A 55255-nucleotide genomic window follows, 5' to 3' on the forward strand; every position below is an offset into this window, starting at 1 on the left:
TCCACCTGGGACCGCGTCATGGCCGCCAACCCCGAGCTGCCGGAGGCCGAGCCGGACGTCGAGGCGTACCTGATCGACCGCCGCCCCGAGGGCTTCGCCTGCCACCTGGTCCCGATCGACGCGTGCTACGAGCTGGTCGGGCTGGTCCGGGTGCACTGGAAGGGATTCCACGGCGGCCAGGAGGCGCAGGACGCCATCGGCGCCTTCTTCGACACGCTGCGCCGCCGCAGCGAGGTGGTCACGCCCGCCGAGCCGGAGAGCGCACCGCCCGGCACCGGGCGCGTCCCGGCGGACGCCCGCCCCGGCGGCGCGCCGGCCGACGCGCCGGCGGATGCGCAGGTCGAGGCGCTGGCCGATGTACCGGTGGATGCGCCGGTCGGGGAGGGGCGCGGCCGTGGCTGAGATCGGGTTCGAGTGCCTCGACGTGCGCCCCGACCCGTACGGGGCCTTCCCCACGCTGCTGTTCCGCATCCGCGTGACCGCGCCGGACGAGGCCGCCGTCCACGCCGTCGCGCTGCGCTGCCAGATCCGCATCGAGCCCCAGCGGCGCCGGTACGGCCCCGCCGAGAGCGAGCTGCTCGCCGATCTGTTCGGCCACCCGTCCCGCTGGGGTGACACGGTAAGACCGCTGCAGTTCGCCAACGTCTCGGTCATGGTGCCGCGGTTCACCGGGTCCACCGAGGTCGACCTGCCGGTGCCGTGCGGCTACGACCTGGAGGTGGCGGCGGGCAAGTACTTCGCCTCGCTCGACGACGGTGAGGTGCCGTTGCTGCTGCTGTTCAGCGGCACGGTGTTCGCCAGGGCGGGGGAGGGGTTCACCGTCCGGCAGGTGCCCTGGGACCGCGAGGCCCGCCACGGGCTGCCGGTCTCCGAGTGGCGGCGGATGATCGACCGCTACTTCCCCGGCGGCGGCTGGCTGCGGCTCAACCGGGACACGCTGCGTGATCTGCAGCGGTTCAAGTCCGAGCGCGCCCTGCCCACCTGGGACGAGGCGATGGAAGTCCTGCTGAAGGAGGCGCGCGGATGAGCGTGCCGATGGACATCGCGCGCAAGGTGGCGGACGCCGTCCTGTACGAGGGCTACCTGCTCTACCCCTACCGGGCGTCCGCCGCCAAGAACCGGCTGCGCTGGCAGTTCGGCGTGCTCGTGCCCCCCGCGTACACGGCGGGCGGGGAGCCCTCGGCCAGCGTGACCGAATGCCTGGCCGAAGGGGCCGCGCACGCGCTGCTGCGCCTGCGCCTGCGGTTCCTGCACGTCAAGGAGCGCCGCGTCGAACGCGCGCGGGACGGGGGTTTCGTCCCGGTCCCCGAGCTGACCTGCGACGGCGTCACGCACCTCACCTTCGACGAGGCCACCGCCCGCGAGGTGCAGGCCGTCGTGCCCATGCCCGGCCTGGTCGGCGCCGAGCGGGCCGTCCAGGTGCGCCTGCCCGGGGACCGCGCCGAGCGGCCCGTCGTGACGGCCTCCGGTGAGGTGCTCGGCCGCGTCGTCACCGAGCACCGGCCGGTGCGCGCGGTGCTGCGGATCGCGGCCGAGCGGCAGGACGGTCCGTACGGGCTGCTGAAGGTGCGTGTCAAGGTCGAGAACGCCGCCGAGCCGCCGTGCGCAGCCACCCGCGAGGAGGCGCTGCGGCACTCACTGGTGGCCGCCCACCTGCTGCTGGCGGTGACGGCGGGGTCGTTCCTGTCGATGGCAGACCCGCCCGAGTGGGCCCGCGCGGCCGCCCAGGGCTGCCGCAACGTCAACACCTGGCCCGTCCTGGTCGGCGAGCCGGGGCACCGCGACGTCCTGCTGTCCTCGCCGATCATCCTGTACGACCACCCCGCCGTCGCCCCCGAGAGCCCCGGCGACCTGTTCGACGCGACGGAGATCGACGAGATCCTGCACCTGCGGACGCTCACGCTGACCGAGGAGGAGAAGCGCGAGGCGCGGGCCACCGACCCGAGGGCCGCCGAGATCATCGACCGGGCCGGCGACCTGCCGCCCGAGCTGCTGGAACGCCTGCACGGCGCCATCCGCCACCTCCGCACCCCGGCGCGGTCCCCGGCCGAGCCGCCGCGGCCGTCCGCCGAGGCCGTTGGTGCCGCCGGGGACGCCTGGGATGCCGGTGTCGCCGGGTCCGCCGGGGTCGCGGGGCCGCCGGACGGGGAGCCATGGCTGGACCTGGTGGGCGGGGCGCGGTCGCCGGCGGACGAGGACAGCGTGATCGTCGCGGGGGTCGAGATCGGCAGGGGCGCCCGCGTCCGGCTCGCCCCCGGCGCGCGGCGCGCGGACGCGCACGACATGTTCCTCGCGGGCAGGACGGCCCAGGTCGAGGCCGTGCTCCGCGACGTCGACGGGGCCCGCTACCTGGCCGTCACGCTGGACGACGACCTCGGCGCCGACCTGCACCGCTCCCACGGCCGGTTCCTGTACTTCGCGCCCGACGAGGTGGAGCCGGTCCCGTCCGGAGCGGAGGCGGGCGGGTGAGGACTCTGGTCGCGGGCGTGGGCAACGTCTTCCTCGGCGACGACGGCTTCGGCGTCGCCGTGGCCCGCCACCTGGCGGCGACCGGCGTGCCCGAGGACGTCGTGGTGTCCGACTTCGGCATCCGCGGCGTCCACCTGGCCTACGAGCTCACCGGCGGCGGGTACGACCTGGCCATCCTGGTCGACGCCGTGGCCCGGGACGGCCCGCCCGGCACGCTGTACGTCCTGCTGCCCTCGCCGGAGCAGGTCCCGGGCACGTTCGCCGACGCCCATGACATGACCCCGGACGCCGTGCTCGCGCTGGCCGGGACGCTCGGCGGCGACGTCACGCCGGTCCTGCTGGTGGGATGCCGGCCGGCGGACGTCTCGCCCGGCATGGAGCTCAGCCCGCCGGTGGCCGAGGCCGTCGGCAGGGCGGCCGAGCTGGTCCTCGAACTCATAGAAGAACGGAGAAAGGAGACAGATGACCAAGCGCATGATCATGCTGACCGTCGTGGTGGCGGTCGGCGTCATGGTGTACCGGTCGATTCCGGACTTCAAGCGGTACATGAAGATCCGCCAGATGTGACCCGCGTGCCGGCGGGCGGGGCCGCGACGCCCCGGCCGGCCGGTACGCGCACGGCCAAGCGCACACCGACCTGAGCGGCCGGCGTGCGTACGCCGAACGCATACCGATCTGAGCGGCCGGTGTGCGTACGCCAAGCGGACGCCGACCTGAGCGGCCGGCGTGCGCACGGCCGATCGGACAGCGATCTGAGAAGAGGTAGAACCGTGCACGAATACGGGATCGCGGAGTCGATCCTCGCCGCGGTGGAGGGACGCGCGGACGGCCGGCGGGTGCGCCGGGCGCGGGTGCAGGTGGGCGCGCTGCTGCGCGTCGCCGAACCCTCCATCAACGACGCGTGGAGCCTGGTCACCGAGGGGACCCTGGCGGAGGGCGCGCGCCTGGACCTGGTCACCCTGCCGGTGCGGCTCACCTGCCGGGACTGCGGGAACACCACCACCTCGGTGGACCCGTACGCGGTGTGCCCCGCCTGCGGGACCACCGACGTCGACACCGAGGGCGGCGACGATCTCGTCCTCGAATCCATCCAGCTCGCGGAGGCGACTCATGTGCCTGGGGATTCCCGGGGAGATCGTGGAAATCCTGTCGGATCGTCCTGACCTGGCGAAGGTCGACGTCAGCGGCGTGCGGCGGGCCATCAACATCGGCCTGCTGGAGGGGGAGACGCTCGCCCCGGGCGACTGGATCCTCATCCACGTCGGCTTCGCCCTGTCCAAGATCGACGAGGTGGAGGCGCGGTCGGCGCTCGACTTCCTGGAGAGCATCGGCCAGGCCTACGAGGACGAGATCGCCGCCCTCCGCGACTCCGTGATCGAACAGGGGTGACGCCGATGCGGTTCGTCGACGAGTACCGCGACGCGGGCAAGGCGCGGGCGCTGGCCGCGCGCATCGCCGCGCTGTGCGAGCCCGGCCGGGCGTACAAGTTCATGGAGGTGTGCGGCGGGCACACCCACACGATCTACAAGCACGGGCTGGAAGACTACCTGCCGGCGGGGATCACACTGGTCCACGGCCCGGGATGCCCGGTCTGCGTCATCCCGATGGGCAGGGTGGACGACGCGATCGCCATCGCCGAGCAGCCCGACGTGATCATGACGTCGTTCGGCGACATGATGCGCGTCCCGGGCGGCAACGGGTCCTTCCTGGACGCGATGGCGCGCGGCGCGGACATCCGGATGGTCTACTCGCCGCTGGACGCCCTCAAGATCGCCCGCGACAACCCGGACAAACGGGTGGTCTTCCTGGCCATCGGGTTCGAGACCACGGCCCCGTCCACCGCGATGACCGTCATGCGCGCCGCGGCCGAGCGCATCGGCAACTTCTCGGTCTTCTGCAACCACGTGACGATCCTCCCGGCGATCAAGGCGATCCTCGACTCGCCCGACCTGCGGCTCGACGGCTTCATCGGCCCCGGCCACGTCTCGACGGTGATCGGCTGCCGCCCGTACGGCTTCATCGCCGAGGAGTACGGCAAGCCGCTCGTGGTCGCCGGGTTCGAGCCGCTGGACGTGCTCCAGGCCGTCTACCGCAACCTCGAACAGCTCGCCGAGGGGCGGGCGGAGGTGGAGAACCAGTACGGGCGGGTGGTGCCCTGGAACGGCAACCCCAAGGCGCTCGCGGTGATCAACGAGGTGATGGAGCTGCGCCCGACCTTCGAGTGGCGCGGCCTCGGGTTCATCTCCGACTCCGCGCTGTGCGTGCGCGAGCGGTACGCGGACTTCGACGCCGAGCGCCTCTTCGGCGTCCCGGGGGCCCGGGTCGCCGACCCGAAGGCCTGCCAGTGCGGCGAGGTGCTCAAAGGCGTCCTCAAGCCGTGGGAGTGCAAGGTGTTCGGCACGGCCTGCACCCCTGAGACGCCGATCGGCACCTGCATGGTGTCCTCGGAGGGGGCCTGCGCGGCCTACTACAACTTCGGCCGCTTCTCACGCGACCGGGTCAAGGAGGCGACGCGCACGTGAACCACGATGAACAGGCACCAAGCCGCCCGGAGCAGGTCCTGAACCGCGAGGAACCGGCTGCGGGCGGGCGGGAGCGGGTGCTGAACCGCGAGGACCAGGCTTCGGGCCGGCAGGGACGGGGTTCGAACCGCGAGGAACGGGCTGCGGGCGGGCGAGAGCGGGTGCTCATCCGCGAGGAGCAGGTGCTGGAGCGCATCGAACGCGCGCGCCGCAGCCGGCCGAGGCTGCGGGAGGAACTGGTCACCCTCGCCCACGGCGCCGGGGGCAAGGCTGGTCGCACGCTGATCGAGGCGGTCTTCCTGGAGGCCTTCCGCAACCCTCACCTGGAGCCCCTGGCCGACGGCGCGGTACTGGAACCGCGGCCAAGCCCGGTGGTCTCCGGCGGACCTGCCTCGACGACCGACTCCGAACCGGCCCTGACCACCAGGTCCGGGCCGGCATTGGCCACCGGCTCGGGGCCGGTCCTGACCACCGGTCTCGAACCGGCCCTGACCGCCGGTTCCGGGCTGGCGTTCACGACCGACTCGTACGTGGTGACGCCGCTGTTCTTCCCGGGCGGCGACATCGGGGACCTGGCCGTCAACGGCACCGTCAACGACCTGGCGATGTGCGGGGCGCGGCCGGCGCACCTGTCTGCCGCGTTCATCCTGGAAGAGGGCTTCCCGATAAGGGACCTGCGCCGGATCGCCGCCACCATGGCCGAGGCCGCGCGGGCGGCCGGCGTGACGATCGTCACAGGGGACACCAAGGTCGTCCAGCGGGGCAAGGCCGACGGCTGCTACATCACCACGGCCGGGGTCGGGACCGTCCTGCCGGGGGTGCGGCTCGACGCCTCCGCCGTCCGGCCGGGTGACGCGGTCATCGTGTCCGGGCCGATCGGCGAGCACGGCGTCACGGTCATGCTCGCGCGCGGCGGCCTGGACATCGAGGCCGACGACCTGGTGTCCGACACCGCCCCGCTCAACGGCCTGACCGCCCGGCTGCTGGACGCCTGTCCCGACGGCCGGGTCCGGTGCCTGCGCGACGCCACCCGTGGCGGGGTGGCGACCGTGCTGAACGAGATCGCGCGGGCGGCGGAGGCGGCGGTCGTCGTGGAGGAGGACGCCGTCCCGGTGCGGCCCGCCGTTCGCGGGGCGTGCGAGCTGCTCGGCATCGACCCGCTCTACGTCGCCTGCGAGGGCCGCATGGTCGCCGTGGTGGCCGGGGACGCCGCCGGCGCGGCGCTGGCGTCCCTGCGCTCGCACCCGCTGGGCGCCGATGCCGCCGTGGTGGGCCGGATCGCCGAGGACCCGCCCGGACTGGTCCTGCTCAAGACCGGCTTCGGCGGCACGCGCATCGTCGACGTCCTCGTCGGCGACCCGCTGCCCCGCATCTGCTGAGCGCCGCCGTCATGCCCGGCGCGCTCCGAATGAGTGGGTACGTACACATCTAGTGGCGGATGTCTGCTCGACGGCCGCCACCTGAGACGGGGGTGGAGTCATGATGCAGCCACGAGGACCGGGCGCCCCGGCCGAGGTCATGCCCGGCCTGGAGGAGATCCGCCGGCAGGTGCGCCGGGACGTCGCCATGGCCGGCGACCGCGCGTTCGACAGCCCGCCCAGAGGCGCCAGCCGTCCGCCGCGGGTGATGACCGAGGTGGAACGGCACGGCGTGTCCCCGATCGACAGCGAGGCCAGGTCGCCGCTGGGCGTGGGGCCGAGCAGCACCGGCCGCGGCGAGCGCGTCGCACGCCACAAGGAGGAGCCCGGACGGAGGAGGAGGGCCGGCGTCGAAGCCCCGTCCCGCCGCCCGTACGGCGTCTCGGCGCCGGAGGACGACACCGGCGTCGGCCCCTCGGGCACCGTGCACGAGGACAGCCCGTACCTGCCGCCCGGCGACCAGGCCGGCTGAGCGACAAGACAGCCCGTACCTGCCCCCGGCGACCAGGCCGACTGGGCGAGAACGGGAAGGGCCCGAGCCCGGACGCCGCGTCAGGCGCCCGGCCTCGGGCTGTTCCGTCGCCGAGGCCGGGAGCCCGGTCTGTCATGGGCCGGGGTGAGTCACACGGTGAGCGCGAACTTGCCGCGGGCGTGCTCGGTCTCGAAGGCGTGCATGGCGGCGGCGGTCTCGCTCAGGGGGTACGTCCGCTCGATCACCGGCGTCACCTTCCCGTCCGCGACGAGCGCGCCAAGGTGGTCGAGGTCCTCGATGCTGTGCTTGGTGATCAGCCCGCGCAACTTGTGCCGCACGAACGGCGAGAGCGCGAGGATGCCGATCAGTCGTGGGATGGGACCGAGCACGGGGCCGCCGGTGCCGCTGGAGGCGATGTAGACGCCCTCCGGCGTGAGGACTCGGCGCAGGTCGGCGAGCCGGTGGTTGCCCGCCAGGTCGACGATGACGTCGTACCGGCCGGCGCCCTGGGTGAAGTCCTCGCGGGTGTAGTCGATGACGTGGTCGGCGCCGATCGAACGCACCAGGTCGGCGTTACGGGTGCTGCAGACGCCGGTCACCTCCGCGCCGAGGACCTTGGCGAGCTGCACGGCGAAGGTGCCGACCCCGCCGGAGGCGCCGTTGATCAACACCGTCCGGCCCGGCCCTGCTCCAGCGAGCCGCAGCGCCTGCAGCGCGGTCGGCGCCGCCACCGGCAGGGTCGCCGCCTGCGCGAACGTCACCCCCGGCGGCTTGCGGGCCAGACGCGTCTCACGGACCGCCACGTACTCGGCGAAGCCCTGCTGGTCCACCTCGCCGAACACCTCGTCGCCGGCGCGGAGGCCGGTCGCCTTCGCTCCGGTGGCCTCGACCGTACCCGCGATGCCGCGCCCCAGGATGGTCTTCTTCGGACGCCGGAGCCCGAACGCGAGCCGGCCGGCGCTCGGCAGACCGCGCATCGTGACACGGTCGCCGTGGTTGATCGACGCGGCGTGGACCCGCACCAGCACCTCGTGGTCACCGGCGACCGGCCGGTCGACGTCGGCGTACCGCAGCACCTCGGGTGAGCCGTACTCGTTGTAGACGATCGCTTTCATGGGTGTCCCTCGTTTCGGTGACGAATCGGACGGTGGCCGGTGGCCGGTGGCCGGTGGTCGATCCGGCGAAGCCGAAGCCGGAGTCGGAGTCGGGGCCAGAGGGGGAGGGGGGCGAGCGGTCAGCGGTGGCGCGCTCGTGCGACGCCGTCGAGGACGGTGCGGACGAGCGTCAGGACGGAGACGGCCACGAGGCCGGTGGTGATCCACTGCGCCGCGCTCGGCGGCCAGCCCGCCGCCCGGGTGAAGGCGGGGTTGAGCAGCCTGTCGTTCGTGGCGAGCCAGATCAGCATGATCGGGCAGGCGATCTCGAAGAGGACCCCTGTGACGGCGACGGGAACGCTCCACCGGGCGTAGTACTTCGCGAAGGCGGAGCCGAGGTTGCCGATCACCAGGGCGATGAACACGTACACCACCCCGCTCTCCCACAGCCATGGCGACAGCACGCCGATGGGGTCGCCGGCCGCGTCCCTCTCGGTGCTCACCACCGGCGAGATCAGGATGAGGGTGGTGAAGAGCACGAATGCCACGGTCTCGATGATCAGCTCGCCGTACCGCGCGCGGCGGCTGGGCGGCTCCGGCAGCGCGGCGGGGGACCACGGCCGTGCCGGCGTCCGGCCCGCGGCGGCGACGCGATCGATGACCGCGAAGGCGAGCGTCGTCCAGAAGGCGACGTGCACGCCCGCCTGGACCGCCGCACCGGCGGTGTCGCCGATCGCGCTGAGAGCGGGGGCGCCCTGGAGGAGTTGCACGAGCCCGACGGCGACGGCCACGGCGGGCACGATCGTCGCGAGCAGGGCGGTCAGCAGGCGCGTGTACTCGATGTAGACCGCGGGGCCGATGAGCTGGATCGGGCGGTCGGCGTAACCGGCGGCCAGCCGTGCCGGGTCGCCCAGCTGGGTAAGGACGGCCAGCTCGGCCGCGGCCCGGTCGTCCCCCGCTTCGAGGCGGTCGTCGACGGCGTCCGCGATCGACGCGCGGAGCTCCTTTTCGATGTCGGGGCGTTGCCTGCCGGGAAGGCGGCGCAATGTCGCATCGACGTAGCGGTCGGTAAGAGTGCTCGTGGGGGTCATGACGGGCCTTTCAGGCTGCGCAACGCGGTGTCGAGCTCGTCCCAGTCGCGGCTGAGGGCGTCGGCGAGGGCGACGCCTTCGTCGATCGTGCGGTAGAACTTGCGCGGCCGCGACTCCTCGGTGTTCCAGTCGCTCGTCAGAAGCCCTTGCTTCTCCAGGCGGCGCAGGAGCGGGTAGAGGGTGTTGGCGTCGACGGCGAAGCCGCGCCGGTCGAGCTCGTCGAGCAGGGCGTACCCGTAGTTCGGCTGCTGGAGGACGAGCAGGCAGGCCAGTACGACGGTCCCCCGCCGCAGTTCCTGCTGGTGCGTGGACAGCAGCTCATCATCAAGCATGCCTCACACGATAGTGTGTGCCACACACTATTGCAACAGCCACTACTAAAGGCCGTCGTGGTACGGCTTGCTCCTTGTGGGTGAGGCGGGCGCACGGCATCCGGCCGCGCGCGAACATTCCCGCCGTGAAGAAGGTCGAGACTTCAGAGCGCTCGGGTCATGTACACGCTGTGCGGGTCGAGCCGGTAGTCCGCGAACGGTTCGCAGTAGCGGAAGCCGAACTTCTCGTACAGTCTGCGGGCGGGCAGGAAGAACTCGGTCGATCCGGTCTCCAGGCTCAGCCGGGTGAACCCCATGTTCGTCGCCTCGGTGATGATGTGCTCCAGCACCAGGGACGCGATGCCGCTCCGCTTGCGTCCAGGAGTGGTGCGCATCGACTTCACCTCGGCGTGGCCGGCGTCCAGCCTCTTGATCGCACCGCAGCCCACCAGGGTGTCGCCGTCCATGACCGACCAGAAGGTGATCTCGGGCTTGCGGAGGGCGTCGAGGTCGAGGGCGTGCACGCTCCCCGGAGGGGTGATGGACCGCATCTCCTCAAGATGCGCCTCAAGGAACTCGGCTATCTGCGGGCCGGACAGGTCGTCGATCACGATCTTGAGGCTGCTCACTCGTTTCTCCGGGGGTCCGCTCCGCAGGTACGCGATCCAAGAGTAAACCGCCCGAACCGAGCCGACCTCCGAGCCGATCTCTGAGCCGATCTCTGAGCCGACGTCCGGTCCGTCGTGGGGCGTCCGTTGTGGGGCGTCCGTTGTGGGCGTCTGGTCCAGCGGACGACGAGGGGGCCTCACTCCACCGGTCGCCGGGCGGAACCGGGCGCCGTACGCCGGAGCGTGAGCGCCATCCGTGGCATGCCCGCGAGCAGGCGCGCGGCGAAGCGGACGCGGGCCTGCCTGCCGGGCAGCGCGTGCAGCTCACCGCGCCACTCCTCAAGCCAGCGGGCACGGGCGGCGGCCGGCAGCAGCGCCGCGCCCACCGAGACCGCGCCGAACGCCATTCGCATCCCGTCCCGGCCGCCAGGAGGGGACTGCGCGAGCGGTCCGGTCTCGTCTCGGCCCGCTCTGGTCCCCTCCTGACCTGCTCCCGTCCCATCTTGACGGTTGCCGGGCTCGTCCCGGCCGGTCTGGGCGGCGATCGTGGCGGTGGCGAGCTCCTGGAGCTCCCGTCCGATCCGCTCCATGCCCAGCCGCCCGGCGACGGGCGCGAAGACGTCGAGTGACTCCTGCGACTTCCGAAGCTGCTTGGCAGGGGAGAGGAACCGCACCGTCCGCAGGTTGTGCAGCCGATCGGCCAGCTTGAGCGTGAGCACGCGCGCGTCGGTGGCGGTCGCCCAGCCGTCCGGCGGCCCGGCGGGGTCGTCGAGCGTCTGGAAGTCGGTGAGCAGGCCGGTGACTCCGGGGCCGAATTCGCGCGCCAGCTCCGCCTCGGAGCAGCCGGTGCCGGAGAGCACATCGTGCAGCAAGGCGGCGCACACCACCTCGTGGTCCATGCCCGCGTCGGCGAGGATGGCGGCGACCGCGACCGGGTGAGTGATGTACGGATCGCCGCTGTGGCGTCTCTGATCGCGATGCCAATAGGCGGCGACCGCGTACGCGCGCTCGATCAGCCTCACGTGCTCGTCCGCAGGGACGTGGCGGAAGGCGCGCAGCACCGTGCCGGCCGAGGACCCGCCGTCGCGGGTTCCGCGCGCGGTCATGGTGCCCACCCCATTGTGCCGGGATGGGTGAGCCAGGCTGGGACGGACTGCCGGCGGGAGCGGTACGCCCGCGCGATCGCGTCGCGGGCGAGGGCGGCGCCGTCCCGCGTGAGTTTGTAGTAGCGGCGTCGCGGGCGGCCCTCGCTCACGTGCGCCGCCGGGTCTTCCCACGAACTGTCCACCCAGCCGATCTGTTCCAGCCGGGCGAGGAGGGGGTACACCGTGCCGCTCGGCAGCCCGGTCGCCTCGCACAGATCGAGCCCATAGCGCTCCCGCGCGGGGTCGTCCAGCAGCGCGCGGAGCACCGACTGCACCTGCAAAGTCATCCGTGGACCAGTTGGCATACTCGGACTCTACATAGGTAGAGATAGCCCGGCAGGTCTCCAGCCGGCGACATTGCCGTCACCGGGGCCTGTGGACCACGATGTGCCCGGCGGCCGGTTCGGTCGGGACGGCGCGTCCGTCTCTGGCCGAGGCGGAGGTGGAGGTCAGGCGCGCGCGTCGGTGCGCAGGGCTCGGGCGCATACGGTGAGACTTTCCGACAGCGTCTCACGTGTCGGGGCGTCGACCTCGGCGAGCATGACGGTCTCGATGTCGTTCAGCGAGCGGTCGCAGCGCCGCAGTACGGCCTGCCCCTTGCGGGTGAGCCGGGCGCACAGCACCCGGCCACCGTCCGGATGCGGGCGACGGCTGATCAGTTCACGCTGTTCCAGGTCGCAGATGACGAGGTTCATCGCCTGCGGCGTGACGAACGCGATGCGAGCCAGTTCGGCGGAGGACAGCCCGTCGTGCATCCGCAGCTCGCTGAGCGCCATGTAGGCGGTGGTGGTGACGCCGTGCTGGGCGAGCGCCTCGTCCAGACGGGCCCGGATGCGACGTTCGAGCCGGAATACCAGATAGCTCAGGCGCGGTGCGGGCGGGGACGACTGGGCGGCTGGACGCGTTAGGCGCTCGGTCACTGCACGACGATATCCCGGCGGCCGCCATGTAAGTTTCCTTCTTCTTGTCAAACAAGTTGATAGCAAGCAGCTTGATAAGCAGGGGAAGGGCGCCTTGCCTCCGCGTTGACGCCGTCCTCCGTCCGGTTGCGTCTTGACCGCCGGCGAGACCGCCCGTATACCCCTGATGTCGACCTGACGCGTCAGAGGCGTCAGTATGCACGCGACACAACCGTGTGCCCAGGGCATGGGCGGTCTCTCGCGGGACCGCCTGTGAAAGCGGGGCGGCGGCGCGGCGGAACACCGACACGGCAGGGGTCGGCCTCCCGCCTCAACGCCGCCGCCCTCCGCGGCCGGGGACGGACGCCCAACGCCCCGGTATGCGCCGAAGGGCGGCGCGTCAGCGCCGGTACAGCCAAGGCAGTGCGGCGAGGCTCTTGGTCAGGTACTTCTCGTGGCCCGACTCCAACGCGTACGCCATGTCCTCAAGGAGGCCGCACCGTGCGTAGAAGGCGGCGCGTGCGGTGATCGTCCCGGCCTGGACGGCATCGGCCGCGTACGCGGACAGGGCGTGGCGGAGGGCGGCGGGGCCGAGGTCGCGATAGATGAGGCCGAAGTCGTAGGCGGGATCGGTGACGGCGGCGTCCGTCCAGTCGATGACGCCGGTCACCGCGCAGTTCTCCGGGTCGACCAGCACATGCTCGATGCCGAGGTCGTTGTGGGAGAACGCCAGGGAGTCCGGGCCGGGCGGCGGCGGCGCGGCGAGGAACGCCTCCACGTCCGCGCGGCAGGCCGGCGGCACAGCGCCCGCCACCGCGGCGTAGTTCTCCTCGGTCTCGCGCAGCCACAGTTCCATCGGATCGGCGTCGGTCTCCACCAGACCGGCGACCCGGTCGGCGGGCACCGCGTGCAGCGCGGCGAGGAGCCCGCCCAGCACGGCGCCGATCGCGGGCGCGCAGGCGGTGCGGCGCTGCTCGGGCAGGTCGATGAGCGGCACGCCGGGCACCTTGCCGTAGGCCAGGCAGCCGCGCTCCGGCACCGTGAAACGCGGCAGGGGGACCGCCAGCGGCGCGATCTCGGCGACGACGGACAGCAGCCGCGCGTCCGCCTCGACCTGTGCGGCCCGCGCCACGGGGTCGGCCTGCTTGCCGAAGCGGACGACCAGTTCGCCGTCGACCTCCCAGGCGACGTTGTCCGCACCCTCACCCAGGAGCACCACAGACCCGATCTCACGACCGGGCAGACGCGCGGCCACGATATCGCGGACATCCTGGACACCCGGCCGCGTTCCCGACGGCTGCTCGGCCGACATGCCGACCTCCCTGAACGACGACGCGCGACGTGATGGCACCACTGGATTCCGACCCGCCGGTCGGCCATTTCCTTCCGAGTATCACCGCCGGCCACTTCCCCCGAGACCGTCACCGGCCACTTCTGCCCGAACACCGTCACCGGCCACTTCCTCCCGAAGGCTCCCGCCGGCCGTCTTCCCCCAGAGATCCCCGCCCGCGTGCCCTGCGAGGCTCGTGAGCCCACTTTCGCGTCTCGGCGATGACGTAGGTGACCGCCTCCGCGATTTCACCGACCGGGAACAACATCCGATATGGCTCACCCATTCGAGGATCCACGCGATAGGAGAACCGCTCGGCGGCCCGAACGATGGTGACCACCGTACGGGCCTCCCCGTCCCGTCCCACGATTTCCAGCCGTGGCGGTACGCATTCAGCACCACCGCCCGGTTGCGGCTCCACGGCGTGAGACGGCGTATCGGCCAGATACGCGCGAATTCCGGCCTTGGCGAGCCCGTGCTGGAGCGTCGCCAAGAGCGCGCGATGCGTTCCGGCCATCTGCGCGTCCACACCGCCCGGTCTCATGGTCTCGCCACACGGAACCAGACCACCAGCTCGCTGACCAGTAGTTCCGCGTCGTCCGCGTCCGTGTGACCGGCGTTTCGCAGGAGCGCGCCGACATGCCTGCGAGCGCGTGGGACGGACGCCGTCTCCACCGGCAGCTCCACCACGCCCATCAGATTCGCCGTACGTACCGCCTCAGCGCTCATCAGCGCATCACCGTTCTTCCAGTAATACAGGAACCGGGATCAGAACTGTCCGGATTACTCCATTAGCGGGGGGAATTGTCGCCGCATCGCCATGGCGTAGTACGGATAAAAGCTTCGGATCCCAGGGTGCCGACTTATAACCTGTCGGCACCGAGAACTTTCGCCGACAATCGACTGACGGAAACTCCCGGATGGCGTGCCGGTACGTCACCATTCACGTCATCGGTTGTCATGAAAGCCGCAGGAGAACCCCCCGGAGGCGACCATGGGAAACGATCTGGATCCACGTCTTTCGCCAGTTCAGCGCTTCGGCCGCGAACTGGCGCGGGTCCGCAGAGAGGCAGGGCTCTCCCAGGCGCGCCTGGCCGCGCGCCTGGGCGTCTCGTCATCGCTCGTAGGCCATATCGAGATCGGCGATCGGAATCCCAGGGGAGACCTGGCGGCACGATGTGATGAGGTGCTGAGGACTGGCGACCTGTTTTCTCGCCTATGCCGGAATGTCAGTTCTCCGTCCGGGCCGATATGGTTTGTCAGGTGGCTGGAGGAAATCGAGCCGCGAGCACGAGCGCTTCGTAGTTGGGACCCGCTGCTCATCCCCGGCCTGCTGCAGACGGAGGAGTACGCGCGGGCGGTCTTCAACGGAGGCCGCGCCGTCCCGGAGGAAGAGATCGAGCAACGGGTCCTGTCGCGCATGCGTCGTAAGAAGATCCTTGAGCGGGACAAGCCTCCGGAGATCTGGGTGCTCATCGACGAATGGGTGCTCAAGCGACCCCTCGGAAACCCCAAGGTGATGTCCGACCAGCTCGACCACCTCATGGACATCACCGAAAGCCGTAACGTCACCGTGCAAGTGGTCCCCTACGACAACCCCTGCACCGACGGCCTGCTGTCGAGTTTCACCATCGCTGAACTACAGGACGCGCCGACAGCCGTCTCCATAGAGTCGGCAGGGAAGGGAGAAGTGTCCTCAGAGTATGATCTTGTTAGTGACATCTGGGGGCAGTATGACAGGCTGAGGGCACAGGCATTTCGTCCGATTGATTCTCTAGAGAAGATCAGGGAAGCGAGAGCCCAGTGGAAGCGTTAGTCTCGAACGCTGTCGATCTCTCCGGGGCGGCATGGCGGAAAAGTTCTCGTAGTGGCAACACCGGCGGGAATTGCGTCGAGGTCGCTCTCAACCTGCCCGAACTGGTCGTCGTCCGTGACAGCAAGCAGCTCGACGGATCGATCGTGGTCTGTTCCCCTGCGGCCTGGCGGTCGTTCACGCGTGTCGTGAAGCACGACGGGCTCGGTTTCTGACCCTCCGAATGTCCCAACCCCGAACGGCCACGTAGAGACGACCGGCCAGGAGTATGCGTCGCCGCCGATCACCGCCACAGCTCACCGGTGATCGGCGGCCCGCCGCTCGGCCCCGCCCTTTCCAGTGTGGTGCTGGGCCCCAGGGCGCGCAGGAGTGGACCTCGCTCGTCAAGGGCCGGTTACTCGAAGGCGTTGGTCGGGGAGGGTGAACAGGTCGTCGGTGGTCGTGAGGCAGTGGGTCAGCAATCCGGCGACCTCCGGAGGCACGAGAGCGATGGTCGTGAGCGCGGCCAGGGTGAGCGGCAGCGGGTGCAGCAGGTACTGGTCGCGGACTTCCTCGCTGGCCTCCGGGCCGGACCGCGCGGAGAAGTCGTACCGGTGAATCCTCGCCAGGTAGATGTACTGGCGGTCCGGCCCGCTGTCCACCACGCCGAGCAATGAGTGGATATCGGGTTGTCCGGCCAGTTCCTCCCAGATCTCGCGGTGCAGCGCCTCTTCCAGCCCGCCGTCCGACGGCTCTACGCCGCCTCCCGGAAGCACCCAGTAGGGCGCCAGCTCCGGCTTGACCCGTTTGATGGTCAGGAAGTTCCCCTCGCCGGTGACGAGGACGGCCCGCACTCTTTCCCCCATGGCGGCCATGATCCCGTCTCGGCGGTCGCCGCGCACGTTATCTCGGACCCCGATTCAAAAGCGCACAATGAGTGCATATCCTGACGAGACTGGACATCTGCGAAAGTGTCTGGAATAACTTCGGCGTGCCGCCTACGCTGCCTGCATGAACCAATATGAGCACCGTCCCGAGGCGCCGTGCGGGCATTCCTGATCAGCCTGTCCGGGGCCCGCCCGGAAGTCCTCCGGCATGTTCCGGGCGAGCAGGGAAGATTCGAATGGATCGGCGCCGCCGTCCTTACCAACTGCTTGGTGGCCGCCCTTTCCGGGATGTTCGCGCTGCACAGCGTGCTGGGCGCCAACCCGTTGCTCGCGCTCCTCGGCGGCGTCGCCTTCGGCCTGCTCACCCTGATTCTCGACCGCTGGTTCGTCATCAGCGCGCAGGGGAACGGAAGCCGGCGCCTGTTCAGGGCCATCCCACGCGTACTCGTCGCCTTGCTGATGGCGCTCGTCATCTCCACCCCGCTCGTAATGCAGATCTTCCGAACCGAGATCGACGCGAGGATCGTCGAAATCAAGCAGGAGCGCGCCATTACCTTCGCCCAGCGGTTGCACGACAGCACGCTCGGCCGGAACGTCGAGGAGCTCGCCGCGAGCGTCACCTATCTACGGCTTGTGATCACCTCGAAGGGGGACGTCCCTCGCGATCCGGCGCTGGATCCAGTGGTCAAGTCGCTGAAGGCGGAACGGGACACCCAGCAGCGTGCGGCCGAGCGTGCCTATAGGGAATGGCAGTGCCAACTCTACGGCGGGCCGAACTGCCCGCGCCGCGGAGACGGCTACCTGGCCAAGGAGAACCAGAACTCCTACGAAAAAGCCAAACGCCGGGTCGAACAGTTGAATGCGCAGATAGAGGCTCGCAAGAGGAAGCTTCTCGACACGGGACAGGCCGCCAACGACGAGCGGCTCTCGTGGGCCGAGATCGAGCTGCCCAAGACGCAAAGTGAATACGATGCCGCCCGCAGGCGGCTGAACGACCTGCAGGCGGCGTTCGACGCGGAGAACCGCGAGACCGGCGGGTTGTCGATCCGGCTGCAGGCGCTCAACGATGTGGCGGGATCGGACAGCACCTTACAGGTGGCTCAGCTCCTGCTGCTGCTTCTGTTCGTGGTGGTTCAGGTGCTACCGATCATGATGAGGCTGATGCAGCGCCCTGGCATGTACGAGCGTCTGCTGATGGTGCTGACCCGAGAGGAGTACCGGAACGCGCGCCAGGCCCTGATTTCGGTGAGCCGGGATTCCCGGACCCCGTCCGCCGATCCGCGGTCTGAGGCCCCGGCGTCCACACGACCGCTCTCGATCGATCTGCTCGACGTCAGCGGCGACGAACAATCCTCCGCGGCCTCCGCCGCGATCTGCGGAGGGCTGGAAGCGCTGTTCCTCCGCCTCGGCCCGCCGCCCGACGACCTCCACGTCGATCTGACGCCGCAGTTGCACGGGGATGGGGGTGCCCGGGATGACTGAGACCGGCAAGGACGAGGGCGAGAAGCGGGCGCCCGTCACCGGACTGGAACTCGCCCTCCAGTGGGCCACCCTGCCCCCGGAGCACCTGGAGATCGCGCTGAAGGCACTGGAGCCGCAGCTCGCCCGCGAGCATGAGTTCCGCATGGTGAAGGTACGGGGCGCGGTGCAGGATCAACAAGCGCATGTCCGCTATATGGCGGGGCTCGCCGCGGGGTTCGGCATCGCGGTCAGCATGCTGGTCGCCGCGGTGATCGTGGGGATGGCCGGACAGGTGTGGCTGGCGGTCATCCTGTCCGGGCCGAGTGTGCTGTCCCTCGCCAAGCTCTTCGTGTTGCGCCAATCCGGCGCGCAGGACCTCCGCCAGATGAGGCAGGCGCAGGTGGCGGCGGATCCGGCTGCCGCGCCCACCGCGGCGCAGGATGCGGATGGCGCTCCTTTGTGAGTTCGCCCTTCGGATGAGAGGCCGCGACACGGCTCCACGGTCCGTCCTGAGACCACCGGCCGCGTCAGGTCCGCGTGGCGCTTCGTGCTCTCGTGGGGGACGCGGTGGGAAAGTGAGGGCGTGGGTGTCGGGGTGCGAGTCGGGGTCTTTCTGCCGGCGGCGGGGTTTCCCGGGATGGGCCATGGTGAGGTGCTCGGCTCGGCCGTGGAGGCGGCGGTGGCGGCTGAGCGGGCTGGGTTCGATGACGTGTGGTTCGCCGAGCATCACTTCATGTCGTACGGCATGTGCCCCTCGGCCGTGACGCTCGCCGGGTATGTGCTCGGCCGTACCGGGCGGGTCACGGTCGGTACGGCGGTGAGCGTGCTGTCCACCTGGCACCCGGTGGCGCTCGCCGAGCAGGCCGCGCTGCTCGACCGCGTCTCGGGCGGCCGGTTCCGGCTGGGCGTCGGGCGGGGCGGGCCGTGGGTCGACCTGGAGGTCTTCGGCACGGGGCTCGACCGGTACGAGCACGGCTTCGAGGAGAGCCTCGACCTGCTGGTCGCGGCGCTCGGCCGCGAGCGGGTCTCCGCGCAGGGGGAGAGGTTCCGCTTCCGGGAGGTGGAGATGGTGCCCCGTCCCGCCCGCCCGATGCTCCCGGTCGTCGCGGCGACCTCGCAGGGCACCGTCCGGGTCGCGGCGGCGCGCGGGCTGCCCATGCTGCTCGGCATGCACATCGGCGACGAGGAGAAGGCCGCCCTGGTGGAGGCGTACGCCGCCGCCCGCGACGGTACGGACGCCGTCTCGCGGCCGGGTGCGGGCGACGTTCCGAGCGCCGGCGTCACGGCCATGGAGACTCGCGACACGACGGCGCCGACGCCCCTGCCGGAGGTGAGCCATATGGCGGCGGGGATCGCCTACGTCGCGGACACGACCCGTGAGGCGGTCGCGGTCATGGAGGAGTCGCTGCCGCGCTGGCTCGGGCCGGGCCTGGCAGGCTACCGGCCGGTGGACGGCCGTCCGTACGTCCCGAAGGACCCGGTCGAGTACGCGCGCCTGCTGTGCCGCCTGCATCCGGTCGGCTCACCCGAGCACTGCGCCGACACGATGCTCGCCACGATCGAGCGCACCGGCGTCCGCCACCTGATCCTCCTGGCGGAAGGGGCCGGCGACCCGGCGCTCACCTCCCGCAACATCGCCCGCCTCGGCGCCGAGGTCCTCCCCAAGATCCGCGCCTCCGCCTGAACGCCGGCATGAGGGGTGACCCGCCATGCACTCTTGCCTGCTTTCGGAAACGACCTCATATTGTTTATCGGCTGCCCGAATTCACGAAGACATCTCTGGCCGCATCTCCGGTGATTTATTTCGACGGCGAAATGAATTGAAGTGGCGTCCAGGTGTTTGAGATCGTTCCAGAGTCAGTGTCAGAGCGGGGGAACCGGGTGTCGGTGACTCCTGCCCTGCCCGAGGCGATCCATCAAGGAGCCACAGTCATGTCCGAGCAGAACCCCGAGGTGTTCGAGACCCACGAGGACGCTTACGACGGTCCGCAGTCCGCGCTCAATCACAACCACAACGAGACCGCGGTGTTCGAGACCTACGAGGACGCTTACGACAGGGCGGAGTCCGCCCTCACCTCCAACCACAACGAGACCGCTGTCTTCGAGGTGCACGACGACGCGTACGACGGTCCACAGTCCGCGCTCACCCACAACCACAACGAGACCGCGGTGTTCGAGGTCCACGACGACGCCTACGACAGGCCGGAGTCCGCCCTGCACGTGAATCACAACGAGGTTCTGATCGAGGTGTGAGTCCTCGGCGGGCCGGGGCTTCGCGGATGGCCGTGACGCTCCAGGTCTGTCGTGGTGCGACTTCGCGTCTGCCTCCCAGACCGGCGTAGTTCTGGGAGGCGGCATGTCGCGGATGGCCGGAACGTGTGCGTCTGGTGGGATCTTTCGGGAGGCGTTGTGAGCGGCTACCCTCGCCCTGCCCCCGCCGAGGTGGAGCCGTCGGCGGAGACGCTGCTGCGGTACGGGCGGAAGCGGCGCGCAGAGAACGCCTTCGCGGCGGCGGAGCAGGCATTGCGGGCCGCCATCGCCCAGTCCCGGCGCGACGGTTCGGGCGCGGAGCGCGTCCGCGCCCAGTGCGAGCTGGCGAGTCTGTGGCGGTCGTGCGGCGATTACCGCAAGGCGGGGCTGCTGTTCGCCTTCACCCTTCCCGCCGCGGAGCGGACCTTCGGCCCGATGTCGGTGGAAGTGGCCACGGTGTGCAACGAATGGGGGATGTGGGGGAAGTACACCGGCCGTTTCGACCAGGCCGAGGCCCTGTACCGGCGGGCACTGACGATTCTTCAGGACGCCCGCGGAGGTGAGCACGAGGACGTGGCCACCGTCTGCCACAACCTGGGAGGGCTCGCCCACGCCCGTGGTGATCACCGGGCCGGTGAGCCGTGGGCCCGCCGCGCCGCCGAGGTGCGCGCCCGGCTCCTGGGCGACGACCATCCGAGGGTGGCCGCCGACCTGGCGGCCTGGGCCGCGCTGGTGGACGCCTGCGGGCGTCCGGACGAGGCCGAGGCGCTGCTGCGGCGTGCCCTCGCGGTCTTCGAGGCCGCGTACGGCCCGCGGCACCACGATGTCGCCGCCGCCTCGCACAATCTCGCCGCCATAGCGCATCGCCGCGGTGACCTGGAGACGGCCCTGGCGCACTACACCCGTGCCCTGGCCGTGAAGGAGGCGGTTCTGGGGCCGGGCCACCCGGAGTCCACGATCACTCTGATCAATCTCGGCGCCCTGCACCGCGCCCTCCACCAGCCAGCCCAGGCCCACGCCTGCTACAGCAGGGCCGTAGAAGTGCTGGAGCGGGCGGCGCCGGGTCATCCTCACCTGCCGGTGGCCCGCCGCGGCCAGGCCGCCACCCGAACCGGCCCGCGCCCCTGAGCGAGAGCCGTTCTGAACCACACCACCACACGGAAGAACAGAGGCCATGGTGAACGTACGCCTGTCCGCCTGCGGTGCCCTCATGTGGGACGACGGCAAACTGGTCTGGGACGACTACCTCGCCCACCGCCAGTTCGCCCTCGCCGACGGCGTCGAGCGCGTGCTGCGCTGGTTCACCACCTTCCGCGACCTGGACTCCGTCCGTGAGATGTCGGACGACGCGAACGAGGCCGACCACTGGCACAAGACGGCCGCCGTCCTGGCCGAGCACGACATCCTGATCACTGAGGACGGCCCTCGTCACCAGCGCGAACAGGCCATCGAAGGGGCGTGGCGGCCGTGGGGGCCGCTTGCCCGCGCGTACCACTTCTCCACCCGATCCCACGCCGGCACCGCCATGCGCACCGCCGAGCAGGACAACGAGGAACTCGAGGCCAAGGTTCTCACCGATCCGCCGCCTCCGGCGTTCCTGTCCTTGCCCGGCACCACACGCCACCCGCTGCCGGACGCCGACCCCGCCGTCTGGCGCCACCGCGACCTGATCGACGTGCTGCACCGGCGCCGCACCCGCCGCGACTTCGGCGCCGCCGCGCTGCCGCTGGAGACCGTCGCCGCCCTGCTCAAGACCGCGGCCGGCCCCCTGCCGCGTGCCGACGGCCCGCTGACCCAGGCGGGTGTCACCCTCGACCCCGGCGGAGTGCTGACCGACTCCTGGCAGCGGGTGTTCAAGACCAGCCCCTCCGGCGGCGCCCGCCACCCGACCGAGATCTACCTGTACGCCCGCAACGTGCAGGGGCTGGCCCCGGGCGCCTACCATTACGCCGCCGCGGACCACACCCTGGAGTACCTCGACCGCCGCCTGGACGACCGGCGGCTGGTGGCCGCGGTCGGCGACCAGGACTGGGTCGGCGGCGCCGGAGCGCTGATCTTCTACACCAGCGTCATCGCCCGCAACCAGTGGAAGTACACCTTCCCGCGCGTCTATCGGAGCCTGATGATGGACGTCGGCCACCTCAGCCAGACCGTCTACCTGCTGGCCACCGCGGCCGGGCTGCACATCACCTTCACCGCGGCCCTCCGTGACGAACTCCTCGAAGAGCTGCTGGGCTGCGATCCCACCGGGCACCTCGTCCTCGGCACGTCCGTCATCGGCGTCCCGCCCGGCCGGTGACCATCGGCAGGCGCGAGCCGTGGCGGTGCGGTCCTCGGCCGGGCGAGCTGGGAGGGTGGCCGTCGTGGGGGCTTGTCGCCAGGGGAAACAGAATGTAATTCTGTCGGCATGAACCGCGCGACGACGAACGGGGTCGAGATCGCCTACGAGGCATTCGGCTCCCCGGCCGGACGACCAGTGCTACTGATCATGGGCCTCGGCTCACAGATGATCAACTGGGACGACGAGCTCTGCGAGATGTTCGCGGAGAGCGGGCACCGGGTCGTCCGCTTCGACAACCGGGACGTCGGCCTGTCGACCCACTTCCACGACGCGGGCGTGCCCCACTTCACGCCGGGGCCGGACGGCGTCGTGGCCGCGCCGCCGTACCTGCTCGACGACATGGCCGACGACGCCGCCGGCCTGCTCGACGCGCTCGGCTGGGACCGCGCCCACGTGCTCGGCGTCTCGATGGGCGGGATGATCGCGCAGACGTTCGCCATCCGCCATCCGGCCAGGACGCTCAGCCTCACCTCCATCATGTCGACGCCGGCCCCGCACATCGGGTCACCGACCCCCGAGGCCATGGCGGTGCTGCTCACCCGATCGGCGCCGGAACGCGACGCCGTCGTCCAGCGGGCCATCGAGTCGCGCCGCGTGATCGGCTCGCCCGGCTACCCGATGGACGAGGAGCGCGTCGCCCGGCTGGCCGGCGAGAGCTTCGACCGCTGCCACGATCCGGCCGGGTTCGCCCGCCAGCTCGCCGCCATCAGGGGCTCGGGGGACCGCACCGCCGCCCTCGGGGAGCTGACGGTTCCCGCCCTGGTCATCCACGGCGAGGCGGACACGCTGGTCCAGCTGCCCGGCGGAGTGGCGACGGCGGACGCCATCCCCGGGGCCAAGCTGCTGACCTTCCCGGGGATGGGGCACGACCTGCCGCGCGAGCTCTGGCGGGACATCGTCGACGCCGTCACCGACCTCACCGAACGCGCCCACCGTCCCTGACCGGACGCACGCCGTCGCCGGCCGGGGCGGGATCCCCGGCCAGGCGCCGGCGTCGCTGATCGGACGCGCGCCGCCCCTGGATGGGGCGGCGGGCGGGGGTCATACGTCCAGCTTCTCCTCGATGGTGCGGAGTGAATGCCGTGCCATCGCCAGGTTGGCGCGCCCCCGGTCCAGGGTCAGGTACAGGAACAGACCCTTGCCGCCGCGGCCGGACAGCGGGCGGATGATGTGGTACTGGCCGCTCAGCGTGATGAGGATGTCCTCGATGCCGTCCTTGAGGTGGAGGGCCTCCATCGTGCGCAGCTTCGCCTTGATGACCTCGGTGTTCCCCGCGGCGGCGACCTGGAGGTCGAGATCCTTGGAGCCGCCCAGCGTGCCGAGCGCCATGCCGCTGTTGTAGTCGACCACCGCGGCGCCGATCGCGCCGTCGACGGCCATCATCTCCTTCAGGGAGATATCGATGCTGGCCATGTTCGTCGTTGTTCCTCTCATGGGTCACGTGGGGCCGGCGCCTTCAGGGGGCGGCCGGCGCCCGTTCGACGATGGCGGCGAGTCGCGCCGCCGTCTTGCGTCCCTCCATCCGCAGCAGCCCGAGGTTGGCTCCCCTGGCCGCCAGGACGGTGAGAACGAGCTGGGGGCCCGCGGCGTAGCAGGCCGCGTACCCGCCGGCGCCGGAGATCAGCGTCTCCTCCAGGGCGCCGGCCTGGATCAGGTCGGTCATGCGGTGGCTCATCGCGTGCAGGGCCGAGGTCAGCGCGGCTATCTGCTCGGCGTCGGCGCGCACGTCGGACGTCACGAGCATCCCGTCGACCGTGCACACCAGGGCGCCGGTCACCTCGTCCATGCGTTCCAGGAGAAGCAGCGTCTCTTCGTGCACGTCACGGCGTAGATCCATCGGTAGCCTCTTTCCGGCCCGCTTGGGCGGCCGCAGCCTCATGACGCCGTCGCGTCGGGGGCGGCCGTCGCGTCCTGGTCGACGGCGGCGTCCACTGCGCTGTTCACAGCAGCCTCTCCAGGGCGTCGCGCAGCCTGATCAGCGTGCTGATGTCGGTGGGATCGCCGTTCACCGGCGGAGCCCCGGACGCCGGCGGGGCTCCGGGGCCGGGGACGGCCGCGGGCGGCGCGGCGTCCGCGCGCGGGCCCGCATGCCCGCCCCGCTTCGGCAGCGCCGGTGGCGACGCCGCCGGTGAGAACTCTGGTGGTGGTGACTCTGCCGGTGGGGACGTCGCCGCAGAGGTCGGCGCCGGGGAGGGCGGTGCCGGGACGGGTGCGGCGGCGTTCGTGGCGGTGTCCGGCGGGATGAGCGCCGCCGCGTTCTCCGTGGCCACGAGCAGCCCGGCCGCGCCGAACTGCCGGACGGCGAGCAGCACCGAGTACGCCGGCCGCCCGAGCCGCCGCGCCAGGTCGAGCGGCGTGGCCGTCCCGTCGGCGTTCAGCAGCACCTCCCACTGCACGGGCGTGAGCACGACGCGCTGGGCGGTGATGCGCGGAGTGATGACCACCGGCTGGGAGTCCAGGTCGGGGTACGGCCATACGCGGTCCAACTGAACCCTCCTGCGGCGGCACTCGCGGAACAGCCCGGCGACGTCGAAGTACCACCGGTCGCCGAACCGGTGCCGGTCGCCCTCCTTGAACCGGTGGCGCGTCCCGGTGCCCCCCAGCACGAAGAACGCGGCGTCGAGGATCGCGCCGAGCACGCACAACTGCAGCTCGCCTCGGGTGAGCAGCCCCTGCCAGGCGGTGGGGTGGGACGCGACGTCGGCGCAGGAGGCGGCCGGGCGGCGGGCGGCGCGCAACGCGGACGCGCTGACCCGGCCGGACGCGACGAGGATCTTCTCGACGCCGGGGGCGCTCGGGCTCTCCGCGTAGGTCACCCGGCCATCGGCGAGGTACACCGTGCCGGCGCGGCCCACTTTGAGCGATCCGGTGGCGCGCCCCCGGGCCAGGTCGCCGAGGACGGCCTCCAGTCGCTGGGCGGGAACATGGCTCACGTGGCGATCAGCCGCCCGGAGATCGCGCGCAGGCGGTGGCGCGCGAGCGCGAGGTTCGCCCGCTCCGGGTCCAGCCGCATGTACAGCAGGATCGGTCCGGTGAGCGGCGTCTCCAAAGGTCTCAGCAGGTGGTGGCCCTTGTCGGAGGTGATGATGACGTCCTCGACCCGCACCGTCCCGTCGGGCGAGGTCAGGGCCAGCCCGTCGAAGGTCGCGTGCAGGATGCGGGTCAGCGCGGTCGCCGACTCCTGCGGGTCGGACTGCGCGCCGGTCCTTCCGGCGGCGACGGCCGCGCCGCCGGAGTCCTCGATGACGAGCGCGTCCAGCACACCTGGAATGGCCAGGATGTCGGTGAGACAGTCCTCGATGTCGAGCATGGTCGACTCCTCGCCGGTCGATCCCTTCGTACTTGGCGGCTCACTCTAGGGAGCCGGTCGAGGCAGCCGATTCTGCGTAAATAGCGGGGAAAGCCGGGAGATAGAAGGATGTCTCACCAAGTAGAAGGATTAGCCGACCAGATCGAAGACCTACCGCTGAACGCCACTCGGTACCGCACCGAAAATGCCCACACCAAAGTACTTATCCCGAAATGCAGGAAATGGCGGCCTAGTACTCCAGTGACATTTCCGGATCATGGTTGGGATCTGCGCTGGTAGTGGCAGCGCTGGGCGACGGCTGCGACCGGCCGGTGGCTCAGATCGCCGCCGGGGTGATGGCCTGGCACCGCTACAGTGCCGGGGCCGGAGCCAAGGGACCGCGCTACTACGCCTGGGCGTGGACCCGGATCGATGTCGGCGAGCCCGGATACCGGTGGCTGCTGATCCGGCGCAATGTCACCACCGGCGAGCTGGCCTTCTATCGCTGCTTCGCCTTCAAGGCCGACGCCAGATTACCCTGCTCCCCTCGACCGATACGAGGTCAGAAGGCTGTGGACGGTTGCCACCGTGTGCCTGTGTTGGTCGACGCTGTCGTCACCGTTGTCGTCAGCCCACATCCCGTAGCCAGCGGTCGAGGCTCGAAGCATTCCGGGAATCCTCGATGTCAACACCAGCCCCCGCCGGCCACGATGGAGGAGCTCACGGCAACTTCGTAGTTATCGCCGTACTTCCCGCTCTCCACCTCCAGGAACCAAACCGAGAGGTCAACGTTCCTGCCGCCGACGGACTTGACAAAGCAGTTCACCCCTTCGCCTTCGTCCTTCGGAGAGGGCTTCCAGCCATCCCTGATCGCGGCGTCTCGATAGAAGGACAGCACATCGGCTGCCGGGCCTGAAGCGCGATAGGACCGCCCGACATTCACTACCCGGCCGTCACTGTAGCAATCGGAGACGTGTTCCCCCTTAGGCGTGGCGGTCACCGGATGAGCATCAAGGATGCTGAGCGTGGCCAAGGAGGCGGCGAGCCGGTCATCCTCAGCGGTACACACCTCGGGAAGCGTCCGGAAGAAAAGAGCTACCAAGGCAGCGCCCCCCAGGCAGACGGCCACAAGCACCACGCTCGTCGAGCGCTTCATGATTGCGAGCCTAGTACTCCAGTGACATTTCCGGATCATGGTTGGGGTCTGCGCTGGTAGTGGCAGCGCTGGGCGATGGCTTGATGGCGTCGTCGCCAGTGGCCGGTGCAAGATGTGCTCGATCGGGTGATGCGAGGCGAGCACGAGCGCGGCCAGGAGGCGGCGGATCTCCGGCACGGTCAGCCGGATATGGCCTTCGGGGCTGTCGGGCTGGGTGGCGGTCAGGGCTGCCAGGAGGGCCGGCGCGAGCATGGCCAGGGTGATACGCCGGTGCCAGGGCGTCCATCCGTGTACCTGGTAGTGATCCAGGCCGACCTGGCTTTTGAACGCACTTGTACGGCGGTCCGCCGGTGAGGGTTTCCGAGGCCGGGCCGATCAGGAGGCGGGGGACTCCAGGTCGATGAGGAAGGCGGCGGCGTCGGCGAGCCGGTCCTCGCCGAAGACGCGGATGCCGTTGGCCTCCAGCAGGGCCGTCGTCACCCCCGCGCCCGGGGTCACCCGGCCGCCGAACGTGCCGTCGTGGATGCGCAGGCTCCCGCAGGACGGGCTGCCCTCCTTCAGGACGGCGAGCTTGACGCCCATCGACCGGGCGATCTCCAGCGCCGCCTGTGCCCCCGCCAGGAAGGGCCCCGTGACGTCGGCGCCCTCGGCCGTGAGGACGCGGGCCGTGCCGGACAGCACGGCGCCGCCGCCGCCGCCGTCCTCGATCTCGGCGGGCGGCCTCGGCACTGGCAGACCGCCCCCGATCTCGGGGCAGAACGGCACCAGCCGCCCCTCTGCGCGCCACCGGGCGAGCAGCATGTCGTCGAGGGTCTTGGCGCGGCCGTCGAAGCGCACCGGACGGCCGACCAGGCAGGCGCTCACCAGGATCCTCTCCATCCCTCCACGGTAACCAGCGCGGCGCGGCCGCGCACCTGCGACCACTCGTCGGGGGCCGGCGCTGCCGGGGTCGGCGGCGTCCGGGCGGGCGGCGTCCGGGCCGGCGGCGTCCGGGCCGGCGGTGTTCGGGCGGGCGGGGCGGGTCAGGGACTGATGGGGTCGGGAGTCTGCCCGTCTTCGCCGATGACGGCCTTCTCGTCCGGTTTGAAGACCAGCACGGTCTGGATGTACGACTTCACGGCCGCCTCCAGGCCGACGTCGCGCCCGGCGGCCTCGGACATGTACCAGCGGTGGTCCAGCACCTCGTGGAACAGCTGGGCCGGCTCCAGCTTGCCGCGCAGTTCGGCGGGGATCGCGTTGACGGTCGGCTGGAAGGTCTCGGCCAGCCACCGGTGCGCGACGATCGCCTCGTCCTCGTGCCGCAGCCCCTTGGCGACCCGGAAGGAGTCCAGGTCGTTCAGCAGCCTTCTCGCCTGGTTCTCCTCGACGTCCAGCCCGGTCAGACGGAGCAGGCGGCGCTGGTGGTGGCCGGCGTCCACGACCTTCGGCCGTACGATCAGCCGCGCGGTGCCGGCCTTGCGCCTGACCATCATCTCGGCGACGTCGAAGCCGAGGGAGTTGAGCCGCCGGATGCGCTGGTCGATGCGGTGCCACTCCACCTCCTCGACGATCTCCTCCTGGGTGAGCTCGGCCCACAGCCGGTGGTAGCGCTCGATGAGCTGCTCGGCGAAGGCCAGCGGGTCGATCGAGGGGTGCAGCAGGCCGCCCGCCTCCAGGTCGAGCATCTCGCCGTAGATGTTGACGTGGGCGACGTCGATGTCATGGGAGCGCTGGCCCTCGGTGAGCACCGGGTGGAGCTCGCCGGTCTCGGCGTCCACCAGGTACGCGGCGAACGCGCCCGCGTCCCGCCGGAACAGGGTGTTGCTCAGCGAGCAGTCGCCCCAGAAGAAGCCGGCCAGGTGCAGGCGCACCAGGAGCACGGCCAGGGCGTCGAGCAGGCGGATGAGGGTGTCGGGGCGCAGCGTCCCCGACAGCACGGCGCGATAGGGCAGCGAGAACTGCAGGTGGCGGGTGATCAGCGCCGAGTCCAGCGGCTCCCCGTCGGTGGACGTGCGCCCGGTGACCACGGCCACCGGCTCGACGGAGGGGGTGTCCAGACGGCTCAGGTCCCACAGGAGCTGGTACTCGCGCTTGGCGTACCGCTCGCTGATCTCCTTGATCGCGTAGACCCGCCCGGACAGCCGGGCGAACCGGACGACGTGCCGGGAGATGCCGCGCGGCAGCGTCACAAGGTAGTGCTCGGGCCACTCTTCCAACGGCAGATCCCATGGCAGGCGGATCAGGTCGGGGTCGCTGGGAGCGCCGGTCATCTGGAGCGGCAAGCTCGTGCTCCTTGGGATCGAGGCGGTGCGGGCGGGGTCGGGGACGGAGAACGTGGGCGGTGAAAGCCTATTCGTTCGGTTTTGTTCCGACGCTAGCCGTTCCGGTCGCGTTCCGGCGGATCGGTCCGCCTGCCGGACGCCCCGCCGCCGTCCCCCTCACCGCCGTCATGCAACCGCCGTCCCGCGCCGCCGTGCCGCGCGCTGGGTTCTCCGGACGTTCGCTTTCCGCAGGGGACGCCGTTACCCGATCGTGACCCCGGCGGGTTCGCGGCCGGGGAGCCGACCGGACCTGTGAGGGCGGGGTCCAGGGGTGCGGGCCGACTGGTCTAGACCGGCTTCGGGGGGTGTCGAATTATGGGGTGTTTGTGCCATCATCGGCCCATGACCTGTGCTGTTGTGAGGTTACACCGGGGTTTCGCGAAGGCCCCGGCGTCGCCCCGCGTCGCGGGTCGAACGCTGGTCGGCCACAGCTCGATCACGGGTTGGCCCATACCACTTGACGGTGTAGGGGGATGGACGTACGTTCCTCCAAACGTTTAGGAAACTTTCCTAATTGATAGTCCCATTTCTGGAGGGTTGCATGTCCAACTCCGCCGGCACGCCCCGAGAGATCACCCGGCGGCAGATGCTCCGCCGGATAGGCCTTACCGCACTCGTCGCAGGACCGGCGGCGGGCGTGCTGAGCGCCTGCGCGACCAGCGGCACGGGCACCGCCGCCCCGAGCGCCACCGCGAGCGGCGCCGCGACGTCGGCGGCCAACCCCTTCGGGGTCAAGGCGGACGCCCCGCTCGAAGTCGTCATCTTCAAGGGCGGCCTTGGCGACAGCTACGCCACCGACGTGCACGAGCCGCTGTACAAGAAGGAGTTCCCGAAGGCCTCGGTCAAGCACGTCGCCACGCAGCAGATCGCCCAGACCCTGCAGCCGCGCTTCGCCAGCGGCGACGTCCCCGACTTCATCGCCAACTCCGGCTCCGACCTGATGGACAACGGCGCCCTGCAGTCCGAGGGCCAGCTCCTGGACCTCACCCCGCTGTTCGAGGCCCCCTCGATCGACGACCCGAGCAAGAAGATCAAGGACACGCTGATCCCCGGCACGTACGAGTCGGGCCTCGTCGCCGGAAAGCCGTACATCCTGAACTACGTCTCCAGCGGCTACGGCCTCTGGTACAACGGCAAGCTCTTCCAGGAGAAGGGCTGGGCCCCGCCGAAGACCTTCGACGAGTTCAAGACCCTCTGCGAGACGATCAAGAAGGCCGGTCTCACCCCGTACGCCTACGCCGGCAAGAACGCCTCCTACTACCAGTACTGGATGATCCTGATCACGGCCGCCAAGGTCGAGGGCAACCAGGTCCTGATGGACATCGACAACCTGGTGGACGGCGTCTGGAACCGCGACTCGATCAAGCAGTCGGCCGCCGCGTGGGCCGAGATCGGCAAGTTCATGGACAAGAGCTACGAAGGGCTCATCCACACCGAGGTCCAGACCCGGCAGAACCAGGACAAGGTCGCGCTGTACCCGTCCGGCTCCTGGCTGGAGAACGAGCAGAAGTCCAACACCCCCGCCTCGTTCGAGTACGCCGTCACGCCGACCCCCAGCCTGACCTCGGCCGACAAGATGCCGTTCGAGGCGATCCGCTCGGCCGCCGGCGAGCCGTACATCATCCCGGCCAAGGGCAAGAACACCGCCGGCGCGCTGGAGTACGCCCGCATCATGCTCTCCAAGGAGGGTGCGAAGGGCTTCACCGAGAAGTCCGGCAGCCTCACCGTCGTCAGCGGCGCCGCCGAGGGGCTCACCCTCAGCCCCGGCCTGAAGAGCGTCAACGACGCCCTCACGGCGGCGGGCAGCAACATCGTCACCTACAGCAGCTTCGAGAACTGGTACAAGGAGCTCGAGACCGAGCTGCGCAAGCAGACCAACTCGCTGATGTTCGGCCGCATCTCGGCCGAGGAGTTCTGCGCCAACATGCAGAAGAAGGCCGACTCGGTGAAGGCCGACTCCTCCATCACCAAGCAGAACCGGACGGTGTAGTAGACCATGCGGCATGGCGACGGCGGGCTGGCCGCGAGGCTGCTCTCTGCCCAGATGCGGACCTACGGGTTCATCGTCTCCTTCCTGGCGATCCCGCTGGTCCTGTACGTGGTGTTCGTGATCAGCCCGTACATCCAGGCGTTCTACATCTCGCTGACCAACTGGAAGGGCATCTCGGCGAACCCCCAGTACATCGGCTTCGAGAACTTCGGCCGGCTGCTGGGCGACGACGTCTTCTGGGCGGCGGTGCGCCACCACGGCCTCCTGCTGCTCGCCATGCCGCTGATCACCATCGCGATCGCGCTGTTCTTCTCGTTCCTGCTGAACGTCGGGGGCGGCAGCGGGAGCGGCAAGATGAAGGGCGTCTGGGGGTCGCGGTTCTACCGGGTGGTGTACTTCTTCCCCCAGGTGCTGGCCGTGGCCGTGGTCGGCGTCCTGTTCCAGGCCATCTACCGCCCTGACGGGACCGGCGTGCTGAACGGCCTGCTCGCCACCGTGGGCATCGACCCGGTGGGCTGGCTCATCGACACCGACCTCGCCCTCTGGTCGATCATGGGCGTGGTCGTCTGGCAGTCCGTCGGGTTCTACGTCGTGCTGTTCTCCGCCGGCATGTCCGCCATCCCGCGCGACGTGTTCGAGGCGGCGGCCCTGGACGGAGCGGGCCGGTTCCGGCTGTTCTTCAGCATCACGCTCCCGCTCATCTGGGACACCATCCAGGTCGGCTGGGTGTACCTGGGCATCGCCGCGTTCGACTGCTTCGCCCTGGTGCAGGTGCTGTCGGTCGACCGGGGCGGGCCGGACAACGCCACCACGGTGCTGCCGCTGGAGATCTGGCGGACGGCGTTCAACTTCTCCAAGTTCGGCTATGCCTCGGCGATGGGCGTGGCGCTGTTCTTCCTGACCATCACGTTCGCGGCGCTCAGCCTGCGCGTGACGCGGCGCGAGAGGATCGAGTTCTAGACATGGCGCTCCAAACCGATGCGGTGCGCGTGGCCGGGGCGCCGCGCGCCGTCACGCCCCGGCGCCCGCGGAACCCGGTCGGCGTGTTCGGCGCCCTGTCGCACCTCGCGCTGATCGTGTGGGCCATCCTCGTCGTCGGCCCGATCCTGTGGACGTTCCTCGCCTCGTTCAAGACCAACCCCGAGATCGTCGGCGACGCGCCGCTGGCGCTGCCGCAGAGCTACAGCTGGGCGTCCTGGGGACGGGCCTGGGACAAGGCGCACGTCGGCAGGTACATGCTGAACACCGTCTTCGTCGTGGGCGTGAGCACGTTCTTCACGATGCTGTTCGGCTCGATGGCCGCCTACGTGCTGTCGCGCTACCGGTTCTGGGGCAACAGGGCGGTCTACTTCCTGTTCGTGTCCGGGCTGGCCTTCCCGGTGTTCCTCGCGCTGGTGCCGCTGTTCTTCGTGGTGCGGGGCTTCGGCCTGACCGACACCTACACCGGCGTGATCCTGGTCTACATCGCCTATTCGCTGCCGTTCACGGTCTTCTTCCTGAGCGCCTTCTTCAAGACGCTGCCCACGTCGGTGGCCGAGGCGGCCATGATGGACGGCTGCTCGCACACCCGGACGTTCTTCCAGATCATGATGCCGATGGCCAAACCCGGCCTGATCAGCATCACGATCTTCAACATTCTCGGCCAGTGGAACCAGTACCTGCTGCCCATCGTGCTGCTGTCGGGCAACGTCGAGGACAAGTGGCTGATCACCCAGGGCATCGCCAACATCAACACCAGCGCCGGGTACGAGGCCGACTGGCCGGGGCTGTTCGCGGCGCTGAGCATGGCGATCCTGCCGATGTTGATCGTTTACATCATCTTCCAGCGGCAGATCCAGTCCGGCCTCACCGCCGGCGCCGTCAAGTAGCCGAGTAGCCGAGTAGCGGCGGCCCCGAGCCGCGCACGCCTCGCGTTTCACCCTCCGCTTGCCGGGACTATTCGCCATTTGTCGGATAAACCCCTATCCGAGACCGGTCAAGTGATGGATGATCTCCGGCAAAGACGTCTGTCACGCCCTGGGTCGCTCGCCGGTCCAGGCGGAGGGGTGAGACCGTGAGCGAGTCGTCGGCCCATCGCAGGAAGAGACGACTGACCGTACTGGTGCTCGCCGCCGTGCTGGCCCCCGTGGGACTGGCCGCGACGCCCGCCTTCGCCGAACCGCCGCCGGAGCCGGCCAATCCCTGGCAGGCCGACCACTGGCCGCGACGGCAACCGTGGCAGGAGGGGGAGCCCGCCGCCCCGCTCCGCGGCGGGCCGGGCGGCCCCGCCGTGATCGACCCGCAGAACTGGAAGAACCCCGACCACATGACGTGGGAGGACTACAAGCCCGTACCGGGGACCACCTGGGCCGACCCGGCGGGCGTCCCCTCCAAGCGCACGTTCAAGGGCGCGCTGGTCCTGCTCGACTATCCCGGCCAGCCCTTCGTGGTCACCCGCCCCCCGCACTCGACCGTGTTCGGCAACCCCAGCACCGAGGCGCACGACATCCCCCGCGACAAGGTCGCCAAGTTCTACAAGGACTTCCTCAACACCCCGAACCACCTCAACCGCGGTCACACCATCAACGAGTACTGGATGGAGGACTCCGGCGGCCGGTACGGCGTCGACCTCACCGCCTTCGGCCCGTACGAGATGCCGGGCAAGTCGCACGAGTACGCGATGGAGTTCCAGGCCGGCACCGGCTGCCCGGCCGGGGACACCTGTAACCGCAACATCCGCACCGACGGGCGCGCCGCCTGGGCCGCCGACGTGGGGGAGGCGACCGTCGGCGAGTACGACTTCGTCTTCTACCTCAGCGCCGGCCAGGACGAGTCGTCGACCTGGCAGGAGTTCGGGCCGATCAAGTTCCCGGCCAAGGAGCAGGTGACCGACGCCTACGGCCCGCCCGACCCGGCCCTGCCCAACTGGGCGAGGACCAGGTACGTGGAGTGGACCTCCTGGGCCTCGGCGTCCACCATCTGGCCCAACGCGGGCGGCGGCTCCTCCACCCAGGCCGAGAGCTCGGGCCAGAGCGTCTACGCCCACGAGTTCAGCCACATCCTCGGCATCGGCGACAACTACAACAACCCGTTCGGCGTGCCGCCGCGTCGCGACTACACCGGTCCGTGGGAGATGCTGAGCCGCGGCACGTTCAACGGCCCCGGCGGCCCGCACAGCCGGTGGACCATCCCGCCCACCGGCGGCGCCTCGATGGGCGCCCAGCACATGCTGCGCAACAAGATCAAGCTGGAGATGGTGGACGAGAAGAACGTCCTGCGCCTGTCGCGCGAGGCCCTGGCAGAGTCGGGTCTGGTCGTCGCCAGGGTGACCGCCCGCGAGGCGCGGCCGGGGGACAAGGAACTGTCGGGCGTCAACATCGCGCTCGGCACCGGCGACCTCAGCCCCGCGTGCGACCCCGCCACCGACCCGTTCTGCGACGGCGGCGGCTACCACAACTACACGATCGAGGTCGTGGACCGCATGGGCTCCGACTCCTTCACCCCGGACTCCGGCGTGCTGCTCGCCAAGACCAAGAACCAGGACCAGGCGCCGTTCGAGTGGGTCATCGACGCCAACCCGCAGGACATCGGCATGACCGACTACGTCCTGCCGGACGGCGCGCGCGTCCCGATCACCATCGGCGACTACCGGCAGCTGTCCGACGCCCTGTTCCACGCGGGCGCCGACTCCGGCAGCGAGTACGAGTACGCCGACCGGGCCAACCGCCTGCACTTCTACGTGCTCGACGTCCGGCGCGACAAGAAGGGCGTGCTGTCCTACACCGTCGCGGTCCGCTCCCTGGACGGCGCCGGCCCGCAGCGGCGCGGGGTCAGGGTCCTGCCGAGCGCCGCGGTGACCAGGGGGACCGAGTGGGCGGAGTGCCGCTTCCCGCTGGCCAACACCGGCAAGGCCGCGGCGCCCCGGGGACAGCACCCCGAGGACGTCGGCGCCTACCTGAAGTCGGACGTCTACCGCCTGTCGGCGACCGTGGACGGCAGGGGCTGGTCGGCGTGGGCGCCGAACCGGCTGGCCGCCGTCGGGTTCGGCGACAGCACCCTGGTGCCCGTCTACGCCCAGCGGGCCAAGGACGGCGACCACCTGGCCAGGCTGACGCTGACCGCCACCTCCGAGAGCGACTCCACCAAGAAGTCCACGGCGACCTGTCAGCTCGTCGGGGTCTGACCGTACCGTCCCCACCCCGGCGCGCGCGGGCACGCCATCGCGCCGCACCCGCGCGCGTCCGTCACCCAGACAGCGCGCCTGTCATCCATGCAAGGGAGAGCCATGCCGCACATCGAACTCGGGAACGACGCGCCCGGCATCGTCGGGCTGATGCTGTACCGGCCGGAGACCGCCAAGGTGCTCAACGAGCTCGCCGAGATCCTGCTGCGGGGCGAGAACACGCTGACCAGGGGCGAACGCGAGCTCATCGCCTCCTACGTGTCCGACCTGAACCGCTGCCGGTTCTGCCACGCCTCGCACGCGGCGTTCGCCGCCGCGCAGCTCCCCGGAGGCGCGGAGACCGTCGTCCACGCCTGCACCGACCTCGACACCGCGCCCATCTCGGCCAAGATGAAGGCGCTGCTGCGCGTCGCCGCCGCCGTCCAGCGCATCGGCACCGACGTGACCCCCGAGCTCGTCGGGGCGGCGCGCGAGACCGGCGCCACCGACGTGGAGATCCACGACACCGTGCTCATCGCCGCGGCGTTCTGCATGTACAACCGGTACGTCGACGGCCTGGCGACCTACGCCCCCGAGGACCCGAAGGCGTACGAGGAGATGGCCGGCCTGATCGTCGAACGCGGCTACGGCGCGTCGGTGGCCGCCCGCCAGTGACCCGGACGGCCCCGCGGTGAGCCGGACCGGCCCGCGGTAGGCCGGACCGGCCCGCGGTAGGCCGGACCGGCCCGCGGTAGGCCGGACCGGCCCGCGGTGAGCCGGACCGGCCTGCCCCGCGCGACAAGCCGTCCGGCCGCGTGCGAAACTCCTGGCATGGACAGGTTGGACGAAGCGGCGATCTCCGCTCGGCTGAGCGCGGTGCCCGACTGGAGGCGCGAGGGCGACGAGATCAGGCGCACCATCGTCGCCCCCGACTTCCGCACGGCCATCGCCATCGTCAACGACGTGGCCGAGCAGGCGGAGGCCATGAACCACCACCCGGACATCGACATCCGGTGGCGCCGCCTGCACCTGGTCCTGACCACCCACGACGCCGGCGGCCTCACCGAGTACGACTTCACCCTCGCCGCCCGCGTGGACGCCATCGCCGCCGACCACGGCGCCGCGTCCTGACCGCACGGCCGTCACAGAACCTCGACGGTGCCGTGCTCGCCGTCCACGCGCAGCAGGTCGCCCGTGCGCAGCCGGGTGGTGGCGTTGCCGCAGCCGACGACCGCCGGAATGCCGAGCTCGCGGGCGACGATCGCCGCGTGTGACAGCGGGGCGCCCACGTCGGTGACGACGGCCGCCGCCCGGGGGAACAGCGGCGTCCAACCCACGTTGGTGACGGTCGTGACCAGGATCTCTCCCGGCCGGAGCGCCCCGCCCTCGTCCACACTCGCGATGACCCTGGCCCGGCCCTCCACCACGCCGGCCGACCCGGGGAAGCCGGTGACCGCCTCGCGCGCCGGAGCCTGCCGGTCGCGCTCGTCGTACACGTCGCCGCGCCGCTGTGGGTCGGCGGCCCACCGGAAGGGGTCGAACCGTCCCCTGATCAGGGCCGGGTACGGCGGCAGCGCCCGGTAGCGCTCATAGAGCCCGCGCCGCCCGGCGACGGCCGCGAGCGGCGACCCGTCCTCGGCGGCCTGCGCGTCCTTCGTGGGCTCCGCGCCGGCGGGGGAGGCGTCCAGGACGGTGAGGATCTCGTCGATGGACAGGAAGAACATGTCGTCCCCGCGTCCGGTGAGCTCCCCGGCGCGCAGCACGAAGGCGCGCAGCGCCCAGAAGGACCGCACCACCTCTGAGCGCGCCACCTCCCGGTCGCGCAGCGCCTTGGTCATGCGCACGACCAGGCGCCTGGTGCGCCGCACCTGGCGCGGGTGGCGTTCCGCCAGCCGCCGCCACGCGGCGGCCCGCCGCTCCCGCTGGCGGGCGAGCAGCGCGTCGATGTCGTGCTCGGCCTCGCGGAGGCCGGCGAGCTGGGCATCGATCCACCGAGGGTCCTCGCCGGGGCGCGGGATGGAGACCTCGAACTCGCTCGGCCCCCGATGGCCCCACTCGCGGGCGAAGGCGTCCCGGTCGATCTCGCCGCGGGACAGCCGGTCGAGGCCGACGAGGAGGCCGAGGCTCGCCAGGCCGGAGTCGCCGCCGTGCAGGCCGCTGTTCAGGTCGGCGATCTCCGACTCGCCGACGAGCCTGGCGAGTTTGATGCGGCCGAGGCCGAGCGCCCCGCTGTCCTGCCGGGTGGCGGCCTCCAGCATGTGTGAGCATTCGAGCAGGTACGGGCCGAGTTCGGAGCGCCACAGCGCGGCCAGTCCGGCCGCCGTCGGGGCGGCCGCGGCGCGCTCGCGCAGCCGCTCGCACCGCGCGGGCGCCGTGGCGAAGAACTCCGGCATCCTGCGGAGGTTGGCCCGCACCTCGCGTTTGAGGGCGAACGCCGCCGCGAGGATCGGCCGCATCATGCGCAGGCGCGGCAGAGGGACCATCGGGATGTCCATGTCCGCGGGCAGCCTGCCGAAGACCGGCTCGATGAACGTGGTGAACCGCCTGCGCATGCCGAACGCCGCCGAGATCGTGGCCGCCAGGCTCAGGTTCATGTAGAAGCGGCCGCCGATGCGCCCGTAGGCGCGGAACTCCGCGACGGACGAGGTGCGCATGGCGCCGGACATGAAGATCTCGACGAACGAGTACGTGCTCGGCGTCATCACGTCCGGGATGGCCTCGCCGAGGTTGCCGTTGCTCCACAGGCAGTCGCCGGCGAGGCTGTCGTTCCACATGTCGGCGGGCGTCGCGGCGTCCAGGGCGGTGATCGGGCGGGCCTGCAGGACGGACGGCCGCCCGCCCAGCAGGGCCCACTCGACGTCCATCGGCCGGCCGTACAGCTTCTCGACGCGCTCGCCGAGATCGGCCAGGGCCGCGACCTGGGCGTCGTCCAGCACCGGGGCGGTCCGCCGGTCGCCGGGCACCGGGACCTCGGCGGTGCCGCCGCCGGCGCGCACGGTCATCACGGCCTTGTCGGCGGTCCGCCGCTCCAGCACGGCTCCGCCCGGCCGGGCCACGACGACCGTGTCCGGGGTGACCCGGCCGCCGACCACGGCCTCGCCGAGTCCCCACGCGGCGTTCACGACCATGCGGTCGCGCGCGCCGCCGACCGGGTCGGCGGTGAACAGGACGCCGGCCGCGTCGGCGGGCACCAGTTCCTGGACGACCACCGCCATGGTGACCTCATCCTGCGCGACGCCGTTCCTCTCGCGGTAGGCGATGGCCCGCGCGCCCCACAGGGAGGCCCAGCAGCGCTTGACGGCCGCGAGTAGGGCGTCCTCGCCCTGGACGTCGAGGTAGGTCTCCTGCTGCCCGGCGAAGGACATGCCGGGCAGGTCCTCGGCGGTGGCCGAGGACCGCACGGCGACCGCGGGCCTGCCGAGCGCGGCGTAGGCCTCGCGGATCGCCACGCCGACCGGCTCGGGAAGGTCGTGCCCGGCGAACAGCCGCCCGATCGCACGCTCGGCCCCGTCGTACGGCCCGCCCACGGCGGCGGTGCCGAGGTCGCGGCCGTTTCCGGCGCGGCCTCCGTCGTCCGCCGCGTCGAGGCCTCCCGCCTCGCTGACGGCGGTCAGGATGGCGTCGCGCAGGCCGCTCTCGGCGACGAAGCGCTCGTAGGCGGCGGTGGTGACGTGGAAGCCCGGCGGGACGGGCAGCCCGGCGGCGGCCATGCGGGCGAGCGAGGCGCCCTTGCCGCCCGCGAGGGCGAGGTCGGCCGCGGTGTCGGCCAGGGGCAGGACCAGAGGCGGCTCGCTCACTGTCGGTAGTCCTTTCCGAGATCGGTCGTCGTCAGGGACAGGCCGAGCCTGTCGCGGGCCACGCGCAGCGCCTCGTCCAGATAGGCCAGGGCCGCCCGGGTCGCCGTCGCGGTCTGTTCGGGGGTGAGGGGCCGGCCGGCGTCCAGGGCGCGGTGCAGCGTCTCGGCGAGCAGTTCCGCCATCCGCTCGCCGGAGACCCGGTGATCCTCGGGCAGCCGCGGAGTGATCATGGAGAAGCCGTACAGCGCGGCGCTGATGACGTTCACCTGCTCGACCGCCGACAGGTCGGTGCGCACGGCCCCGAGCTCGCGCAGCGTGCCCAGATAGGTGTCCGACAACGCGCGCATCGCCACGGAGGTCTGCACGGTGGGCTTCTGGCGGATCAGCTTGCCGAGCACCTCGGTGTCGCTCAGCAGGCTCGCCTTCATCAACGGCCGCGTCATGAACGCCAGGGCGAGGTGCCGGAACATGGCGCGGGGCGTCGCGCCCGCCGGCTCGGCCGCGAGGCCCTCGCGCACCTGTTCCAGCATGGCGACGCGGTCGCGGCGCAGCAGTGCGGCGAACAGCGCCTCGCGTGACTTCCAGTGCAGATAGATCGTGCCCTTGGCCACCCCCGCCGCGCGGGCGATGTCGTCGATGGTCGTCTTGTCGTATCCCCAGCGCAGGATCAGCTCGGCGGCGGCGTCGAGGATGCGGTGCGCCCGCCGCTCGCGGGCGGGCGGCTCGGCCGCCGCGGTGGGGGCCGCGCGACCGGCGCGGGGTGCGGGGTGGGGATCGGGGGACGACATGGCCTCGCTCACAGTGAATATGTGACCAAATGCGCTTATTTGGTCATGGAGTAGTCGTTGTACGGTAAACCCGCGGTCCAGCGACGGTCAACCGGCCCTGCGGCGGTCGGGGCGGCGGGCGTTCTGTGGGCGTCCGCTCGGCGTGGGGGCCTTCACCGGTGCGGGGGCGAGCGGTCATACTTGGCGGTAACCGACAGATGTTCGGGCGATGAGGAGACCCCATGAGCCTCGCGGACCTGCGTCCGATTCCCGGCGAGCAGCTGACCTTCCGGCTCCCGCCGAAGTTCGACGACGTCGCGGACGAGCGGCGCCACCGCCTGGAGCGGCTGGCCGCGGCGCTCAGGCTGTTCGGGCGCCTGGGCTTCGAGGAGGGCGTCGCCGGCCACATCACCGCGCGCGACCCCGAGCACCCGGACCACTTCTGGGTCAACCCGTTCGGGATGAGCTTCAAGCATGTGAAGGTCAGCGACCTGATCATGGTCAACCACGAGGGAGAGGTCGTCGAGGGGCGTTACCACGTCAACAAGGCCGCGTTCGCGATCCACTCGATGGTCCACCAGGCCCGCCCGGACGCGGTCGCCGCCGCCCACAGCCACTCGGTGCACGGGAAGGCGCTGTCGGCCCTCGGGCAGCCGCTCGAACCCCTGACCCAGGACGCGTGCGCCTTCTACGAGGACCACGGCCTGTTCGACGACTACACCGGCGTGGTGGTCGAGATCGAGGAGGGGCGCAGGATCGCCCGGGCGCTCGGCTCGCACAAGGCCGTCATCCTGCGCAACCACGGCCTGCTGACGGTGGGCGACTCGGTGGACGCCGCCGCCTGGTGGTTCATCACCATGGAGCGCTCGTGCCAGGCGCAGCTCCTGGCCAAGGCGGCCGGCCAGGTCGTGCCGATCACCCACGAGAACGCCAAGCTCACGCACGGCCAGATCGGCAACGACCTGGTGGGATGGATCAACTTCCAGCCGCTGTACGACCAGATCACCCGCACCGACCCCGACCTGTTCGACTGAAACGCCGTCCGGCGCCGGCGGGCGGGGCCGGAGGCGTCACTGGAAGAGCTCGGGCGGGGGGACGGGGGTGACCACCGCGTCGCCGTCCCTGATCGGCGCTGCGCCCGCGACGAACTTCACCAGGTCCTCGTCGTACACGCACCGGGCCTGGGTCAGGCCGCCCGCCGCCTTGCGGGTCAGCTCGCGCAGCGGCAGCGGCGCGGGCGAGGCGGTCACGATGAGGTTGCCGAAGCGCCGCCCGCGCAGGATGCCCGGCTCGGCGAGCAGGGCCACGTGGCGGAAGGTGCCGCGGACGGTGGCGACGACCCGGCGCGCGAACGCCAGCCCCTTGCCGTCGGCGATGTTGATCAGCAGGGTGCCGGAGTCCTTCAGCACCCGGGCGACGTCGCCCATGTACTCGGCGGTGGCCAGGTCCACGGGCATCGTCGCGCCGCTGAAGGCGTCCAGGATGAACAGGTCGGCCGAGGCGTCGTGCAGCGCGGCGGCGGCCGCGCGGCCGTCGGCCACCCGGACCTTCAGCCGGGGCACCGACCTCAGCCGCAGCTGGTCGCGGACGAGCTGCACCAGCGCCGCGTCCGGCTCGATGACGATGTGCCGGGAGCCCGGACGGGTGGCCGCGACGTACCGGGGGAGGGTGCAGGCGCCGGCGCCGACGTGCACCACGTCCAGCGGGCCCTCCTCGATCGCGTCGATCACGTCGGCCATCAGCCGGACGTACTCGAAGTCGAGGTAGGTCGGATCCTCCAGGTCGACGTACGACTGCGGGACCCCGGCCATGCTCAGCAGCCATCCGTGGGGCCGGTCGAGATCTCTGAGCAGCTCGACCTCGCCCATGTCGACCGGGTAGCGGCCGGTCACGGGATCCGACTCGGTCTTACGCTTGCCCACATGGTCTCCCATGGTTCTGATATATCGGGATGTGCCATGCCCGGCACCCTTGGGAGAACCGTATGCGCCGCCGAGGACTGTTCGCTCTCGTCGGGGTCAGTGTTGTCATCGTCGCGGCCTCCCTGGTGGCGCTGGTGCTGGACGCGCGCCGGGTCACCGGCACCCCTGAGCAGGCCGGGCGAGCCTACCTCGACGCCTGGGCGGCGCAGAACCTGCCCGAGATGCGCCGGCGGGTCGCGTCCCCGCCCGCCGACTTCATGGAGCGGCACCGGCGCCTCAGCTCCGACCTGCAGATCCTGTCGATCAAGCTGACGCCCGGGACGGTCGTGCCGCGCGGCGAACGGGCCGCCGACCTGCCGTTCGAAGGCGTGCGGCAGATCGGCGAGCTGGGGCAGTGGCGGTTCTCGTCGGTGCTGCACCTGGCGGTCAGGGACGGCGAGTGGAAGGTCGTCTGGACGCCGCAGACGCTCCAGCCCGGCGTCGCGGCGGACGAGCGGCCGCGGCTCACGGAGATCCCGGTGCCGGGCACCGAGCTGCGCACCCGGCAAGGCAGGCCGCTGCCGCACGCCAGCGGCGCCGAGAGCTACTTCAAGGACCTGGCCGGCAAGATCGACGACTTCGACGACGAACCTGCCACGGGATGGGCGATCGCGGTCGCCTCCGCCGCGGGGAAGACCAGGAACCTCGTGGTGTTCCGCCGGCCCACGGAGCGGACCTACCGTACGACGCTGGACTGGTGGACGCAGGCGGCGGCCGCCCGCGCGCTCGACGGCGTCGAGCGTCCCGCGGCCGTCGTCGCGGTCAGGCCGTCCACGGGCGAGGTGCTCGCCGTGGCCGACCGGCTGCCCGGCCAGGGCGCCTTCTACCAGCCCGCCCCGCCCGGCTCCACCTTCAAGATCATAACGGCGGCGGCGCTGCTCGGCGGCGGGCTGACCGCGGACACGCCGGTGCCGTGCCCGGCCAGGTACACCATCCCGAACGGGCGGACCTTCACCAACCATGACGAGGAGGACCACGGGACGGTCAGCCTCCGCGAGGCGTTCGCCCTGTCGTGCAACACCACGTTCGCCCGGCTCGCCGTCGAGCGACTGGGAGACGCGGCGCTGCGGCGTCAGGCGACGGAGCTGGGGTTCGGCGGCAACCTGAAATCGGGCGTCGGCGGGCTCTGCGGGACGATGCGCAAGGCCGGCGACGGCGACGAGCTGGGCGCCGACGCCATCGGGCAGAACTCGGTGCAGGCCACCCCGCTGTGCATGGCGCTCGTCGCCGCCGCGGTCCGCGACGGCACCTGGCGCCCGCCCCGGCTGATGTCGGAGAAGGCCGTGAAGCGCCTGGAGATCGACGGCCGTCCCAAGCCGAGGCGCCTGCCCGAGCCCGTCGTCGCGCAGTTGCGCTCGATGATGGCGGCGGTCGTGACGGACGGGACGGCGGCCGGGTCCGGCCTGCCCGGCGGGGTGTCGGGCAAGACCGGCACCGCGGAGACGGCGTCGGGCGGGGACCATTCGTGGTTCGTCGGCTACCGCGGCGACCTGGCGTTCGCCGTCTTCGTCGAGCACGGCGGCGCCGGGGCGGGCGCGGCGGCCACGGTGGCCGCCCGCTTCCTCGGCGCCCTGTGAGTCCAAGCCGCCGGCCGGCCTCGGACGGCAGCGTCCGGACTTCAGCCCATATAGGGGGACTTGCGGCGAGGTAGAGAGCTTTTGGCTCCTATTTGGTCTGTTACCAGGCACTTTCCGGATAGGAACGGAAGCGAAGCTCGATCGAGGAGAACGACATGTACGAGGTCAGCGGCGAGGCGGGTCGGCACGGCGCCGAGATGGGCCGGCAGTGGTGGGTGCCGGCGGTGCGCGGAGCGTGCGCGATCGTGTTCGGCATCCTGGCCGTCATCTGGCCGCTGATCACGCTGCTGACGCTGGTCGTCCTGTTCGGCGCCTACGCGATCATCAGCGGGGCGTTCTCCCTGTTCGGCGCCTTCCGCGGCGTCCATCCCCGCGACTCGCGCCTCTGGCTGGCCGTCTCGGGCGTCTTCGGCATCGTGGCCGGCCTCGTGGCCTGGGTCTGGCCGGGCATCACCGCGCTGGCGCTGCTCATGCTGATCGCCGCCTACGCGGTCGTCATCGGCGCGGCCGAAATCGTGGCGGCGGTCGCGCGCCGCAAGGCCGGTGACACCGACTGGGTCTACCTCGTCAGCGGCGCGCTCGCCGTGGTCTTCGGACTCCTGCTGTTCGTCTGGCCTGGCAGGGGCGCCCTCGCCCTGACCTGGCTGATCGGCCTGTTCGCCATCCTCTACGGCGCCTCGCTGCTGTTCCAGGCGTACCGCGTGCGCGAGACCGCGCGCAGGAGCGCCGCGGGCCCCGCCGCGCACGCCGTCTGAACGGCCACCGTTCGCCGGGCCGTCCCCCCCAGGTCCGTCCGCCGGACCGTCCCCTCGAGGTCCGGTCTGTTCGATCATGTGCGGGAAGAATCTGCGCGATAAGCCAGATCTACCGGAAAGCTTTCACATAATCATCGGCAGAGCCGGGAATGATCCTGCATATCACGGATTAGGTACCTCGAAGGGGAGGGCACATGAGCGTGCTCGACCGGCTGGCCCGCCACCTGCTCGTCGACGGCTACCGTCTCGAACTCGACCTCGACCGCAGCGGGGGGTCGTGGATCGTGGACGCCGCCACCGGCCGGCGCTACCTCGACTTCTACACCTTCTTCGCCTCCGCCCCGCTGGGCGTTAACCCGTTCGCCGACGATCCGGAGTTCATGGCCCTCCTCGGCCGGGTGGCCGCCAACAAACCGGCGAACTCCGACATGTACACCTCGCACCTCGCCGACTTCGCCGACACCTTCGCCCGCGTGCTCGGCGATCCCGAGCTTCCCCACCTCTTCTTCGTCGAAGGGGGCGCGCTCGCGGTGGAGAACGCCCTGAAGTGCGCGTTCGACTGGAAGAGCCGCCACAACGAGGCCCGGGGCCGCTCCCGCGAACTGGGCGGCAAGGTGCTGCACCTCACCCGCGCCTTCCACGGCCGCAGCGGGTACACGCTGTCGCTCACCAACACCGAGCCGGTCAAGACCGACCGCTTCCCGGTCTTCGACTGGCCGCGCGTCGAGGTGCCCGCGATCCACTTCGGCGACGTCGAGGCCGCGGAGGAGCGGGCGCTGGACCAGGCCCGGGCCGCCTTCGACCGACACCCGAACGACATCGCCTGCTTCATCGCCGAGCCCATCCAGGGCGAGGGCGGCGACAACCACATGCGGCCGGAGTTCCTGCAGGCCGTCCAGCGCCTGTGCCACGAGCGGGACGCGCTGTTCATCATGGACGAGGTGCAGACCGGGGGCGGGCTCACCGGCACGCCGTGGGCCTACCAGCAGCTCGGCCTGGCGCCCGACATCGTGGCCTTCGCCAAGAAGGTTCAGGTCGGCGGCATCATGGCCGGGCGCAGGGTGGACGAGGTGCCCGGCAACGTGTTCCAGGTGAGCGGGCGGATCAACTCCACCTGGGGCGGCGGGCTGGTCGACATGGTGCGCTCGCGCCGCATGCTGGAGATCATCGAGCGGGACGGGCTCATCGCGCGCGCCGCGGTGCTCGGCGAGACGCTGCTCGGCGGCCTGCGTGAGCTGGAGGCCGGCTTCCCCGGCCTGGTCGTCAACGCCCGGGGGCGGGGCCTGATGTGCGCCTTCGACGTCCTGGACGCCCGCGACCGGGTGGTGCGGGCCCTGCGCGACGACGAGGGAGTGCTCGTCCTGCCATGCGGGGAGCGGTCGGTGCGGCTTCGTCCCGCCCTGTCGGTCACCCCGGAGGAGATTTCGTACGGTCTGGCCGCGCTCGGCCGCGCGCTGACGGCCGTGCGGAAGGCTGTGGGCGTGCCTGCCTGACCGCCGGGCTCATCGCCCACCGGTCTCCTTGACGTCGGACCGTCTCGGACCGTCCCCCTGGCCGGCGCGCCGCCGGCCGTGTCAGGGGTGCGCCCTGCCGGAGGAGCCGTCCTTCCACAGGCCGATCGCCGTCATGCGGCAGTCGGCCCCGAGCTTGGAGTAGATGCGGTTCACGTGGTTCTTGACGGTCTTCTCGCTGAGGAACAGCCGCTGGGCGATCTCACCGTTGGAGTGGCCCGTCGCGATCAGCTCCATCACCTCGGCCTCGCGTTTGCTCAGCTCGGTGTGCGCGTGCTCGTTGTAAGTGGCGTCATCGACACTCATCCGGCCTCCGTGGCACGAATCATTGTCAGATCGCCGAGCCCCCCGCGCTGGCGGTGTAGCGGTTTTTTGCGAGCATAGCCCGCCGTCGCGGCCTTTGGGGGCCAGCCAGTCCGAGAAAAGCTCACTTTCCGCGAAAGCGCACGGAGCAGAAAAGCGCGATGGCCGGTCCGTGAGGACCGGCCATCGACCGCTGGGGTGAGTGATGGGACTTGAACCCACGACATCCAGGACCACAACCTGGCGCTCTGCCAACTGAGCTACACCCACCATGTCCGCGGTCATCACCGCGGCACAGGAAAAGTGTAGCGGTCTTTGGGAGCTCCTGGTGCCGCGCCGCGTCAAGATCCGGTTATGGCCTCGGCCACCTCACGTGCGGTGGCGCTGTCGGGGCCGGGCTGCGGCACGAAGACGGCGGCGCGGTAGTAGCGCATCTCCTGCACGCTCTCGGTGATGTCGGCCAGCGCCCGGTGGCCGCCCTGCTTGGCCGGAGAGGCGAAGTAGACCCGGGGGTACCAGCGGCGGACCAGCTCCTTCACCGAGGAGACGTCCACCATGCGGTAGTGCAGGTAGGCATCGACGGCCGGCATGTCGCGCGCGATGAACGAGCGGTCGGTGGAGATGGAGTTGCCGCACAGCGGCGCCTTCTTGGGCTCGGGCACATGCCGCCGGATGTACTCGAGAACCATCGACTCGGCCTCGGCGAGCGTCACGCCGTCCCCCAGGGCGCTGAGCAGGCCGGAGGAGGTGTGCATCTGCCGCACGACCTCCGACATCTGCTCAAGCGACTCCTGTGGCGGCTTGATGACGACGTCGATGCCCTCGTCGAGCTGGTTCAGCTCGCCGTCGGTCACGACGCACGCGACCTCCACGAGCGCGTCACGGCCGAGATCGAGCCCGGTCATCTCACAGTCGATCCAGACCAACAGGTCACTCATAAGGCACAGCGTAGTGCCCGCTCACGAGGCCTTGAGAGAGTCCAGTACGCGACCGATCGTTGAAGTGTCCATATTGTCGGGTACGGAGGCGTAAAGAACGGAAGGTCGCTCCTTGTCCTGGTCGACGACCACGATCATTCCGCGCTCCTTCTTGAACTTCCAGCCCGCCTTCTTGGCCTCGGCGGTGAAGTCCAGCTCGAACTCCAGCACCCAGGCCTTCTTGCCGCTCACCTCGATGGCCTCGTCCCTGAGGGTCTTGTTCTTGTGGGGCGGGCTGTAGAAGGTCCGCTCGTAGACCTTGAAGAAGGTGGCGGCCACCTTGCCCAGGTCATCGGGGCCGTTGTACTGGAAGACCTCCGGCAGCCTGCACGCCGTCACGGTGCCCACCCAGTCGTGGCCCTGGCCGTCGTAGTTCTTCTGCGACAGCCCCTGGTAGCCGCTGGTCCACAGCGGGAAGCGCGGGTCGGGCCGGCCGGTGCCGTTCAGCACCGACCACGGCGGCACCGCCCACGCGTCGCCGCCGTACTTGTAGGAAAGGCCCGCGCGCGGGTCGGTGATGCGGCCGTCCTCGACCTGGGGCACCTCGGCCGGGAAGTCCGTGACGCTCGGCTCCGGGGTCGGGGTGTCCAGCGGAGGGGTGATCTGCGGGTCGGCAGGCTCGGACGACGCGCTCGGCAGGGGCGTGCCCGCCGCCGACGGCGTGGTGGCGCGGTTGGCGAGGGTGAACGCGATCACCACGGCCACGACCACGAGAATCGCGACGGCGCCGCCGCCCAGCACCCACGGCAGGGGGCTCTTCTTCCGCGGCGGAGGCCCCTGGGGGCCGAACTCCGGCACCGGCATCTGGGCCGTGCCGCCGGGGACGCCCCACTGCTGCTGCCCCCCCGGGCCGCCGTACCCGCCGGGCTGCCCGTACGGTCCGCCCGGCTGGCCGTAGGCGCTCGTGGGCTGGCCGAACTGGCCCGTCGGCTGACCGGGCCCGCCGTACTGCTGCCCGCCGCCGGGCGGGGCGAACTGGCCCGGCTGCTGGTGGGCGCCGGTGCCCTGCTGCCCGCCCGCACCGGGTGACGCCGCCCCCTGCGGGTACGGACCCGTGCCCTGCTGCGGGTACGGACCCGTGCCCCCGGGCTGCGACTGCGGCCCGGTGCCCTGCGGCTGCGGGTAAGGGCCGGTGCCCGGCTGCTGCGGGCCCGTGCCGGGCTGAGGCGGCTGCCCCATGCCGGGCTGGGGATGCTGCCCCGTTCCCTGCGCGCCCGCCTGCTGTGACCCGGCGCCCGCCTGCGGCGGCGCGTCCTGCGGGGTCTCGGAGCCCTGCTGGGACCCTCCGGTCTGGGATGCGCCCTCCGGCCGGCTCCACTGGCCGGTCGTCACCGGGGCCTGGCCTGAGGAGGCCTCCAGAGGATGGGTGGCGTCGGTCCATTGCGTGCCATCCCACCACCGAAGTTGGGGAGATCCGTATGGGTCCGGGTACCAGCCGGCGGGGGTCTGCGTCATGTCGTCAGAATAGTGACATCCCAGTTATTGCGCGCATTTGGCGAGCGATCTGATGCCGGCTCCACGAACGTTCCCCGGGCCGCCCTGCGCGCCTGTCCCACGCGCCGTACGACGGCGCCGCCATCGCCGCATCCTGCCCACCCCACGGCGCCTGCGCCGGTCACCTCCCGGCACCACATGGGTGCCGGTGGCGGTCGTCAGCACTTGTAGGTGAAGGTGGCGGCGTCTTCGAGGGGCGTGCCCGGGGCGGCGAGCGGGGACAGCACGCGGAGCCGGGCGGTCAGCTTGCGCGTTCCGCGGCCGCTCACGTCCCATTCGAGGGTGACCTCGTGCTTGGACCGCCCGGACGGCACGGTGTCGATGTGCTTGATCGGCTTCTGCCTGGTCAGCACCCATTCGTAGGAGACCTGGCCGGCCGACCCGTTGGTGGTGATCACTCCGGTGACGTTCACGGTGGTGTCGCACCCGGCGGCCTTCGGCTGCTTGACGTTGATCGCCGTCACCGTCAGCGGCGCGGGGCGCTGGAACCACAGGAAGGCCGCGACCAGCAGGATCAGCGCGAACAGCACGCCGGAACCGAGAACGCCGCCGCGGCGGCGCCGCCGGGGCGCGGCGCCCGCCAGTCGCTCCTTGGCCGGGACGGTGTGCTGCTCGCGTCCGGCCCGCCAGATCTGCGCGGCCGTCGTGTCCACCGGCACGCCGGGGCCGAACCGCATCTCGCCGCCTCCCGCCGGGGCGGTGGCGGCCGCGGCGGGCGCCTGCCCCGCGTGGACGGGCGGCTCACCGGCGCCGGGCGAGTACAGCAGGGTGACGACCTCGCCGGTGTCCGCGCCGTGCGCCGCCTGCGGCAGGTGTGGCGGCCGCTGGGTCGGGACGGCGCTCGCCGACCACCACTGGATCGTCCGGACGAGCCGCTCGCGGGTGGCGAACCCGGAGGGCAGCAGGTCGCGCCCGTTGACCAGGGCTTCCCTGGCGGCGCCCAGGCCGTGGGTGGTCGCGGTGGCCGCCGCCCGGTCGAACAGCCGCGCGGCCTCGGGGTCGTCCGCCGCCCACGCCGCCGCCAGCCCGCGCGACAGCGACGCCCAGGCGGAAAGGTCGCGCTCGACGGTGGCGGGCAGGCCGCGCAGCGCCGGGGCCAGGCCGCGCTCGGCCAGCAGCGCCGTGCCCTCGTCGGTGATCACCACCGTGCCCGCGTGCAGGGCGCCGTGGACCAGGCCCGCCGCGTGCACGGCCAGCAGGGTCTGCGCCGTCTCGACCAGGATGGTGGCCGCGCTCCCCGCGTCCGGCGCGGGGGCCGTGGACGGTCCCGTCATCAGCTCCGCCAGCGACGGCGTGCCCGGACGCGCGGTCAGCAGCCACACCTGCCCCCGGGCGGCCACCAGGTCGGCGATCGGCATCAGCCCGGTGACGCCGCCGCGGGTCAGGCGCCGGTCGGCGGTCACCTCGGCGACGACCCGGTCGCGGGCCCCGGCGTCCGCCAGGGCCCCCGGATCGATCCAGAGCACGCCGCCGCGGCCGCCGTCAGGCGCCAGCGCGTCGCTCCAGGTGCCGGTCTCACCCGCGCGGGAACGGCCCGTCAGCCGGTACCCCGCGATGCTCTCGCCATCTGGCATCTACCGCCGCCTCCGGTGCCGTCCCGCCATGCGCTGTCTGAGGACAAGTGTGGCGGGAACCGCCCCGGTCGTCACCAGGCCGAGCGCCAGCAGGCCCGCCGGGCCCCGATCGGGCGTCGTCTCGGGGGACGGAGTGTCGCCGATCTCCCCCCTCGGCGAACTCGGAGAGGGGGTGGGGACCGTGCGCGTGGGCTCGGGCGTCGGCTCCGGCGGGTTCTCGGTGGGCCTGGGCGTCGGGGTGGGCCTCGGCCTGCCGGAGGGCAGCGTGTCGTCCACCTTGGGGTCGGTGGTGTCGTCGTCGGACGCCGTCGGCGAGGGGGAGGGCTTGGCGGACTTGGTCGCCTTCTTGCTGGTGGTGGGCTTCGGCGAGGGCTTCTTCGAGGTCTTGGTGGCGGTGGGCCGCGGGGCCGTCGAAGGCACCGCGGCCGCGGTGTTGCCGGGCGGCTCGGCCGTCGGTTCGGCCGACGGGCTCTCCTCCTCCTTCGTCGGCTCCTCGGAGGGCTCCTCCGTGGGCGACTCGGCGATGGCGGGCTCGGGCGAGCTTGAGGAGGTGTCCGGCGCGGCGGCCGACGGGGTGGTGGTCGTCGTCTGCGCCTGCAGGGTGCTGTCGCCCATCGAGCCGACCAGGACGGCGCCGATCGCCGAGACGACCGCCAGGCCCACGGCGCCCACCACGAGCTTGACGCTGAGCTTGCTCAGGCCGCGGCGGACGCCGCCGAGCTCGGTCTCCCCCAGCGAGGTGCTGGCGCCGGGCAGCTCGTCCCCCAGCGGGAACAGCAGGGCCAGCAGCCCGGCCAGCGCGGCCAGGCGGCGGCGTCCCCGGTCCTCCCAGTCGGGCCCGTACGCCTGGAGGGCGACCTCCTCCAGCTCGGCCAGGAACGCGTCGGCGGTGGCGGGCCGGTCGGCGGCGCGCTTGGCCATGCCGCGCTCGATGAGCCCGCGCAGCGGCGCGGGCACCTGCTCGACCGGCGGAGGCATCGACTGGTGCTGCCGCGCCAGCGCCGCCATGTTGCGCGACTGGAACGGCCGGGTGCCGGTGAGGCACTCGAAGAACACGATGGTCGCGGCGTACACGTCGGTGCTCGGGCCGGCGGGGGCGCCCGCCCACTGCTCGGGCGCCATGTACGGAGGCGTGCCCGCGCCGCTGACCCCGTCTCCGGAGCGCACCGCGATGCCGAAGTCGATGAGCTTGCTGTCGCCGCCGCCTTCGATGACGACGTTCTCGGGCTTGAAGTCGCGGTGCACGACCCCGCTGGCGTGCGCGGCCGCCAGGCCGAGCAGCGAGCCCTTGAGCAGCACGAGCGCCGCCTCGGCGCCGGTCGGCCCCTCAGAGCGCAGCATCGCGCGCAACGAGACGCCGTTCACCAGCTCCATGACGATGGCGGCGCCACCGGGATGCTCGATGTACTCGTAGAACCGCGCGGCGTGCGGGCTGTCCATCAGCTCCAGCAGCCGCGCCTCGTGGCGGAAGCGGACGACGAATCCCGGATCGGCGCAGAGCTCGTCGGACAGATATTTGATCGCGACGTAAGTCTGGTCGGCGTCGTGACGCGCCATGACGACACGTCCTGATCCGCCGCTGCCGAGGTCACGGACCTCGGTATATCCGGGGACTCGCCATGCCCCGCTCAGGCCGTCCATGCGGTCTCCTTATGTGGCCGGGCCCCCACCCATGACGCGACAACGAAGCCTAATGGCGGCGTAGCTTATCTGTGATGTTTAAATAGATATTTGCTATATAGTCGGCGCCGTTGTCAGTTTCCGGCCGCACTCGGGTCCCCGTCGCCGGCCGTCACGCGAGGTCATTCGGCGAGGCCGGGCCGCCCCCTTCCGGCGATGTGCGCCGGCACCGGCGTCCCGGACGCGAGCGCGGGGTCGGGCTCGGGGGCGCCCCAGCTCGCCCGCAGCGGCAGCACGCCGGCCCAGACCGGCAGGGCGTAGTCCTCCTCGTCGTCCACGGGCGGCCCCTGGCGCACCTTCACCGACGCCTCCGCCAGCGACAGCGCCACGACCTCGGTGGCCGCCAGCTCCTTGCGGTCCGGCGGACGCGTGGCCTCCCACTGACCGGGCGCCAGGTTCTCGGTGATCGCGCGCAGCCCCGCGAGCCGCTCGCCCGGGTCCTCGACGATCCGCGGGGTGCCGTAGACCATCGCCGAACGGTAGTTCACCGAGTGGTGGAACACCGAGCGCGCGAGCACGACGCCGTCCAGGTGGGTGACGGTCACGCAGATCTCCCCGCCCGCGTGCAGCGAGGTCGCGCCGGTGGATCCGTGCAGGTAGAGAGTGTCGTCGATGCGGCCGTACCCGGTGGGGACCACCATGGGCGAGCCGTCCACCACCACGCCCACGTGGCAGATCAGCCCGGCGTCGAGGACGGCGTACAGCTCGGAACGGTCGGTGCGGACGCGCTTCTTTCCGCGCCTGAGGGCGGTGCGAGGAGTCGAGGACAGCATGCCGCTACCGTACGGAGAAGTGGACTGGTAGTGCAGATCCACTGTCGCCTCATTCCAGGAGACCACTTGCCCGCCCATGTCGACCTTCCCCTCACCCTCGACCGGGAGGCGCCCGTCCCGCTCACGGTGCAGCTCGGCGACCAGCTCCGCGCGGGCATGCGCGCGGGCACGCTCAGGGCGGGGGAGCGCCTGCCCTCCAGCCGGGCCCTCGCGCGGGTGCTCGGCGTGTCACGAACGGTCGTCACAGAGGCGTTCCAGCAGCTCTACGCCGAGGGATGGCTGGAAGGCCGGCACGGTTCCGGCACCTACGTGGCCGACCTGCCCGGCTTCGCGCGTCCGGACGGCGCCGCCGGCCACGAGCCGGCGGCGCGGGAGGGGCCCGGCGAGGGGGACACGGTGTTCGCCCCCGACGACGCGCCGCGTCCCGCCGCCGGGGTGATCGACCTGCGGCCGGGGCGGCCGTGGGTGCTCGACTACGACCGGGCCGCGTGGCGCCGGGCGTGGCGCGCGGCCGCGGACCGGCCGCCCATGGACGTCATCGACCCGTACGGGCACCACCGCCTGCGGGAACTGCTGGCCGGCCACCTGCGCAGGGCGCGCGGCGTCCCGGTGGGAGCGGAGAACGTGATGGTCACCCGGGGCACCGGCCACGGGCTCGACCTGCTCGCCGCGGCGCTGCTGCGGCCCGGCGACCCGGCCGGGATCGAAGAGCCCGGATACGGCAAGGCGCGCAACATCATGGCCGCCCGCGGCGGCCGCATCGTCCCCTGCCCGGTGGACGAGCAGGGCGTGCTGCCCGGCGACCTGCCCGGCGACCTGCGCCTGCTCTACACCACCCCCGCGCACCAGTATCCGCTCGGCGGCAGGCTGCCCATCCCGCGCAGGGAGCGGCTGCTCGCCTGGGCCCGCCGCACCGGCGCCACCGTGGTCGAGGACGACTACGACGCCGAGTTCCGCTACGACGTGGCGCCGCTCCCGGCCCTGTACGGGCTGGACCCCGAACGGGTGGTCCTGCTCGGCACGCTGTCGAAGTCGCTCGCCCCCGACGTCGGCATCGGCTGGCTGGTGGCGACGCCGGCCCTGCTCAGGGACATCGCCCGCGTGCGCGTGGCGCTGGCCGACCGCACCTCCGGCCCGTTGCAGGAGGCCGTCTCGGCGCTGATCGAGCGCGGCGACCTGGACCGCCATCTGCGGCGGGCGCGCCTGACCTACGCGCGCCGCCGCGCCGCCGTCGTCGAGATCCTCGGCGACCGGGTCAGCGGCGACTCCGCCGGCCTGCACGTCGTCCTTCCCCTGCCCGCCGGGTCGGCCGACCGGCTGGTCGCCGCGGCCGCGCGGCACGGGGTGCTGCTGGACACGACGGCGCGGCACCACCACGGCCCGGTACGCCACCACGGGGTGGTCCTCGGATACGGCTCCGCGTCCACCGCCGACGTGCGCAAGGGTTGCGCCGTCATCGCAACCCTGCTCGCCACCGACTGACCGGAGCGGATCGCCGGCGGCCGTCACGGCCCTCGTGCGCCCAGCGGCCGGTCACCGCGTGGCCGCCGCACGCAGACCGCAGATCTTGTGATGTGGATCGCGGCCCGCGCCGGGAAGAAGATCGTCTGCCGCACGGGACGCCGCAGGGAACAAGGCGCCGTCCGCTCGTGTCAACGGCTCCGCTCAGCGTGCGAGGACGCGCGCGCACACTTGCGTGTAGGGCTCAGCAAGGCTCTGTTGCCGCCACTCCTCTCGGGTCAGGGAGCGGCCGGCCGCGGCACAAACGGCCGGGAACACATCATGTTCCGCCGTGTACGCGACGCCCCACAGCCGCACCTCCTTGTAGCCGGCGCTGGCCAGGGTGCGGCCGTCGGGGCTGAACGCCACCGCGAGAACGGATGCGGTGTGGCCGGTGAGCGAGGTTCCGAGCTGGCGGTGGGTCGATACGTCCCACAACCGCACGGTCTCGTCAAATCCGGCGCTGGCGAGGGTCCGGCCGTCGGGGCTGAACGCCACCGCGTAGACGTGCCCGATGTGGCCGGTGATGGGAGCGCCGATCTGGCGGTGGGTGGACACCTCCCACAGCCGTATGGTCCCGTCACGGCCGGCGCTGGCGAGGGTCCGGCCGTCGGGGCTGAACGTCACCGCGTGGACCTCTGCCGTGTGGCCGGTGAGGGGGACGCCGCTCTGGCGGTGGGCGGGCACATCCCACAGCAGCACTTTGTCCTCCTTCCCGGCAGAGACGGCGGTGGCCAGGGTCCGGCCGTCGGGGCTGAACGCCATCGCACGGGCATGGCTGGGGAGGGGTGCGCCGATCTGGCGGTCGGTTCGCACGTCCCACAGCCGCACCACCTTCTCCTCCTCCCAGTCGTCCTCGACGGTGGCCAGGGTCCGGCCGTCCGGACTGAACGCCACCACCTCGACGTTTCCGGTGTGGCCGGCGGAGGGGGCGCCGATCTGGCGGTGGGTGGACACCTCCCACAGCCGCAGTTTGTCGTCATCCGAGTTGTGGACGGCGGTCGTCAGGGTCCGGCCGTCCGGGCTGAAGGCCACGGCCTGGAGGATCCCGGTGTGGCCCGTGAGGGGCGCGCCGATCTGACGGTTGGTTCGCACGTCCCACAGCCGCACCTTCTTGTCGTCGCCGCCGCTGGCCAGGGTCCGGCCGTCGGGGCTGAACGCCACCACCTCGACGTTTCCGGTGTGGCTGGTGAGGGGGGCGCCGATCTGGCGGTGGGTGGACACGTCCCACAGCCGTACGTCCCCGTGGCCGGCGGTGGCCAGGGCGCGGCCGTCGGGGCTGAACGCCACCGCCGTGATGTCGCTGGTGTGGCCGGTGAGGGGGGCGCCTGTCTGGCGGTGGGTCCGAACGTCCCACAGCCGCACCGTCTGATCGAAGCCGGCGCTGGCCAGGGTCTGGCCGTGAGGGCTGAACGCCACCGCGTAGACGCCCCCGTCGTGGCCGGTGAGGGGCGTGCCGATCTGGCGGTGGGTTCGCACGTCCCACAGCCGCACCACGCTGTCCGTGTTGTTCGGCAGGTTCGTATGGCCGCCGGCGCTGGCCAGGGTCAGGTTGTCGGGGCTGAAGGCCACCGCGTAGATGTTTCCGGTGTGGCCGGTGAGAGGCGCGCCGATCTGATG

The 55255-nt window shown here is 71.3% G+C and carries 57 protein-coding genes, 1 tRNA gene and 2 pseudogenes (2 of these 60 cut by a window edge); 30 read left to right on the forward strand and 30 right to left on the reverse strand.

Translation table 11 applies throughout. The annotated features are described in order from the left end of the window. The 9 genes from ACZ6QO_RS19735 to ACZ6QO_RS19775 all read left to right on the forward strand — a co-directional run. Positions 1-402, forward strand: partial view of a DUF5947 family protein gene (locus ACZ6QO_RS19735; protein WP_465852540.1) — the 3' portion only. Its footprint begins 420 nt before the window's first position; the window shows 402 of its 822 coding nt (coding positions 421-822); the start codon falls outside the window, past its left edge; its stop codon occupies positions 400-402. Further along, complete coding sequence (locus tag ACZ6QO_RS19740; protein WP_465852542.1) at positions 395-1027, forward strand: DUF6084 family protein; 633 nt, start codon at positions 395-397, stop codon at positions 1025-1027. The genes ACZ6QO_RS19735 and ACZ6QO_RS19740 overlap by 8 nt, the downstream gene beginning before the upstream one ends. Continuing rightward, the gene (locus tag ACZ6QO_RS19745) at positions 1024-2469 is read left to right on the forward strand and encodes a hypothetical protein (protein WP_465852544.1); all 1446 of its coding nucleotides are present in this window, start codon (positions 1024-1026) and stop codon (positions 2467-2469) included. The genes ACZ6QO_RS19740 and ACZ6QO_RS19745 overlap by 4 nt, the downstream gene beginning before the upstream one ends. After that, the gene (locus ACZ6QO_RS19750) at positions 2466-3110 is read left to right on the forward strand and encodes a hydrogenase maturation protease (protein WP_465852546.1); all 645 of its coding nucleotides are present in this window, start codon (positions 2466-2468) and stop codon (positions 3108-3110) included. Before ACZ6QO_RS19745 ends, ACZ6QO_RS19750 begins: the two co-directional genes overlap by 4 nt. 129 nt (positions 3111-3239) lie before the next feature. Then, entirely contained in the window at positions 3240-3632 is a 393-nt protein-coding gene (locus ACZ6QO_RS19755) for a hydrogenase maturation nickel metallochaperone HypA/HybF (RefSeq protein WP_380839647.1), read from the forward strand. Continuing rightward, positions 3607-3858, forward strand: a complete 252-nt coding sequence (locus ACZ6QO_RS19760) for a HypC/HybG/HupF family hydrogenase formation chaperone (RefSeq protein WP_465852549.1) — start codon at positions 3607-3609, stop codon at positions 3856-3858. Before ACZ6QO_RS19755 ends, ACZ6QO_RS19760 begins: the two co-directional genes overlap by 26 nt. A 5-nt stretch (positions 3859-3863) precedes the next feature. Beyond that, positions 3864-4991, forward strand: coding sequence for a hydrogenase formation protein HypD (gene hypD / locus ACZ6QO_RS19765; RefSeq protein WP_465852550.1), 1128 nt, complete (start codon positions 3864-3866; stop codon positions 4989-4991). After that, positions 4988-6370 (forward strand): hydrogenase expression/formation protein HypE, encoded by a 1383-nt coding sequence (gene hypE, locus ACZ6QO_RS19770; protein WP_465852552.1) that lies wholly within the window; start codon positions 4988-4990, stop codon positions 6368-6370. The genes hypD and hypE overlap by 4 nt, the downstream gene beginning before the upstream one ends. A gap of 100 nt (positions 6371-6470) precedes the next feature. Beyond that, positions 6471-6881 carry a hypothetical protein gene (locus tag ACZ6QO_RS19775; protein ID WP_465852554.1) on the forward strand — a complete coding sequence of 137 codons (411 nt, stop codon included), beginning with the start codon at positions 6471-6473 and terminating at the stop codon, positions 6879-6881. A gap of 149 nt (positions 6882-7030) precedes the next feature. Here the strand turns inward: ACZ6QO_RS19775 and ACZ6QO_RS19780 are convergent, their stop codons facing one another. The 10 genes from ACZ6QO_RS19780 to ACZ6QO_RS19825 form a co-directional block, all read right to left on the reverse strand. Next, positions 7031-7996, reverse strand: coding sequence for an NAD(P)-dependent alcohol dehydrogenase (locus ACZ6QO_RS19780; protein WP_465852556.1), 966 nt, complete (start codon positions 7994-7996; stop codon positions 7031-7033). Positions 7997-8115: 119 nt separating this feature from the next. Continuing rightward, entirely contained in the window at positions 8116-9066 is a 951-nt protein-coding gene (locus ACZ6QO_RS19785) for a permease prefix domain 1-containing protein (RefSeq protein ID WP_465852558.1), read from the reverse strand. After that, complete coding sequence (locus ACZ6QO_RS19790; protein ID WP_465852560.1) at positions 9063-9398, reverse strand: PadR family transcriptional regulator; 336 nt, start codon at positions 9396-9398, stop codon at positions 9063-9065. Before ACZ6QO_RS19790 ends, ACZ6QO_RS19785 begins: the two co-directional genes overlap by 4 nt. A gap of 143 nt (positions 9399-9541) precedes the next feature. Then, positions 9542-10006, reverse strand: a complete 465-nt coding sequence (locus tag ACZ6QO_RS19795; protein WP_465852562.1) for a GNAT family N-acetyltransferase — start codon at positions 10004-10006, stop codon at positions 9542-9544. A 176-nt stretch (positions 10007-10182) separates the two neighbouring features. Beyond that, the gene (locus tag ACZ6QO_RS19800) at positions 10183-11091 is read right to left on the reverse strand and encodes an HD domain-containing protein (RefSeq protein ID WP_465852564.1); all 909 of its coding nucleotides are present in this window, start codon (positions 11089-11091) and stop codon (positions 10183-10185) included. Next, the gene (locus tag ACZ6QO_RS19805) at positions 11088-11417 is read right to left on the reverse strand and encodes a PadR family transcriptional regulator (RefSeq protein ID WP_465852566.1); all 330 of its coding nucleotides are present in this window, start codon (positions 11415-11417) and stop codon (positions 11088-11090) included. Before ACZ6QO_RS19805 ends, ACZ6QO_RS19800 begins: the two co-directional genes overlap by 4 nt. A gap of 162 nt (positions 11418-11579) precedes the next feature. Further along, positions 11580-12050 (reverse strand): MarR family winged helix-turn-helix transcriptional regulator, encoded by a 471-nt coding sequence (locus ACZ6QO_RS19810; RefSeq protein WP_465852568.1) that lies wholly within the window; start codon positions 12048-12050, stop codon positions 11580-11582. A gap of 379 nt (positions 12051-12429) precedes the next feature. After that, positions 12430-13248 carry a phosphotransferase family protein gene (locus ACZ6QO_RS19815; RefSeq protein ID WP_465852570.1) on the reverse strand — a complete coding sequence of 273 codons (819 nt, stop codon included), beginning with the start codon at positions 13246-13248 and terminating at the stop codon, positions 12430-12432. Between the two features lie 229 nt (positions 13249-13477). After that, positions 13478-13888, reverse strand: coding sequence for a hypothetical protein (locus ACZ6QO_RS19820; protein ID WP_465852572.1), 411 nt, complete (start codon positions 13886-13888; stop codon positions 13478-13480). An 11-nt stretch (positions 13889-13899) separates the two neighbouring features. Then, on the reverse strand, positions 13900-14088 hold the full coding sequence (locus ACZ6QO_RS19825) for a hypothetical protein (protein WP_465852574.1): 189 nt from the start codon (positions 14086-14088) through the stop codon (positions 13900-13902). Positions 14089-14353: 265 nt separating this feature from the next. On the opposite strand from ACZ6QO_RS19825, the gene ACZ6QO_RS19830 reads away from it, so the two are divergent. Both ACZ6QO_RS19830 and ACZ6QO_RS19835 read left to right on the forward strand, forming a co-directional pair. Then, positions 14354-15175, forward strand: coding sequence for a helix-turn-helix domain-containing protein (locus ACZ6QO_RS19830; protein WP_465852576.1), 822 nt, complete (start codon positions 14354-14356; stop codon positions 15173-15175). Beyond that, positions 15163-15387, forward strand: coding sequence for a DUF397 domain-containing protein (locus tag ACZ6QO_RS19835; RefSeq protein ID WP_465852578.1), 225 nt, complete (start codon positions 15163-15165; stop codon positions 15385-15387). The genes ACZ6QO_RS19830 and ACZ6QO_RS19835 overlap by 13 nt, the downstream gene beginning before the upstream one ends. Before the next feature lie 168 nt (positions 15388-15555). Here ACZ6QO_RS19835 and ACZ6QO_RS19840 read toward each other — a convergent pair whose 3' ends face one another. Further along, complete coding sequence (locus ACZ6QO_RS19840; protein ID WP_465852580.1) at positions 15556-16017, reverse strand: NUDIX domain-containing protein; 462 nt, start codon at positions 16015-16017, stop codon at positions 15556-15558. Positions 16018-16194: 177 nt separating this feature from the next. Between ACZ6QO_RS19840 and ACZ6QO_RS19845 the strand changes: the two genes are divergently transcribed. The 7 genes from ACZ6QO_RS19845 (at position 16195) to ACZ6QO_RS19875 (ending at position 23032) form a co-directional block, all read left to right on the forward strand. Further along, a complete protein-coding gene (locus ACZ6QO_RS19845; RefSeq protein WP_465852581.1) occupies positions 16195-17520 on the forward strand; it encodes a DUF4407 domain-containing protein in 1326 nt (441 codons plus the stop codon). After that, complete coding sequence (locus tag ACZ6QO_RS19850; RefSeq protein ID WP_465852582.1) at positions 17513-17962, forward strand: hypothetical protein; 450 nt, start codon at positions 17513-17515, stop codon at positions 17960-17962. The genes ACZ6QO_RS19845 and ACZ6QO_RS19850 overlap by 8 nt, the downstream gene beginning before the upstream one ends. Before the next feature lie 132 nt (positions 17963-18094). Then, complete coding sequence (locus ACZ6QO_RS19855) at positions 18095-19183, forward strand: LLM class flavin-dependent oxidoreductase (RefSeq protein ID WP_465852584.1); 1089 nt, start codon at positions 18095-18097, stop codon at positions 19181-19183. Positions 19184-19431: 248 nt separating this feature from the next. Continuing rightward, the gene (locus ACZ6QO_RS19860; RefSeq protein WP_465852586.1) at positions 19432-19752 is read left to right on the forward strand and encodes a hypothetical protein; all 321 of its coding nucleotides are present in this window, start codon (positions 19432-19434) and stop codon (positions 19750-19752) included. 156 nt (positions 19753-19908) lie between these two features. Further along, positions 19909-20877, forward strand: a complete 969-nt coding sequence (locus ACZ6QO_RS19865; protein ID WP_465852587.1) for a tetratricopeptide repeat protein — start codon at positions 19909-19911, stop codon at positions 20875-20877. A 46-nt stretch (positions 20878-20923) separates the two neighbouring features. Beyond that, positions 20924-22048 carry a SagB family peptide dehydrogenase gene (locus ACZ6QO_RS19870; RefSeq protein ID WP_465852588.1) on the forward strand — a complete coding sequence of 375 codons (1125 nt, stop codon included), beginning with the start codon at positions 20924-20926 and terminating at the stop codon, positions 22046-22048. A 108-nt stretch (positions 22049-22156) separates the two neighbouring features. Beyond that, complete coding sequence (locus tag ACZ6QO_RS19875) at positions 22157-23032, forward strand: alpha/beta fold hydrolase (RefSeq protein ID WP_465852590.1); 876 nt, start codon at positions 22157-22159, stop codon at positions 23030-23032. A 99-nt stretch (positions 23033-23131) separates the two neighbouring features. Here the strand turns inward: ACZ6QO_RS19875 and ACZ6QO_RS19880 are convergent, their stop codons facing one another. The 4 genes from ACZ6QO_RS19880 to ACZ6QO_RS19895 form a co-directional block, all read right to left on the reverse strand. Next, a complete protein-coding gene (locus tag ACZ6QO_RS19880) occupies positions 23132-23503 on the reverse strand; it encodes a hypothetical protein (RefSeq protein ID WP_465852592.1) in 372 nt (123 codons plus the stop codon). A 43-nt stretch (positions 23504-23546) separates the two neighbouring features. After that, positions 23547-23927, reverse strand: a complete 381-nt coding sequence (locus tag ACZ6QO_RS19885; protein ID WP_465852594.1) for a roadblock/LC7 domain-containing protein — start codon at positions 23925-23927, stop codon at positions 23547-23549. Between the two features lie 103 nt (positions 23928-24030). Further along, on the reverse strand, positions 24031-25023 hold the full coding sequence (locus tag ACZ6QO_RS19890; protein WP_465852596.1) for a hypothetical protein: 993 nt from the start codon (positions 25021-25023) through the stop codon (positions 24031-24033). Next, a complete protein-coding gene (locus tag ACZ6QO_RS19895; protein ID WP_465852598.1) occupies positions 25020-25400 on the reverse strand; it encodes a roadblock/LC7 domain-containing protein in 381 nt (126 codons plus the stop codon). The genes ACZ6QO_RS19890 and ACZ6QO_RS19895 overlap by 4 nt, the downstream gene beginning before the upstream one ends. A 302-nt stretch (positions 25401-25702) precedes the next feature. Here ACZ6QO_RS19895 and ACZ6QO_RS19900 point away from each other — a divergent pair. Then, positions 25703-25894 (forward strand): annotated as a pseudogene (locus tag ACZ6QO_RS19900) (IS701 family transposase); the annotation flags it as partial. A gap of 170 nt (positions 25895-26064) precedes the next feature. Here the strand turns inward: ACZ6QO_RS19900 and ACZ6QO_RS19905 are convergent. From ACZ6QO_RS19905 to ACZ6QO_RS19920, 4 genes and pseudogenes are all read right to left on the reverse strand, one after another. After that, a complete protein-coding gene (locus ACZ6QO_RS19905) occupies positions 26065-26535 on the reverse strand; it encodes a hypothetical protein (protein WP_465852600.1) in 471 nt (156 codons plus the stop codon). 35 nt (positions 26536-26570) lie between these two features. Then, positions 26571-26865, reverse strand: a pseudogene (locus ACZ6QO_RS19910) (IS701 family transposase); the annotation flags it as partial. A 45-nt stretch (positions 26866-26910) separates the two neighbouring features. Continuing rightward, positions 26911-27414 carry a 2-thiouracil desulfurase family protein gene (locus tag ACZ6QO_RS19915; RefSeq protein WP_465852602.1) on the reverse strand — a complete coding sequence of 168 codons (504 nt, stop codon included), beginning with the start codon at positions 27412-27414 and terminating at the stop codon, positions 26911-26913. 143 nt (positions 27415-27557) lie between these two features. Then, positions 27558-28796 carry a DUF4032 domain-containing protein gene (locus tag ACZ6QO_RS19920; protein WP_465852604.1) on the reverse strand — a complete coding sequence of 413 codons (1239 nt, stop codon included), beginning with the start codon at positions 28794-28796 and terminating at the stop codon, positions 27558-27560. Positions 28797-29376: 580 nt separating this feature from the next. Here ACZ6QO_RS19920 and ngcE point away from each other — a divergent pair. The 6 genes from ngcE (at position 29377) to ACZ6QO_RS19950 (ending at position 36097) form a co-directional block, all read left to right on the forward strand. Beyond that, a complete protein-coding gene (ngcE, locus tag ACZ6QO_RS19925; protein WP_465852606.1) occupies positions 29377-30825 on the forward strand; it encodes an N-acetylglucosamine/diacetylchitobiose ABC transporter substrate-binding protein in 1449 nt (482 codons plus the stop codon). 6 nt (positions 30826-30831) lie between these two features. After that, a complete protein-coding gene (locus tag ACZ6QO_RS19930; protein WP_465852608.1) occupies positions 30832-31785 on the forward strand; it encodes a carbohydrate ABC transporter permease in 954 nt (317 codons plus the stop codon). 2 nt (positions 31786-31787) lie between these two features. Then, the gene (locus tag ACZ6QO_RS19935; RefSeq protein WP_465852610.1) at positions 31788-32693 is read left to right on the forward strand and encodes a carbohydrate ABC transporter permease; all 906 of its coding nucleotides are present in this window, start codon (positions 31788-31790) and stop codon (positions 32691-32693) included. A gap of 185 nt (positions 32694-32878) precedes the next feature. After that, the gene (locus ACZ6QO_RS19940; protein ID WP_465852612.1) at positions 32879-34987 is read left to right on the forward strand and encodes a M6 family metalloprotease domain-containing protein; all 2109 of its coding nucleotides are present in this window, start codon (positions 32879-32881) and stop codon (positions 34985-34987) included. Positions 34988-35089: 102 nt separating this feature from the next. Beyond that, positions 35090-35641 (forward strand): carboxymuconolactone decarboxylase family protein, encoded by a 552-nt coding sequence (locus tag ACZ6QO_RS19945; RefSeq protein WP_465852614.1) that lies wholly within the window; start codon positions 35090-35092, stop codon positions 35639-35641. Between the two features lie 156 nt (positions 35642-35797). Further along, complete coding sequence (locus ACZ6QO_RS19950; protein WP_465852616.1) at positions 35798-36097, forward strand: 4a-hydroxytetrahydrobiopterin dehydratase; 300 nt, start codon at positions 35798-35800, stop codon at positions 36095-36097. Between the two features lie 11 nt (positions 36098-36108). Here the strand turns inward: ACZ6QO_RS19950 and ACZ6QO_RS19955 are convergent, their stop codons facing one another. Continuing rightward, positions 36109-38763 (reverse strand): PEP/pyruvate-binding domain-containing protein, encoded by a 2655-nt coding sequence (locus ACZ6QO_RS19955; protein WP_465852618.1) that lies wholly within the window; start codon positions 38761-38763, stop codon positions 36109-36111. Continuing rightward, complete coding sequence (locus ACZ6QO_RS19960) at positions 38760-39563, reverse strand: TetR/AcrR family transcriptional regulator (RefSeq protein ID WP_465852620.1); 804 nt, start codon at positions 39561-39563, stop codon at positions 38760-38762. Before ACZ6QO_RS19960 ends, ACZ6QO_RS19955 begins: the two co-directional genes overlap by 4 nt. 209 nt (positions 39564-39772) lie before the next feature. Here ACZ6QO_RS19960 and ACZ6QO_RS19965 point away from each other — a divergent pair, with 209 nt between their 5' ends. Then, on the forward strand, positions 39773-40564 hold the full coding sequence (locus ACZ6QO_RS19965) for a class II aldolase/adducin family protein (protein WP_465852622.1): 792 nt from the start codon (positions 39773-39775) through the stop codon (positions 40562-40564). 36 nt (positions 40565-40600) lie between these two features. Here the strand turns inward: ACZ6QO_RS19965 and ACZ6QO_RS19970 are convergent, their stop codons facing one another. Beyond that, on the reverse strand, positions 40601-41452 hold the full coding sequence (locus ACZ6QO_RS19970; protein WP_465852624.1) for a spermidine synthase: 852 nt from the start codon (positions 41450-41452) through the stop codon (positions 40601-40603). Positions 41453-41514: 62 nt separating this feature from the next. On the opposite strand from ACZ6QO_RS19970, the gene ACZ6QO_RS19975 reads away from it, so the two are divergent. The 3 genes from ACZ6QO_RS19975 (at position 41515) to lat (ending at position 45316) form a co-directional block, all read left to right on the forward strand. Beyond that, a complete protein-coding gene (locus tag ACZ6QO_RS19975) occupies positions 41515-43068 on the forward strand; it encodes a penicillin-binding transpeptidase domain-containing protein (RefSeq protein WP_465852626.1) in 1554 nt (517 codons plus the stop codon). Positions 43069-43223: 155 nt separating this feature from the next. Continuing rightward, a complete protein-coding gene (locus ACZ6QO_RS19980; RefSeq protein WP_465852628.1) occupies positions 43224-43823 on the forward strand; it encodes an HdeD family acid-resistance protein in 600 nt (199 codons plus the stop codon). Positions 43824-44017: 194 nt separating this feature from the next. After that, entirely contained in the window at positions 44018-45316 is a 1299-nt protein-coding gene (gene lat / locus ACZ6QO_RS19985; RefSeq protein WP_465852630.1) for an L-lysine 6-transaminase, read from the forward strand. Between the two features lie 81 nt (positions 45317-45397). On the opposite strand, the gene ACZ6QO_RS19990 is transcribed toward lat, so the two are convergent. The 7 genes from ACZ6QO_RS19990 to ACZ6QO_RS20020 form a co-directional block, all read right to left on the reverse strand. Then, positions 45398-45640 carry a helix-turn-helix domain-containing protein gene (locus tag ACZ6QO_RS19990; protein ID WP_465852632.1) on the reverse strand — a complete coding sequence of 81 codons (243 nt, stop codon included), beginning with the start codon at positions 45638-45640 and terminating at the stop codon, positions 45398-45400. A 191-nt stretch (positions 45641-45831) separates the two neighbouring features. Next, positions 45832-45907, reverse strand: a tRNA-His gene (locus ACZ6QO_RS19995). Between the two features lie 71 nt (positions 45908-45978). Further along, positions 45979-46575 (reverse strand): oligoribonuclease, encoded by a 597-nt coding sequence (gene orn / locus ACZ6QO_RS20000; protein WP_465852634.1) that lies wholly within the window; start codon positions 46573-46575, stop codon positions 45979-45981. Positions 46576-46596: 21 nt separating this feature from the next. Continuing rightward, on the reverse strand, positions 46597-48069 hold the full coding sequence (locus ACZ6QO_RS20005; RefSeq protein WP_465852636.1) for a DUF2510 domain-containing protein: 1473 nt from the start codon (positions 48067-48069) through the stop codon (positions 46597-46599). A 197-nt stretch (positions 48070-48266) separates the two neighbouring features. After that, positions 48267-49682: a protein kinase family protein gene (locus tag ACZ6QO_RS20010; protein ID WP_465852638.1), complete on the reverse strand. Its 1416-nt coding sequence runs from the start codon at positions 49680-49682 to the stop codon at positions 48267-48269. After that, positions 49683-51323: a serine/threonine-protein kinase gene (locus ACZ6QO_RS20015; RefSeq protein WP_465852640.1), complete on the reverse strand. Its 1641-nt coding sequence runs from the start codon at positions 51321-51323 to the stop codon at positions 49683-49685. Between the two features lie 161 nt (positions 51324-51484). Next, a complete protein-coding gene (locus ACZ6QO_RS20020) occupies positions 51485-52135 on the reverse strand; it encodes a pyridoxamine 5'-phosphate oxidase family protein (RefSeq protein ID WP_465852902.1) in 651 nt (216 codons plus the stop codon). Positions 52136-52201: 66 nt separating this feature from the next. On the opposite strand from ACZ6QO_RS20020, the gene pdxR reads away from it, so the two are divergent. Beyond that, positions 52202-53617, forward strand: coding sequence for a MocR-like pyridoxine biosynthesis transcription factor PdxR (gene pdxR, locus ACZ6QO_RS20025; RefSeq protein ID WP_465852642.1), 1416 nt, complete (start codon positions 52202-52204; stop codon positions 53615-53617). Between the two features lie 183 nt (positions 53618-53800). Here pdxR and ACZ6QO_RS20030 read toward each other — a convergent pair whose 3' ends face one another. Then, positions 53801-55255, reverse strand: partial view of an NACHT and WD repeat domain-containing protein gene (locus ACZ6QO_RS20030; RefSeq protein ID WP_465852644.1) — the final stretch only. Its footprint extends 2349 nt past the window's final position; 1455 of the gene's 3804 nt are visible here — the last part of the coding sequence; its start codon lies off the right edge, out of view; its stop codon occupies positions 53801-53803.

This window comes from Sphaerisporangium sp. NPDC049457, from assembly GCF_055586705.1.

What these genes read in the sequence shown, in the direction of transcription:
- ACZ6QO_RS19975 (WP_465852626.1), top strand. Translation starts at nt 41,515, where the DNA reads ATGCGCCGCCGAGGACTGTTCGCTCTCGTCGGGGTCAGTGTTGTCATC.
- ACZ6QO_RS19860 (WP_465852586.1), top strand. Translation starts at nt 19,432, where the DNA reads ATGTCCGAGCAGAACCCCGAGGTGTTCGAGACCCACGAGGACGCTTAC.
- ACZ6QO_RS20010 (WP_465852638.1), bottom strand. Translation starts at nt 49,682, where the DNA reads ATGCCAGATGGCGAGAGCATCGCGGGGTACCGGCTGACGGGCCGTTCC.
- orn (WP_465852634.1), bottom strand. Translation starts at nt 46,575, where the DNA reads ATGAGTGACCTGTTGGTCTGGATCGACTGTGAGATGACCGGGCTCGAT.
- ACZ6QO_RS19880 (WP_465852592.1), bottom strand. Translation starts at nt 23,503, where the DNA reads ATGGCCAGCATCGATATCTCCCTGAAGGAGATGATGGCCGTCGACGGC.
- ACZ6QO_RS20005 (WP_465852636.1), bottom strand. Translation starts at nt 48,069, where the DNA reads ATGACGCAGACCCCCGCCGGCTGGTACCCGGACCCATACGGATCTCCC.
- ACZ6QO_RS19885 (WP_465852594.1), bottom strand. Translation starts at nt 23,927, where the DNA reads ATGGATCTACGCCGTGACGTGCACGAAGAGACGCTGCTTCTCCTGGAA.
- ACZ6QO_RS20015 (WP_465852640.1), bottom strand. Translation starts at nt 51,323, where the DNA reads ATGGACGGCCTGAGCGGGGCATGGCGAGTCCCCGGATATACCGAGGTC.
- ACZ6QO_RS19825 (WP_465852574.1), bottom strand. Translation starts at nt 14,088, where the DNA reads ATGAGCGCTGAGGCGGTACGTACGGCGAATCTGATGGGCGTGGTGGAG.
- ACZ6QO_RS19895 (WP_465852598.1), bottom strand. Translation starts at nt 25,400, where the DNA reads ATGCTCGACATCGAGGACTGTCTCACCGACATCCTGGCCATTCCAGGT.
- ACZ6QO_RS19800 (WP_465852564.1), bottom strand. Translation starts at nt 11,091, where the DNA reads ATGACCGCGCGCGGAACCCGCGACGGCGGGTCCTCGGCCGGCACGGTG.
- ACZ6QO_RS19945 (WP_465852614.1), top strand. Translation starts at nt 35,090, where the DNA reads ATGCCGCACATCGAACTCGGGAACGACGCGCCCGGCATCGTCGGGCTG.
- ACZ6QO_RS19830 (WP_465852576.1), top strand. Translation starts at nt 14,354, where the DNA reads ATGGGAAACGATCTGGATCCACGTCTTTCGCCAGTTCAGCGCTTCGGC.
- ACZ6QO_RS19870 (WP_465852588.1), top strand. Translation starts at nt 20,924, where the DNA reads ATGGTGAACGTACGCCTGTCCGCCTGCGGTGCCCTCATGTGGGACGAC.
- ACZ6QO_RS19875 (WP_465852590.1), top strand. Translation starts at nt 22,157, where the DNA reads ATGAACCGCGCGACGACGAACGGGGTCGAGATCGCCTACGAGGCATTC.
- lat (WP_465852630.1), top strand. Translation starts at nt 44,018, where the DNA reads ATGAGCGTGCTCGACCGGCTGGCCCGCCACCTGCTCGTCGACGGCTAC.
- hypD (WP_465852550.1), top strand. Translation starts at nt 3,864, where the DNA reads ATGCGGTTCGTCGACGAGTACCGCGACGCGGGCAAGGCGCGGGCGCTG.
- ACZ6QO_RS19950 (WP_465852616.1), top strand. Translation starts at nt 35,798, where the DNA reads ATGGACAGGTTGGACGAAGCGGCGATCTCCGCTCGGCTGAGCGCGGTG.
- ACZ6QO_RS19850 (WP_465852582.1), top strand. Translation starts at nt 17,513, where the DNA reads ATGACTGAGACCGGCAAGGACGAGGGCGAGAAGCGGGCGCCCGTCACC.
- ACZ6QO_RS19780 (WP_465852556.1), bottom strand. Translation starts at nt 7,996, where the DNA reads ATGAAAGCGATCGTCTACAACGAGTACGGCTCACCCGAGGTGCTGCGG.
- ACZ6QO_RS19990 (WP_465852632.1), bottom strand. Translation starts at nt 45,640, where the DNA reads ATGAGTGTCGATGACGCCACTTACAACGAGCACGCGCACACCGAGCTG.
- ACZ6QO_RS19790 (WP_465852560.1), bottom strand. Translation starts at nt 9,398, where the DNA reads ATGCTTGATGATGAGCTGCTGTCCACGCACCAGCAGGAACTGCGGCGG.
- ACZ6QO_RS19785 (WP_465852558.1), bottom strand. Translation starts at nt 9,066, where the DNA reads ATGACCCCCACGAGCACTCTTACCGACCGCTACGTCGATGCGACATTG.
- ACZ6QO_RS19965 (WP_465852622.1), top strand. Translation starts at nt 39,773, where the DNA reads ATGAGCCTCGCGGACCTGCGTCCGATTCCCGGCGAGCAGCTGACCTTC.
- ACZ6QO_RS19905 (WP_465852600.1), bottom strand. Translation starts at nt 26,535, where the DNA reads ATGAAGCGCTCGACGAGCGTGGTGCTTGTGGCCGTCTGCCTGGGGGGC.
- ACZ6QO_RS19935 (WP_465852610.1), top strand. Translation starts at nt 31,788, where the DNA reads ATGGCGCTCCAAACCGATGCGGTGCGCGTGGCCGGGGCGCCGCGCGCC.
- ACZ6QO_RS19840 (WP_465852580.1), bottom strand. Translation starts at nt 16,017, where the DNA reads ATGGGGGAAAGAGTGCGGGCCGTCCTCGTCACCGGCGAGGGGAACTTC.
- ACZ6QO_RS19745 (WP_465852544.1), top strand. Translation starts at nt 1,024, where the DNA reads ATGAGCGTGCCGATGGACATCGCGCGCAAGGTGGCGGACGCCGTCCTG.
- ngcE (WP_465852606.1), top strand. Translation starts at nt 29,377, where the DNA reads ATGTCCAACTCCGCCGGCACGCCCCGAGAGATCACCCGGCGGCAGATG.
- ACZ6QO_RS20020 (WP_465852902.1), bottom strand. Translation starts at nt 52,135, where the DNA reads ATGCTGTCCTCGACTCCTCGCACCGCCCTCAGGCGCGGAAAGAAGCGC.
- ACZ6QO_RS19775 (WP_465852554.1), top strand. Translation starts at nt 6,471, where the DNA reads ATGATGCAGCCACGAGGACCGGGCGCCCCGGCCGAGGTCATGCCCGGC.
- ACZ6QO_RS19805 (WP_465852566.1), bottom strand. Translation starts at nt 11,417, where the DNA reads ATGACTTTGCAGGTGCAGTCGGTGCTCCGCGCGCTGCTGGACGACCCC.
- ACZ6QO_RS19915 (WP_465852602.1), bottom strand. Translation starts at nt 27,414, where the DNA reads ATGGAGAGGATCCTGGTGAGCGCCTGCCTGGTCGGCCGTCCGGTGCGC.
- ACZ6QO_RS19980 (WP_465852628.1), top strand. Translation starts at nt 43,224, where the DNA reads ATGTACGAGGTCAGCGGCGAGGCGGGTCGGCACGGCGCCGAGATGGGC.
- ACZ6QO_RS19930 (WP_465852608.1), top strand. Translation starts at nt 30,832, where the DNA reads ATGCGGCATGGCGACGGCGGGCTGGCCGCGAGGCTGCTCTCTGCCCAG.